General features: G+C 63.1%; 56 protein-coding genes and 1 tRNA gene (1 of these 57 only partly in view). 36 read left to right on the top strand and 21 right to left on the bottom strand.

The window, feature by feature from the left end:
• From VNN55_02645 to VNN55_02675, 7 genes are all read left to right on the top strand, one after another.
• Nucleotides 1-1,057, top strand: a 1,057-nt coding sequence (locus VNN55_02645; GenBank protein HWO56445.1) for an NAD(P)-dependent oxidoreductase, incomplete at its 5' end; no start/stop codon positions are given.
• A 2-nt stretch (nt 1,058-1,059) separates the two neighbouring features.
• A complete protein-coding gene (locus tag VNN55_02650) occupies nt 1,060-1,590 on the top strand; it encodes a DinB family protein (GenBank protein ID HWO56446.1) in 531 nt (176 codons plus the stop codon).
• Nucleotides 1,587-2,399 (top strand): NADPH-dependent oxidoreductase, encoded by an 813-nt coding sequence (locus VNN55_02655; protein HWO56447.1) that lies wholly within the window; start codon nt 1,587-1,589, stop codon nt 2,397-2,399. Before VNN55_02650 ends, VNN55_02655 begins: the two co-directional genes overlap by 4 nt.
• Nucleotide 2,400: 1 nt before the next feature.
• Complete coding sequence (locus VNN55_02660) at nt 2,401-2,760, top strand: hypothetical protein (GenBank protein ID HWO56448.1); 360 nt, start codon at nt 2,401-2,403, stop codon at nt 2,758-2,760.
• Between the two features lie 5 nt (nt 2,761-2,765).
• Complete coding sequence (locus VNN55_02665) at nt 2,766-3,482, top strand: glycerophosphodiester phosphodiesterase (GenBank protein HWO56449.1); 717 nt, start codon at nt 2,766-2,768, stop codon at nt 3,480-3,482.
• Nucleotides 3,469-4,329, top strand: coding sequence for a DUF4846 domain-containing protein (locus tag VNN55_02670; GenBank protein HWO56450.1), 861 nt, complete (start codon nt 3,469-3,471; stop codon nt 4,327-4,329). The genes VNN55_02665 and VNN55_02670 overlap by 14 nt, the downstream gene beginning before the upstream one ends.
• 111 nt (nt 4,330-4,440) lie before the next feature.
• Nucleotides 4,441-7,074 (top strand): M1 family metallopeptidase, encoded by a 2,634-nt coding sequence (locus tag VNN55_02675; protein HWO56451.1) that lies wholly within the window; start codon nt 4,441-4,443, stop codon nt 7,072-7,074.
• Between the two features lie 60 nt (nt 7,075-7,134).
• On the opposite strand, the gene VNN55_02680 is transcribed toward VNN55_02675, so the two are convergent.
• The 6 genes from VNN55_02680 to pdxS all read right to left on the bottom strand — a co-directional run bounded on the left by VNN55_02680 (nt 7,135) and on the right by pdxS (nt 16,168).
• Nucleotides 7,135-10,047: a protein kinase gene (locus VNN55_02680; protein ID HWO56452.1), complete on the bottom strand. Its 2,913-nt coding sequence runs from the start codon at nt 10,045-10,047 to the stop codon at nt 7,135-7,137.
• A 107-nt stretch (nt 10,048-10,154) separates the two neighbouring features.
• On the bottom strand, nt 10,155-12,404 hold the full coding sequence (gene ccsA / locus VNN55_02685) for a cytochrome c biogenesis protein CcsA (GenBank protein HWO56453.1): 2,250 nt from the start codon (nt 12,402-12,404) through the stop codon (nt 10,155-10,157).
• A 28-nt stretch (nt 12,405-12,432) separates the two neighbouring features.
• Nucleotides 12,433-13,590, bottom strand: coding sequence for a flavodoxin-dependent (E)-4-hydroxy-3-methylbut-2-enyl-diphosphate synthase (gene ispG / locus VNN55_02690; GenBank protein ID HWO56454.1), 1,158 nt, complete (start codon nt 13,588-13,590; stop codon nt 12,433-12,435).
• Nucleotides 13,590-14,498: a lipoyl synthase gene (gene lipA / locus VNN55_02695; GenBank protein HWO56455.1), complete on the bottom strand. Its 909-nt coding sequence runs from the start codon at nt 14,496-14,498 to the stop codon at nt 13,590-13,592. Before lipA ends, ispG begins: the two co-directional genes overlap by 1 nt.
• 86 nt (nt 14,499-14,584) lie before the next feature.
• Nucleotides 14,585-15,271: a pyridoxal 5'-phosphate synthase glutaminase subunit PdxT gene (pdxT, locus tag VNN55_02700; GenBank protein ID HWO56456.1), complete on the bottom strand. Its 687-nt coding sequence runs from the start codon at nt 15,269-15,271 to the stop codon at nt 14,585-14,587.
• 18 nt (nt 15,272-15,289) lie between these two features.
• Nucleotides 15,290-16,168 (bottom strand): pyridoxal 5'-phosphate synthase lyase subunit PdxS, encoded by an 879-nt coding sequence (pdxS, locus tag VNN55_02705; protein HWO56457.1) that lies wholly within the window; start codon nt 16,166-16,168, stop codon nt 15,290-15,292.
• 139 nt (nt 16,169-16,307) lie between these two features.
• Between pdxS and VNN55_02710 the strand changes: the two genes are divergently transcribed.
• Nucleotides 16,308-17,228: a 5'-methylthioadenosine/S-adenosylhomocysteine nucleosidase gene (locus VNN55_02710; GenBank protein HWO56458.1), complete on the top strand. Its 921-nt coding sequence runs from the start codon at nt 16,308-16,310 to the stop codon at nt 17,226-17,228.
• Nucleotides 17,229-17,232: 4 nt separating this feature from the next.
• Here VNN55_02710 and VNN55_02715 read toward each other — a convergent pair whose 3' ends face one another.
• The 6 genes from VNN55_02715 to lpdA form a co-directional block, all read right to left on the bottom strand.
• Nucleotides 17,233-18,624 carry an MFS transporter gene (locus VNN55_02715; GenBank protein HWO56459.1) on the bottom strand — a complete coding sequence of 464 codons (1,392 nt, stop codon included), beginning with the start codon at nt 18,622-18,624 and terminating at the stop codon, nt 17,233-17,235.
• Nucleotides 18,625-18,741: 117 nt separating this feature from the next.
• Nucleotides 18,742-19,638, bottom strand: a complete 897-nt coding sequence (locus VNN55_02720; GenBank protein HWO56460.1) for a bifunctional methionine sulfoxide reductase B/A protein — start codon at nt 19,636-19,638, stop codon at nt 18,742-18,744.
• 174 nt (nt 19,639-19,812) lie between these two features.
• Complete coding sequence (locus VNN55_02725; GenBank protein HWO56461.1) at nt 19,813-20,712, bottom strand: tetratricopeptide repeat protein; 900 nt, start codon at nt 20,710-20,712, stop codon at nt 19,813-19,815.
• A gap of 615 nt (nt 20,713-21,327) precedes the next feature.
• Nucleotides 21,328-21,915 (bottom strand): DinB family protein, encoded by a 588-nt coding sequence (locus VNN55_02730; GenBank protein ID HWO56462.1) that lies wholly within the window; start codon nt 21,913-21,915, stop codon nt 21,328-21,330.
• A gap of 66 nt (nt 21,916-21,981) precedes the next feature.
• Nucleotides 21,982-22,482 carry a DinB family protein gene (locus tag VNN55_02735; GenBank protein HWO56463.1) on the bottom strand — a complete coding sequence of 167 codons (501 nt, stop codon included), beginning with the start codon at nt 22,480-22,482 and terminating at the stop codon, nt 21,982-21,984.
• 427 nt (nt 22,483-22,909) lie between these two features.
• Entirely contained in the window at nt 22,910-24,328 is a 1,419-nt protein-coding gene (lpdA, locus tag VNN55_02740) for a dihydrolipoyl dehydrogenase (protein ID HWO56464.1), read from the bottom strand.
• A gap of 141 nt (nt 24,329-24,469) precedes the next feature.
• Between lpdA and VNN55_02745 the strand changes: the two genes are divergently transcribed.
• Nucleotides 24,470-24,541, top strand: a tRNA-Lys gene (locus VNN55_02745).
• 199 nt (nt 24,542-24,740) lie between these two features.
• Nucleotides 24,741-25,076: a hypothetical protein gene (locus VNN55_02750; protein ID HWO56465.1), complete on the top strand. Its 336-nt coding sequence runs from the start codon at nt 24,741-24,743 to the stop codon at nt 25,074-25,076.
• A 64-nt stretch (nt 25,077-25,140) separates the two neighbouring features.
• Here VNN55_02750 and VNN55_02755 read toward each other — a convergent pair whose 3' ends face one another.
• Together VNN55_02755 and VNN55_02760 are read right to left on the bottom strand one after the other, a co-directional pair.
• Complete coding sequence (locus VNN55_02755; protein ID HWO56466.1) at nt 25,141-26,007, bottom strand: NmrA family NAD(P)-binding protein; 867 nt, start codon at nt 26,005-26,007, stop codon at nt 25,141-25,143.
• Between the two features lie 140 nt (nt 26,008-26,147).
• A complete protein-coding gene (locus VNN55_02760) occupies nt 26,148-27,173 on the bottom strand; it encodes a hypothetical protein (protein HWO56467.1) in 1,026 nt (341 codons plus the stop codon).
• Nucleotides 27,174-27,343: 170 nt separating this feature from the next.
• Between VNN55_02760 and VNN55_02765 the strand changes: the two genes are divergently transcribed.
• The 3 genes from VNN55_02765 (at nt 27,344) to VNN55_02775 (ending at nt 30,204) form a co-directional block, all read left to right on the top strand.
• The gene (locus VNN55_02765; GenBank protein HWO56468.1) at nt 27,344-27,907 is read left to right on the top strand and encodes an SRPBCC domain-containing protein; all 564 of its coding nucleotides are present in this window, start codon (nt 27,344-27,346) and stop codon (nt 27,905-27,907) included.
• Nucleotides 27,908-28,022: 115 nt separating this feature from the next.
• Nucleotides 28,023-28,637: an FKBP-type peptidyl-prolyl cis-trans isomerase gene (locus VNN55_02770; protein ID HWO56469.1), complete on the top strand. Its 615-nt coding sequence runs from the start codon at nt 28,023-28,025 to the stop codon at nt 28,635-28,637.
• 121 nt (nt 28,638-28,758) lie between these two features.
• Nucleotides 28,759-30,204, top strand: a complete 1,446-nt coding sequence (locus VNN55_02775) for a carboxypeptidase-like regulatory domain-containing protein (protein ID HWO56470.1) — start codon at nt 28,759-28,761, stop codon at nt 30,202-30,204.
• 51 nt (nt 30,205-30,255) lie between these two features.
• Here VNN55_02775 and rpe read toward each other — a convergent pair whose 3' ends face one another.
• Nucleotides 30,256-30,900 (bottom strand): ribulose-phosphate 3-epimerase, encoded by a 645-nt coding sequence (gene rpe, locus VNN55_02780; protein HWO56471.1) that lies wholly within the window; start codon nt 30,898-30,900, stop codon nt 30,256-30,258.
• Between the two features lie 382 nt (nt 30,901-31,282).
• Between rpe and VNN55_02785 the strand changes: the two genes are divergently transcribed.
• From VNN55_02785 to VNN55_02795, 3 genes are all read left to right on the top strand, one after another.
• The gene (locus VNN55_02785; protein HWO56472.1) at nt 31,283-31,639 is read left to right on the top strand and encodes an SWIB/MDM2 domain-containing protein; all 357 of its coding nucleotides are present in this window, start codon (nt 31,283-31,285) and stop codon (nt 31,637-31,639) included.
• Between the two features lie 117 nt (nt 31,640-31,756).
• Nucleotides 31,757-32,974 carry a glycosyl transferase gene (locus VNN55_02790; GenBank protein HWO56473.1) on the top strand — a complete coding sequence of 406 codons (1,218 nt, stop codon included), beginning with the start codon at nt 31,757-31,759 and terminating at the stop codon, nt 32,972-32,974.
• Nucleotides 32,971-34,233, top strand: a complete 1,263-nt coding sequence (locus tag VNN55_02795) for a glycosyltransferase family 2 protein (GenBank protein ID HWO56474.1) — start codon at nt 32,971-32,973, stop codon at nt 34,231-34,233. The genes VNN55_02790 and VNN55_02795 overlap by 4 nt, the downstream gene beginning before the upstream one ends.
• 60 nt (nt 34,234-34,293) lie before the next feature.
• Here VNN55_02795 and VNN55_02800 read toward each other — a convergent pair whose 3' ends face one another.
• From VNN55_02800 to VNN55_02810, 3 genes are all read right to left on the bottom strand, one after another.
• Nucleotides 34,294-34,722, bottom strand: a complete 429-nt coding sequence (locus tag VNN55_02800) for an OsmC family protein (protein ID HWO56475.1) — start codon at nt 34,720-34,722, stop codon at nt 34,294-34,296.
• A gap of 115 nt (nt 34,723-34,837) precedes the next feature.
• Nucleotides 34,838-35,578 (bottom strand): phosphatase PAP2 family protein, encoded by a 741-nt coding sequence (locus tag VNN55_02805; GenBank protein ID HWO56476.1) that lies wholly within the window; start codon nt 35,576-35,578, stop codon nt 34,838-34,840.
• Nucleotides 35,579-35,741: 163 nt separating this feature from the next.
• Entirely contained in the window at nt 35,742-36,503 is a 762-nt protein-coding gene (locus tag VNN55_02810; GenBank protein HWO56477.1) for a hypothetical protein, read from the bottom strand.
• A 233-nt stretch (nt 36,504-36,736) separates the two neighbouring features.
• Here VNN55_02810 and VNN55_02815 point away from each other — a divergent pair, with 233 nt between their 5' ends.
• From VNN55_02815 to VNN55_02895, 17 genes are all read left to right on the top strand, one after another.
• Nucleotides 36,737-37,171, top strand: a complete 435-nt coding sequence (locus tag VNN55_02815; protein HWO56478.1) for an Rrf2 family transcriptional regulator — start codon at nt 36,737-36,739, stop codon at nt 37,169-37,171.
• 114 nt (nt 37,172-37,285) lie between these two features.
• Nucleotides 37,286-37,546, top strand: coding sequence for a 4Fe-4S binding protein (locus VNN55_02820; GenBank protein HWO56479.1), 261 nt, complete (start codon nt 37,286-37,288; stop codon nt 37,544-37,546).
• 160 nt (nt 37,547-37,706) lie between these two features.
• Nucleotides 37,707-38,000 (top strand): NADH-quinone oxidoreductase subunit A, encoded by a 294-nt coding sequence (locus VNN55_02825; protein ID HWO56480.1) that lies wholly within the window; start codon nt 37,707-37,709, stop codon nt 37,998-38,000.
• Nucleotides 37,997-38,491 carry an NADH-quinone oxidoreductase subunit B gene (locus VNN55_02830; protein HWO56481.1) on the top strand — a complete coding sequence of 165 codons (495 nt, stop codon included), beginning with the start codon at nt 37,997-37,999 and terminating at the stop codon, nt 38,489-38,491. Before VNN55_02825 ends, VNN55_02830 begins: the two co-directional genes overlap by 4 nt.
• A 5-nt stretch (nt 38,492-38,496) precedes the next feature.
• Nucleotides 38,497-39,039: an NADH-quinone oxidoreductase subunit C gene (locus VNN55_02835; protein HWO56482.1), complete on the top strand. Its 543-nt coding sequence runs from the start codon at nt 38,497-38,499 to the stop codon at nt 39,037-39,039.
• Entirely contained in the window at nt 39,036-40,415 is a 1,380-nt protein-coding gene (locus VNN55_02840; GenBank protein ID HWO56483.1) for an NADH-quinone oxidoreductase subunit D, read from the top strand. Before VNN55_02835 ends, VNN55_02840 begins: the two co-directional genes overlap by 4 nt.
• 17 nt (nt 40,416-40,432) lie before the next feature.
• Entirely contained in the window at nt 40,433-40,969 is a 537-nt protein-coding gene (locus VNN55_02845; GenBank protein ID HWO56484.1) for an NAD(P)H-dependent oxidoreductase subunit E, read from the top strand.
• 4 nt (nt 40,970-40,973) lie between these two features.
• Nucleotides 40,974-42,278 carry an NADH-quinone oxidoreductase subunit NuoF gene (gene nuoF, locus VNN55_02850; protein HWO56485.1) on the top strand — a complete coding sequence of 435 codons (1,305 nt, stop codon included), beginning with the start codon at nt 40,974-40,976 and terminating at the stop codon, nt 42,276-42,278.
• A gap of 45 nt (nt 42,279-42,323) precedes the next feature.
• On the top strand, nt 42,324-42,644 hold the full coding sequence (locus VNN55_02855) for a 4Fe-4S binding protein (GenBank protein HWO56486.1): 321 nt from the start codon (nt 42,324-42,326) through the stop codon (nt 42,642-42,644).
• A 12-nt stretch (nt 42,645-42,656) separates the two neighbouring features.
• Entirely contained in the window at nt 42,657-44,270 is a 1,614-nt protein-coding gene (locus tag VNN55_02860) for a 2Fe-2S iron-sulfur cluster-binding protein (GenBank protein ID HWO56487.1), read from the top strand.
• Between the two features lie 18 nt (nt 44,271-44,288).
• On the top strand, nt 44,289-45,377 hold the full coding sequence (locus VNN55_02865) for a complex I subunit 1 family protein (protein HWO56488.1): 1,089 nt from the start codon (nt 44,289-44,291) through the stop codon (nt 45,375-45,377).
• A gap of 48 nt (nt 45,378-45,425) precedes the next feature.
• Complete coding sequence (locus VNN55_02870; GenBank protein HWO56489.1) at nt 45,426-46,016, top strand: NADH-quinone oxidoreductase subunit I; 591 nt, start codon at nt 45,426-45,428, stop codon at nt 46,014-46,016.
• 78 nt (nt 46,017-46,094) lie between these two features.
• Nucleotides 46,095-46,652: an NADH-quinone oxidoreductase subunit B family protein gene (locus VNN55_02875; protein HWO56490.1), complete on the top strand. Its 558-nt coding sequence runs from the start codon at nt 46,095-46,097 to the stop codon at nt 46,650-46,652.
• 15 nt (nt 46,653-46,667) lie between these two features.
• A complete protein-coding gene (locus tag VNN55_02880; protein HWO56491.1) occupies nt 46,668-47,243 on the top strand; it encodes an NADH-quinone oxidoreductase subunit C in 576 nt (191 codons plus the stop codon).
• Nucleotides 47,244-47,260: 17 nt separating this feature from the next.
• Complete coding sequence (locus VNN55_02885) at nt 47,261-47,767, top strand: NADH-quinone oxidoreductase subunit I (GenBank protein HWO56492.1); 507 nt, start codon at nt 47,261-47,263, stop codon at nt 47,765-47,767.
• Between the two features lie 42 nt (nt 47,768-47,809).
• Nucleotides 47,810-48,358 carry a hypothetical protein gene (locus VNN55_02890; GenBank protein HWO56493.1) on the top strand — a complete coding sequence of 183 codons (549 nt, stop codon included), beginning with the start codon at nt 47,810-47,812 and terminating at the stop codon, nt 48,356-48,358.
• A 27-nt stretch (nt 48,359-48,385) separates the two neighbouring features.
• The gene (locus VNN55_02895) at nt 48,386-49,615 is read left to right on the top strand and encodes an NADH-quinone oxidoreductase subunit D (GenBank protein ID HWO56494.1); all 1,230 of its coding nucleotides are present in this window, start codon (nt 48,386-48,388) and stop codon (nt 49,613-49,615) included.
• Nucleotides 49,616-49,800: 185 nt separating this feature from the next.
• Here VNN55_02895 and glmS read toward each other — a convergent pair whose 3' ends face one another.
• Nucleotides 49,801-51,627 (bottom strand): glutamine--fructose-6-phosphate transaminase (isomerizing), encoded by a 1,827-nt coding sequence (glmS, locus tag VNN55_02900; protein ID HWO56495.1) that lies wholly within the window; start codon nt 51,625-51,627, stop codon nt 49,801-49,803.
• Between the two features lie 63 nt (nt 51,628-51,690).
• Entirely contained in the window at nt 51,691-53,031 is a 1,341-nt protein-coding gene (glmM, locus tag VNN55_02905) for a phosphoglucosamine mutase (protein ID HWO56496.1), read from the bottom strand.
• Nucleotides 53,032-53,176: 145 nt separating this feature from the next.
• Between glmM and VNN55_02910 the strand changes: the two genes are divergently transcribed.
• Nucleotides 53,177-54,019 carry a M23 family metallopeptidase gene (locus tag VNN55_02910; GenBank protein ID HWO56497.1) on the top strand — a complete coding sequence of 281 codons (843 nt, stop codon included), beginning with the start codon at nt 53,177-53,179 and terminating at the stop codon, nt 54,017-54,019.
• An 81-nt stretch (nt 54,020-54,100) separates the two neighbouring features.
• Here VNN55_02910 and VNN55_02915 read toward each other — a convergent pair whose 3' ends face one another.
• A complete protein-coding gene (locus tag VNN55_02915) occupies nt 54,101-55,021 on the bottom strand; it encodes a hypothetical protein (GenBank protein HWO56498.1) in 921 nt (306 codons plus the stop codon).
• A gap of 252 nt (nt 55,022-55,273) precedes the next feature.
• On the opposite strand from VNN55_02915, the gene VNN55_02920 reads away from it, so the two are divergent.
• Both VNN55_02920 and VNN55_02925 read left to right on the top strand, forming a co-directional pair.
• Nucleotides 55,274-55,987, top strand: coding sequence for a hypothetical protein (locus VNN55_02920; protein ID HWO56499.1), 714 nt, complete (start codon nt 55,274-55,276; stop codon nt 55,985-55,987).
• Nucleotides 55,988-56,102: 115 nt separating this feature from the next.
• Nucleotides 56,103-56,877 carry the 5' portion of an NYN domain-containing protein gene (locus VNN55_02925; protein HWO56500.1) on the top strand. The gene runs 332 nt beyond the window's last position, so 775 of the gene's 1,107 nt are visible here — the first part of the coding sequence; it begins with the start codon at nt 56,103-56,105; the stop codon falls past the right edge of the window.

The raw sequence follows: 56,877 nt of genomic DNA on the forward strand, positions 1-56,877 counted from the left end.
GGCGGCGGCCGCCGCCCAGGTGACGCTGGCCGAACTGCCCGATGTCGTCGCCGCCGCCGATGTGCTCAGTCTGCACCTGCCCTTGACCGAAAAGACGCGCAACCTGATCGATGCGCCGATGATCGCGCGCCTCAAGCCCAGCGCGCTGGTGGTCAACGCTGCGCGCGGTGGGATCATCGACGAAACGGCGCTGGCCCGGGCGCTGGATGAGGGACGTCTGGCCGGCTGCGCGTTGGATGTGTACGAAAAGGAGCCGCCCGAGGACCGTTGGTTCGCCGGGCGCGAGAATGTGGTGGTCACGCCGCATCTGGGCGCCTCGACCGCCGAAAGCCAGACCAAGGTTGCCGTCGAAATCGCGCGAGCGGTGCGGCAGGCGCTGGTCGAGGGCGTCTATGTCAACGCCATCAATCTGCCGGTGACCGATCCCTCCGATCTTCCGCGGCTTCTCCCCTACCTCAAACTGGCGGAGAAGACCGGCCGCCTGTTGCGTATGCTGGGCAGCGGCGCCTGCGACGCCATGACGCTGGAGTTGGGTTCGCAGACTCAATCGGAGTCGCGCCTGATCACCGCGGCGGCGGTGAAGGGATTCCTCGCGCCGCAGACCGACACGCCGATCACGATGGTCAACGCGATGACGATCGCCGCCGAGCGGCACCTGAAGGTGGCGGTGAGCGATCAATCGGCCGATCCGGCGCGCGCCAATCAGATCGCCCTCGAGGCGCGGGTCGGCGGCATACTGCACCGGGTGGTGGGGGTGGTCGAAAACGGCGCGAGTCTGCGGCTGCGCCAGATCGACGAATTCCCGCTGGACATCGCCCCCGAAGGCCGTGTGCTCATCTTCACCAACGAGGACCGTCCGGGGGTGATCGGCGCGGTGGGGGCGCTTTTGGGGCGCGCCAACGTGAACATTGCCTCGTGGAACCTGGGACGGCGTCAGCGGGGCGGCACCGCGCTGGGGATTGTTGCGGTCGATGATCCGGTGCCGCAGGCGGTGCTTGATGAACTGGGCCGTCTGCCGCATCTCGGAAATGTCGTGCAGGTGGATTGGGGGGAATGACCATGAGCAACAATCGCACCCTGCTGCCCTTTGCCGGCTATCCGCCGCGCATCGGACGTTATCTCACGCAGATGGAGGATGTCCGACGGCAATTGAAGAAGTATGTCGAAGGATTGACGCCGGAACAGTTGGCCTGGCATCCCAATGACAAAGTCGAGTCGATCGGCACATTGCTTCTGCACATCGCCGCGGTCGAATGTTCCTGGATCGGCGAGGACATCATGCGCCGTCCGATGGACGACGAATGGAAGATCGCCTTTCCGATCCGTTTCGGCATTCCGCAGGTCTCGGGCCAGCCGCTGGAGTACTTTCTCAATACGCTGGATGCCATCCGGGAACAGACCAAGGCCGACTTGAAGACGCTGGAGGACGAGGATCTGGATCGCTTGATCTCGCCCTTGGATCCCGGCGATCCGTCGAACACAGCGCAGTTTACGATTGAGTGGATTCTTTACCACGTGGTCGACCACGAGGCGCATCACAAGGGGCAGATCGCCGCGATGAAGCGCCTGCTGCCCGTTCCGATTCCATGAGCGACGATATCCTGTCCAACCCGGTGGTGCGTTCGTTGCGGGCGCACCGCTCGATCCGCCGATTCACCGCCGAGCCGGTGAGCGACGAGACGCTCAACGCGCTGATCGAGACCGCCCAGCGTTCCTCGACCTCCTCAAACCTGCAATGCTACTCGGTGATTGTCGTGCGCGATCCGGAGCGAAAGCGCCGCATCGCGCTCTTGTGCGGCAACCAGCAGCAGATCATCGACGCGCCGGTCTTTCTGGCGCACTGCGCCGATCTGAACCGCGCGCGGCTGGTCTGCGAGCAGGCGGGGTACCGTTTCGAGGCGAAGTTTGTCGAACTGCTGCTGTTGTCGGTGATCGACGTCACCATTTTTGCGCAGACCCTGCTGTCGGCGGCCGAGGGCATCGGGCTGGGCGGCTGTTACATCGGCGCGGCGCGTAATCATCCCTTCGAGTTGGCCGAGGTTCTCGGATTGCCGCCGCTGGTGTTTGCGGTCTTCGGCATGACGCTGGGCCATCCCGATCCGGCGCATCAGCCGCCGTTGCGCCCGCGTCTGCCGCTGGCCGGCGTCATCCATCACGAAACCTACGACGATGCGCGCTGGACAGAGGCGCATCGCGCGTACGACAGAGCGATGCGCGAGACGGGCATCTACAAGGGACGCCAGATCGACCTGAGCAAACGTCTCCCCGGCTGGTCGCGCGTCATCGATGACGCGGACTATGGTTGGATCGAGCATTCGGCGCGGCGCTGGATCGATCCGGCGGGGTTCCGTGCCGACATCCGCCCGTTCCTCGACCGTCAGGGGTTCGGGTTCGACTGAGATGGCGAAGGTGACCGTCGCGGGGGATACCGTTCGCATCCGACTGGAGTCGCCGGAGGATATCTGGTTCTGGGAGCGGCGGTTCAACGTCTTCGACTTTCTCGAGATATTCCCACCGGAGGCAATCACCGAACCGGTGCCGGAGACGCATGTTCCGCCGCCGGCCGAAGCGCAATTGACCTTTGAGACGGATGCGGGATTCAGTTTTCAAACCGACATCGTGCGGGGCGGATTCTACCTGCGCAATCAGACCCAGGGAACGCGTCGCTGGATGGCGGCGGCCAACCCCCAGCCGGGGGAGGACATCCAGATCGAGCGCCGCGGTCCGTTGCAGTATTACCTGAGCCGCGTCGGCGGCTAAACGCCATGCAGATTATCGCCCACCGCGGGAATTCATCGGTCTGCCACGAGAACACAATGGCGGCGTTCGAGCGCGCGGTCGCCGACGGCGCCGATGGCATCGAGTTCGACCTGCGGCTGACCGCCGACCGCCAGTGGGTGATCCACCATGATGCGGAGCTGGAACTGGACGGGAAGCGTCAGGCAATCTCCGCGCTGCCGCTGCACGAGACGCTGCGCGCCCGGGTCGGTCCCCAGCGCGAGCCGATCCCGCGCCTCGACGACTTTCTGCTCTGGGCGCGTGAAACGCGCATCCCGCTGGTCTTCGACATCAAGGACCGCGACGGAATCAGGGAATTGGTGGAGACCATTGAACGCGCCGGCATCGAGAACCCGGCGATCTACTCCTCCTTTCATCGCTCGGTGTTGAAGGCGCTCGAACTGGCGCGTCCCGACTGGCCGCGAGGGCTGATCGTCGGCGATCCGCGCTCGGCGCTGGCGCGGCAGTTCCTCACCGGCTCGCTCATCCGCTGGGCGCGGCGGCACCGGCTGACATCGCTGCATCTGGATGAACACTGGGTGGTGCCATCGACGCTGGCGAAGATGCGCGAGGCCGGGCTGCGCCTGGCGATCTGGACGGTCGATGATCCGCTGCGGATGACACTGCTGGCGGCGCTGGAAATCGACGCGCTCATCACCAACCGGCCCGACTTGGCGCGTATAACACTGCGTGGAAACTCGTAGCCCATTCTGGTCGCGGATTATCTGGACAGCGCTCATCGGCGGCGGCCTTGCCACTGCGGCCCTGGCGTCGGAGTATGCGGGCCTGGCGCGAAGCGCCGGACCTTCCGGCGGCATCGTCGAGCGCTTTGCGCCGCCGGACGGGTATGCCCGTGTCCCTCTGGCGGCGGATTCCTACAAGGAGTGGCTGCGGCAGCTTCCGCTTCTGCCCGACACCACACCCGCCCGCGACTGGACAGGGCGGCTGGTGTTCGCTCCGACTGAGATCGGCGGCGTGCTCGATTGGCGGCTTTTGGGCGCCGAGGAGCAATGTGCCGACATCGTGATGCGGTTGTTGGCCGAGTTCGCATGGGTAGTCGATCCCTCCTCGATTCCTTCCTTTCGAAGTCTTTCGGGGCAGGAGATGACCTGGGCGCGGTGGTTGTCGGGACGGTATGGAACCAACACGGCGCAGACCGCCATCGTGCACACTTCCGGGGCGCGTCGCGAGCCCGGCCGCCGCGAACTGGACGCCTACCTGCGCTTTGTCATGACATACGCCAACACCGCATCGCTGGCGCGCGACTGGCCGGAGGTCGCGCCTGCCGATCTGGCGATCGGCGATGTGGTCATTCAGCCGCACTGCACCGGGCAGGGCATGGGGCATTTGTCGGTCGTGGTCGATGCCTGTCGCGACACGGATGGCCATCAACTCTACCTGTTTGTCGATGGATTTACCCCGGCCCGCGATCCGGTCGTGCGTCAACGGCTCGCGGGTGATCGGTCGTCGGCGTGGATGACGCTCGCCGAATACCTGCAATTGCAGAGCGTCTTCGGCCCCGGCTTCTGCCACCGTCCCCCCGCACAGTAAGCGAATTAATTCCATCTGGACACCGGCGCGGCTGAAACCCATACTGCACTGGGCCGTATTCAGGCTGTCATGCCGATGCCCTGTTGCCATTCCACAATCCAAGGAGTTCCAATGATCAGACGTCGATCGGCCCCGGGCCGCAACGTTGCGGGGTGTGCCATCCTGGCGGCCATCTTGTTGCTGCCGCATCAGGTCCTCGCCGATGCCCGCCTCCCCCGTCAGGTGGTTCCCACCGAACAAGCGATCACGCTGGCGCTGGATGCCGACAAACCGGACTACCGCGGCGCCACGACGATTACGTTGGCCGTGACGGAACTATCCGCGACGATCCAGTTTCATTCCAACGGACTGTCGCTGGGCCAACTCGAACTCGTGCAGAACGGCCGCACCATTCCGACCACAATCGATCCGGGCGAATGGGAGATTGTGACGGTCAGGGCCGCGTCGCCTTTGTCCGTCGGTACGGCGACGCTGCGGATGGATTTCACCAACACCTACGACACCACCGCTGTCAGTCTGTACCGCACCGTGGTCGACGGCCAGGGGTACTGCTTCACGCAGATGGAGGCGGACGAGGCCCGCGATGCCTTTCCCTGCTGGGACGAGCCGGGCTTCAAGATTCCCTATCAGTTGACTATCAGCGTGCCCGAGGGGCATACCGCGGTCACCAACATGCCGCTGGAGGAGGAGTCGATCGACAACGGCTGGCGCGTCATGCGGTTCAAGAAGAGCCCGCCCATGCCCTCCTACCTTCTGGCGATCGCCACCGGCCCGCTGGAATTCACGCCGATTCCGGGAATGTCGACCCCCGGCAACATTGTCTGCATCAAGGGACGCTCCCACCTGGTGGAGCACGCCCTCCGAACCACGCCGCCGCTTCTGGCGGCGCTGGAGCGTTACTTCGGCAGCCCGTACCCCTATGACAAACTCGACCTGATCGCGGTGCCGGAATTCTGGCCGGGCGGGATGGAAAATCCCGGAGCGATCACCTTCGCCGAGGGCATTCTGCTCCTGGACCCGAAGAACGCCAGCGTCGGGCAGAAGCGCTCGCAGGCGGCGGTCATCGCGCATGAGCTCGCGCACATGTGGTTTGGCGACCTGGTCACGATGGAATGGTGGGATGACCTCTGGCTCAATGAATCGTTCGCGTCCTGGATGGGCAGCAAGGTCACGCACGAGGTCTTTCCCGAGTACGGCATGGAAGTCGGGGCGGTGCGCGCGGCATCGGGGGCGATGATCACCGACGCGCGTCCTTCGACGCGCGCCATCCGTCAGCCGGTGGCGGCCACCGACAATTTGCTGCAGTCGGCCGACGAACTGGCCTACAGCAAGGGCGAGGCGGTCCTCGGGATGTTCGAGGCATGGCTGGGCCCCGAGGTGTTCCGTCGCGGGGTCATTGATTATATCAGCCAGAACGCCTGGAAGAACGCCACGGCGCAGGATCTCTGGGCGGCGCTGACGGCGGCATCGCAGCGCGACTTTGCCGCAACGATGGCGACCTTCGTCGACCAGCCGGGCGTCCCGGTGGTGGCGGCGGAGTTGACCATGGACGGCAAGGTGCGGCTCTCGCAGCGGCGTTTCTCCAGCTTCGGCCATGAGGTCGGCGGCGAGCTCTGGGCGATCCCCGTGCAATTGAAGTACGCCGACCGGGCCGGCACCAAGTCGCAGTCGTTCCTGCTCGATGCGCCCGAGGCCACCTTGTCGCTGGAGTCCGATGGCCCGCCGCAGTGGGTGATGCCAAACGCCGGATCAGCGGGGTACTACCGCTGGACGGTGCCGCCGCAGATGCTGGCGGCGCTGGCCGAGCAGGGCACTCAGTGGCTGTCGGTGACAGAGCGGGTGGGACTCATCGGCAACGTCAGCGCGCTGTTGGATGCCGGGATCATCTCCGGCGATGATTACCTGCGCACGCTCAATCATTTTGCCGATGACCCCAATCCCCAGGTGATCTCGACATTGCTCGCGGGGTTGGATAAGGTGAAGAATGCCTTTGTGACTGAGGATTTGCAGGACGAATTCGCGCTCTATGTCCGCCGGACGCTGGGTCCGGCGTTGGAGCGCTTCGGGATGACGTCGCGGGCGGGCGAGGACGAAGAGGTGACGCGGTTCCGTCCGCAGTTGATCGGCTGGCTGGGCGAGGAAGGACGCGACCCGGCGGTGCTGGCTTACGCCGATTCGTTGGCGCAGACCTACCTGCGCGATCCGGCCGCGGTCGATCCCGCGTTTGCGGGCACGGCGATGGCGCTTACGGCGCAGCATGGCGACCGTGCGTTGTTCGACGAGTGCCGACGGCGCTTCGAATCGGCGCAGATTCCCCAGCAGCGGTCGCTGTTCTTGAACACGCTGGGTCATTTCCGCGACCCCGCCCTGGTGGAGGAGGCGCTGCGGTACACCTTGGAGGGCCCATTGCGTCCGAATGAGTTCTTCAACATTCCCTTTGCCGTGCGGTCCCATCCGGCCCATGAGCAGAAGGTGATGGACTGGACGATCGCCAATTACGAGTCCATCACCGCCAAATTGCCGCCGCTGATCGTTCCGTTTCTGCCCTACATCGCCGAGGGGTGCTCGCGGGACCGTCTCGCCGCGGCCCGGACCTTTTTTTCGGACCCGTCACGAATCATGGCCGGCACCGAAGAAAGTCTTGCCAAAATCACCGATCAGGTGAATGATTGTGCCGGCTTGCGGGAGCGCGAGGGGGCAAAGGTATCGGCCTACCTCAAGCAGTTCGTCGCGGCCCACGACTGACGCACTATCGAGAGGGGGCTCTCTTGCGAGGCGGCGGGGATTTCATCCCCGCCGTTTCCATTAGGACCGGAGCTTCATCAGCCGCGCCCGCGCGTCGGCGATTTCGACGAGGTCGGGGTCGGCTTTGTGCCACAGACCGAGAAACTTCTCATACTCCTCGGCGGCCTTTTGACTCCATCCGGAGCGTTCGTAGGCCTGAGCCAGATAGTAGTGAATGAGCGTGCTGCCAATTGGGTTGAAGATTCGCTCTTCGTCGAAGCTACGCAAACGTTGCTCGAGGACTCCGACGGCGCGATCCAACTGGCCATTCTGGAGATAGGCGCGTCCGAGCATGAGCGCATAGTCGAAGGGGTCCGAAATGCTGTCGGCCCGAGCCAGGTGCGAAGCGGCCGCCGCATAGTTCCCCTGCCAGAACTCGAGAACGCCCTGCGCGAACGCCAGCGCGGCCGAGTCCTCCAGGGGCCGCCCCTTCACCGCGGCTTGCAATTGTTCCAGCGACGACCGCGCGCCGTCGAAGTCGCCGGCCTGGGCGCGAATCTCCACCACCCAGTCGAGGGCGGCATTGGCTTCGGCCGGTTGCTGCTGCCGGATCATCCGGTGCAACTCCTCAGCGCCGCGAAGCGCCTTCTCGAAGTTCCGGCGCTGCTGGTCGATCGCAATGCGAATGACCAGCTTCTCACGGTAGGCCGCCCCCTCATACTGGTCCATTTCATCGGCGGCCATCCCCTGCCGGGCGATTTCGTCGGCGCGGTCAAAGTCCCCCTGGCGCAGCGGCGATAGCGCCATCCCGGCGCGTCCAAAGGATCGCCGTTCCACATTGGGCAACGCGATGGCGGTCTGAAACAGAGAGTCGGCCTCGACGAACCGTCCGAGTTGCACCAGCAAAGCCCCCAGCTTGTCCAGCGTCGGGAAGTCGGGCTTGATCTGCAGCGCTCTTCGGTATGAGGCGATGGCCTGTTCGGTCTGGCCCGCGCGCGCATAGAGATCGCCCCGAGTGTCATACGGGTTGGCTTCATCGGGCGCCAGGGCGATGTACTGGTTGATGGCTTTCAGTGAGTTCTCAATGTCGCCCACGTCCTGGTAGCCGTAGGCCAGCAGGTTATAGGCATTCTTGTCAGAGGGATCGATCGCCACGATGCGGAGGAAATCCTGCAGGGCCTTTCGGTATTCGCGCAGGCGGAACCGATAGATGTAGCCGCGGGAAAACAGCGCGTCCTTGTCATTGGGATCCCGCGCGATGATCTCTCCGAGGTCGTTCAACGCCGTCGCGATATCGCCGTTCGTTTCGGCGTACTTGGCCCGAATCATGCGGGCGTCCCGCCAGCCGGCGCGGTCGATGTGGCGCATGCCCTGTTCCAGCCAGCCGGCGCGGCGGTCAAACACATCGGTCAGACTGAGATAGAAGTAGGCGATGGCCAGCGTGGAATCGTACTCGAGCGCCTTCTTGAGACTGGCGGCCGCTTCGGCGTGGTAGAGTTTGCGCGAGTAATCGATGCCTTCGAGGAGATGGCGGTACGCGTCGGCCGAGCGCGAGGTCATCTCGGCCACCGGCCGGTCGGGCTCCGCGCTCGCCTGCGCGGGCAACGACAGATCGGAGCGCACCGCGCTGCTGAGCCGGTCGACCACCGCGAAGATATCTTCCCCCTCGGCGCCGGTGATCTTCTGGCTGGAGACGACCTCACCGCGCGCCACCTCGGAAATCTGGGAGGCAATCACCAGGCGCGGGGAGGATTGATAGATTTCGCCGGTGAGGATGTACCTGACGCCGGCCTTGCGGGCGATCTCGGTGGCGGTGTTCTGGTCGATGCGTGTCTCGCCCTCGTGACCCAATTGCTTCAACAGGTCGTAGAGGCGTTGGCGGCTGACCACCTTGATGTATTGCGATTCGGACAGGTCGGTGATCAGAAGCCCGGTGGTCATCTGTGCGATCCTGTCGGTGTCGGCGGGATCGGCAACGTTGTCGAAATACATAATCGCCAGCGAGTTCTCGGAGGCGTTGGCCGGCTGGCCGGCGCCGACATCGAATTTGAAGGGCTTGAGCACGAAGAACAGGAGCGCGACGACCGCGACCGCCGAAGCGGCGAAAACGTACCGGAGGTAACTGCGTCGGGGCGGCGTGGCCATCGTGCGCGACAGCATCGACGGCTGTGAGCCTTCGATCTCCCGGCGGATGCGTTTCAGTTCCGCCAGCATGTCGGTGGCGGTCTGGTACCGCGTGCCGGGGTCCTTTTCCAGCGCGCGGGCCACAACCTGCTCCAGGCCCGGATGCAGTCCGGACTTGAAGCGCGCCAGCGGTTCCGGGATGTCGTTGATGATCGCGTAGGTGATCGCCGCGTCGTGCTCGCCGGCGAAGGGACGCCGTCCCGCCAGCAGTTCATAGAGCATCACGCCGAGCGCGAACAGATCAGAGCGGGGGTCGACCGACCGTCCCTGGATCTGCTCGGGCGACATGTAGGCGGCGGTGCCGACGGTTGTGCCTTCCTTGGTCAGTTGGCCGGCGCCGCGCCAGGTCGCCAGCCCGAAGTCGGTGATCTTCACCTGCCCCTTGGCGGTGATCAGGATGTTGGCCGGCTTGATGTCGCGATGAACGATTCCCTGCTCGTGCGCCGCCGACAGCCCGTCGCAGACATGCAACGCGATGCGGATGATCTGCTCAACGGGGATCGGCTCGCGCGCGTCGATCAGGTCCTTGAGGGAGCGGCCATCGACGTACTCCATGACAATGAAGTCGCGTCCCTCGGCCGATTCGACGGCGTAGATCGTGAGGATGTTCTTATGATTGAGTTTGGAGGCGGCCCGCGCTTCGCGCAGCAATCGTTCGCGCGCCTGCGGATCGGACTGCAGTTGCGCCGGGAGGAACTTCAGCGCCACCTGGCGGTCGAGTTTGGTGTCGGTGGCGAGAAACACCTCGCCCATCCCGCCCTCGCCGAGCTTGGCCGTGATCTGGTAGTGCGCGATGGTCTGGCCAGTCATAGGATTGCGATGAAACCAAGCATCCTGCCCAAGTTACTCCGTTCAGGCCGGACCTGAAAGCCCGAAGCCCGTCGAGGCGGGCTTTGGGCAAGGAAATGTTCAGCTTCTCAGGTCGTGCTGACGCCTTCGGGACGCCGCGTCGACGGGGAGTCGGCCGCCGCCTGGGCGGCCGCGGGGTGGCGCTCGGATTGGAACTCGTCGATTTGCCCGGCGCGTTTGCGCAGCGCCAGTAGGCCGCCCAAAACCATCAGGGTGGTGCCCGCCCAGAAGAGATTGATCAGCGGTTTTTCCGAGATTTCAATCCAGAAGACCGGCTTGGCGGCGCTGGGGTTGTCGCGGTCGGAGACCTGCACTTCGACCGCGCCGGTGTTGGCATCGATGCGCCCCACCGCCAGCGTAAAACGGCCATCGGCCGACGACGCCGGCACATCGCGCATCCCTTCGGGCGTGCTTTCGACCGTCGGAGTGATCGTGTCGATGCGCATGTCGCCGGTGAGCAGGAAGGCGCACCCGACGCTGCCCACGTTGCCTTCGCCATGGCCACCCATCTCGAAGCCGAGGAAGGTGATCTCGAAGCCGGCCAGGGTCTGGGTTTTGCCTTTGGTGAGAACCACCGTCTCGCCCGGCGTCCCGCCGACTTCATCGACCGGCGAGATGTAGAGGTCCTTGTTCCAGAACTTCTTCACCGCCGGCTTGCGCATCGTGCCCTTGCCATAGGGCAATTCGAACTGGCGCGGCGACATGCGATAGGCCGTGTTCGATCCGGCGCGTTCGACGAGGACATGGTACGGCGTCTCGTTCTGCGCGTGATCCTTGCCCTCATAGGTCATGAGCCACCCGAACTTCTCGACGGTCTCGCCCAGCGGCAGGGGGACCTGCTCCTTGCGTTCGTAGGCGCTGGAGACCGCCGCGCCGACAATGAGCACCGCCAGACCGACGTGCGCGAGATAGGCGCCGGGCACGCGACGGCTCTTGCGGAAGCGATCGGCCAGCACCCAGACATTGGACGCCGTGGCGAAGGCCCCGAGGACCAGCAGGCAGATGTAGAGCACCTCATGGACCCCGGCGAGAATCGCCACCGCGCCGACCAGCATGGCGAACGTAAACGGAATCGCCGCCTGCGGGGAAATGAACGGCTTGGTCGGTTTGATCCAGCGCATGAACGGGAAGATGGACAGCGCCAAAAGCAGGATGAGCGCAATCGGCGTGGTCGCCAGGAAGTAGTAGCGCAGGGTGACGTTCGAGGGCGGTCCACCCAGACGAGTCCAAAGCGGCGTGGACATGCCCACCAAGACCAACACGCCCGCCACCAGCAGTGACAGCACGCCGACCGAAATCAGGAAATCGACCGTCCCCATCGAGCTGTAGGCGATTGTGGCGCGGACCTTGTTGTAGCGCCAGAAAAGGACGCCGAAGCCGAGCAACGTAAAGAGGGCCAGCGAGGCGACCAGGTACGAATTGATGCCCAGGTCGAGGAACGAGTGCACGGAGAAATCGCCGAGCACGCCCGAGCGGGTCAGGAACGAGCCGAACAGAACGGAGACGAAGGGCAGAATGGAGAACAGGTAGGCCGAACGCGCGAGAGCGTTTTTCTTCTTGAATGTCACCAGCGCATGCGCGCCGCCGGTGGCGAAGATCCAGGGGATGAGCGAAGAGTTTTCCACCGGATCCCATGCCCAGTACCCGCCCCAGCCGAGCACCTTGTAGGCCCAATACCCGCCCATGACCAACGCGGTGCCCAGGGTGCACCAGGTGCCCAGGAGCCAGACCCACGCGTGGCCGGCCCACAGCTTGTATTCCTGCCGCACCCAGCCGGCGATCGCCAGGGCGAAGGGAAATATCGAGAGCGCAAAGCCGAGGAACATCACCGGCGGGTGGATGGTCATCCAGAAATCCTGCAGGAGCGGATTGAGTCCGGCCCCTTCCATCGGCGCCTCGGCGGTGGCCTCAAACGGGCTGCGTTTGAGCAGGATCAACAGCACGGAAAAGATGAAGAGGTTGATCACCGCCATTGAGAAACGCTCAAACCGTCCGGCGGTGCGGATCAGGATCAACGCCAGAAGACTGATGTAGAAAATCCAAAGCAGCAGGGTCCCCTCCTGCCCGCCCCAGAGGGTGGCGATCAGGTAGTAGAGCGGCAGGTCGGAGGAGGAGTAATTGCGGACATAGACAAAGTCGAATCGATGCAAAAGGATCAGCGTCAAAAGCAGGCCAAGCGAGACCGAAATCAACAGAGTGACGCCGCGGAAACTCCAGCGGGCCTGACGGAGCCACTGGTCGCCGCGCAGGTACATGACCAGCGAGGCAATCACACCCGCGGTCGCCAGCCAGATCAGTGATTTTCCGAGAGTTTCCACTGTGCCCCTTTCGTAGAAGGCCAGTCGCCTAGGATACCGGGACCGCGAGCGTCTGTACGTGCTCGCCGTCCAATAAGACCCGTGTGAGCGCCGCCTTGGCCGCTTCGCGATCGGTGAAGCGTTCGACAATCTCGCCGTGGCGGGTCAGCAGGTAGACACCCTTGCCGCCGAAGATGCCCCAGTCGGCGTCGCGGGCTTCGCCGGGGCCGTTGACCACGCACCCCATCACCGCAACTTTGACCGGGGACGTCACCCGTTTGAGAGTCTGCTGCACTTCCTCCACCAGCGACATGAGATCGATTTCGATGCGGCCGCAGGAGGGACAGGAGACCAACTCCGGTCCGCGACGTCGCAGGCCCAGCGCCTGCAGGATGCCGTAACAGGCCTCCATCTCCTCGGCTTTCGGGCCGGTGAGCGAGACACGGATTGTGTCGCCGATCCCCTCGGCCAACAGCGTGCCCAGCGCCACCGCCGATTTCAGCGATCCGGTCTTCACCGGACCCGCCTCGGTCACGCCAAGATGGAGGGGATAGTCGCAGCGTTGCGCGACCAGACGGTAGGCGTGGATCGCCTCGCCGGGATTGGAGGACTTCAGCGAGAGAATGATGTCGTGGAAGTCGTGCTCGGCGAGGATTGCGACGTTGCGCAGCACCGATTCGACCAGAGATTCGGGGTTGTTGCCGCCGTACTTGTCGAGCAGGTCCTTTTCGATCGAGCCCTGGTTGACGCCGACGCGGATCGGCAGGCCATGGTCTTTGGCGCACCGGACAACCTCGGCGATCTTCTGGCGCCCGCCGATGTTGCCGGGGTTGATGCGCAGCTTGTCGGCGCCGCGCTGCGCGGCCAGAATCGCCAGCCGCCAGTCGAAGTGAATGTCGGCGACCAAGGGGATGTGGATCTGCGGCCGAATCTTCGCGATGGCCTCGCCGGCTTCCTCATCGGGGACGGCGACGCGCACGATCTCACAGCCGGCCGCCTCCATCTCAAGGATCTGCGCCACGGTCGCCGCGACATCGCGCGTGTCGGTGTCGCACATCGACTGCACCGCGATCGGCGCATCGCCGCCGACCGGCACGCCCCCGACCATCACCCGGCGAGTGCGGTGGCGGGGTTGCACGCCCCACATTGGCGCCGGCGGGGCGCTCGCAGCGGCATCGGACACGATCGGCAGTTCTTTGATGGGCATCAGGCAGACCCCATTCGCGCTTCCATCTTCTGCACCTGGTCGAAGGCATGATACGAGGACCGCACCAACGGCCCGGCCTCCACATGGGAAAAGCCGATTTCGTCTTCGCCGTAGCGCTTCAATTCTTCGTACTCCCACGGCTCGTAGTACCGCGCCACCGGGAGATGTTCGGCCGACGGCGACAGGTATTGACCGATGGTCAGAATCTGGCATCCGGCCGCCACGATTTGGCGCATGACATCGTGGAGTTCAGCGGTGGTTTCGCCCAGACCGACCATGATTCCTGACTTGACTATCGGCGGCGAGAGACGCGAAGCTGAGCGCTTTAATATCTCGAGTGAACGATCCAGTTGCGCGCGCGGACGGACGGTCGGGTAGAGGCGCGGCACGGTCTCGACGTTGTGGTTGAGCACATCGGGGCCGGCGGTCAGAACGGTCTCGAGCGCGTCGAAGTTGCCGTCGAAATCGGGAACAAGCACCTCGATGCGCACCTTCGGATCACGCTCGCGCAGAATACGGATGGTCTCCGCATAGACCCAGGAGCCGCCATCGGGCAGGTCGTCGCGATTGACCGAGGTGATCACCACCTGGCGCAGCCCCATCTGCGCCACCCCCTCAGCAAGACGCCGCGGCTCATCGAGGTCGTAGCCCAGGGGCTTCCCCTTGATGACATCGCAGAAACGACACCCGCGGGTGCAGATGTTGCCCAGGATCATGAAGGTGGCGGTCCCATGCGAGAAACATTCGCGAATGTTGGGGCAGTTGGCCTCTTCGCAGACCGAATGCAGACGGTTCTCGCGCAGGGCGCCCTTGACCTTGATATACTCCGGCGTGAACACCGCACGGGTCTTCAGCCACGCCGGCTTGGGCGCGCCGTGCGAGACCGTTGGGGCAAGTGGAAGGGTCATCGGAAATAGAGTACGGAAATTGTGGCATTAGCGCGAAGGAATTCGGCGGCACGGAGGGGCCCTCGAACCGCTTCGCGTCGTTGCGGTTAGCGCCGCGCCAGCGCCGGCGCGGCCACCCGGTTCAGAAAATACGAATGCACCGCGGCGCTCTCGGTCATCTCCGGATGAAAGGTCAAAGCCAGGATGTTTCCCTGCCGCACCAGGGTCGGTTCATCGCCGAGCCGACCGAGCACTTCCACACGCGGGCCGATGCGGGCGATACGGGGCGCGCGGATAAAGACCATCTCCAGCGGCCGCGCGGCGCCATCGATATCGACCTCCCCCGTCTGGCGGAAGGAGTGAAATTGGCTGCCGTAGGCGTTGCGGTCGCTGTCGATGTCGATCAGATCGAGCGTGTCCTCATCGGGGCGGCCGTGGATGATTGCATGCCCCAGCAGGATCAACCCGGCGCATGTGCCCATGATCGCATGCAAGCGGGCGAATTCGGGTATCGCGTCCCAGAGCCCACCCAGTTTGAGCAGTTTGCGCATCGTCGTTGATTCACCGCCGGGCATGATCAGGCAGTGCACCTGGCGGAGTTGTTCCACGGTGCGCACTTCGACGGCGGTGAAGCCCAACGCGCTGATCATCTGGCGGTGCCGGGCGTAGTCGCCCTGCACGGCGAGCACCCCGACACGCAGCGCGAGCGGATCGGCGGCGGCCAGTTCCGTCGGGTGCGCCGCGGCCCTGGCGGCGGCGTCGACGGCACGATCGGTGGCGGTCAGTGGATTCACGCGTCCTGCCCCGTTCCTCTACCGCACCTGCAGGAGCTGCTCCTCGGGGATCGAGGAGATTTCCAGGCCCCGCATCGCTTCGCCCAATCCGCGGGAAACCTCGGCCAGCTTGCGGGGATCGTTGTAGTGCGTGACGGCCAGCACGATGGCGCGGGCGCGCGGCGCGGGATCATCGGACTTGAAGATCCCCGAGCCGACAAAGACCGACTCGGCGCCCAACTGCATCATCAACGCGGCGTCGGCGGGTGTCGCCACGCCGCCGGCGGCGAAATTCGGCACGGGGAGTTTGCCGTGCTCGGCAACCCAGCAAACAAGGTCGTAGGGCGCTCCGAGTTTTTTGGCCTCGACCATCAGCTCTTCCTTGGGCAACACGGTCAGACGGCGAATGCCGTCCTGCACGGCGCGCATGTGACGGACCGCCTCGACGATATTGCCGGTGCCGGCTTCGCCCTTGGTGCGCAGCATCGCCGCGCCCTCGCCGATGCGCCGCAACGCCTCGCCCAGATCGCGGCAACCGCAGACAAAGGGGATCTTGAAGAGGTCCTTGTTGACATGGAAGGCCTCGTCGGCCGGGGTGAGAACCTCGGACTCGTCGATGAAGTCGACTTCGAGGGCCTCGAGAATCTGCGCCTCGACAAAGTGGCCGATCCGGCATTTGGCCATGACCGGGATCGAGACGGCTTCCTTGATCTCGATGATCTTGGTGGGGTCGGCCATGCGGGCCACACCGCCCTGGGCGCGGATATCGGCGGGGACACGTTCGAGGGCCATGACCGCCACCGCGCCGGCCTCCTCGGCAATCCGTGCCTGCTGGGCGTTGGTGACATCCATGATGACCCCGCCTTTGAGCATCTCGGCCAGTCCGATTTTGATTTTGCGTTTGTCCTCAGCGTTCATTGAATGCTCCTTAGTCCACCAATGCGGCCCGGATGCCCGGGCTGCGTGTCGGGACAGGACCACTGTCCAGTCCAAACAACCAATTTAGCCCGAAAGTGCCCGAAAATCAACGAGTTCGCCGCCGCAATGGAGGTCCGCCATGACCATGATACGCAAATTTGACCGATTCGGATCAATCACGGTGGCGGCGATGTTTCTCGTTACCCTGATGGTCCTTAGCGGCTGCGAGAAGGAAAAAACCAAGACTGCCGCAGTCGACTCCACAGCGGCAGCCCCGCCCAAACCAGCGCCGCGTCCGATTGTCATTCTCTGTTCCTACTCGCCGATCGGCGCCGAACTGAAGCAGAAAACCGTGCCGCAGTCGGATACGGTCTGGGCGGGACGCGAGATTTTCCTGGTGACCGCCAAGAGCGGACCGGTTGTCCTGGCCAACAGCGGCGTGGGGATGGCCAACGCCGCGGCCACCACGCAGTTTCTCATCGACCGCTATCGTCCGTCCGGCATCGTTTTTTGCGGCATTGCCTCCGCCATCAACCCGGCGCATCAGATCGGCGATCTGGTCATCCCGGAAAGTTACATCACCTTCGATCACGGCTACTGGGGGGAGCAGGGGTTTCTGACCGACTCGGTGACAGTGGGCTTTGCCGACTCGGCCGGCTTCGACCGGATGCTGGAGATCCCGGTCGATCGCGGCTACTATGATCGGCTGGGCGAGGCGGCCAACGCCGCGGCGTTTCGATTGCGCGCGGTCGGACGGCGTCTGCCGGAAATCCACCGCGGCGGCATCGGCATTTCCGGAAGCGCCTTTCTCGACCACAAGGCCAAACGCGAGCAACTGTTCAAGCAACTGAAGGCGCAGATCACCGATACCGAATCGGCGGCGGTGGTGCAGACCGCTTACGCCGCGGGCGTGCCGGTGGCGGTGTTGCGCGCCTGCGCCGCGCCGGCCGGCGAATCGACCTCGCCACAGGCCCAGGCGCGGCTTGTGGACTTCTTCGCGGTGGCCGCGCACAACGTCGCGCTGGTGATCGAGCAGTTCCTGACGCCGTCGGAAGAGTAGGCAATCAGACCGTCGAGTTGTGCAGGCGGCCCCGCGCCAGGGAAATGAAGACGCCGGCAAGGCAGGCGACGGCGAAGATCGTGAAGGCGGTGCGCAACGCGGTCAGGAAGGCCTCCTGGTTCTCCGCCGTGATCCGGGCATGGCCGACGAAGACCGAGAAGATCATCGTTGCCACCCCCATGCTGAGCGTCTGCCCGATCAGACGCATGGTCCCCACCAGCGCCGCCGCGACCCCATATGAACGCCGCTCGACCGAGCCCATGATCGCGTTGGTGTTGGGCGATGAAAACAGGCCGAAGCCGATGCCGAGAAGGGCCAGCGCGATCACCACGTAAGCCGTGGACGTTCCCTTCCCCAGAAAGATCAGCATCACCAGCCCGATCACGGTGAAGAGCATGCCAAGCGAGGCGACCACCCGCGGCTCGATCCGGTCGGAACGGCGACCGGCAAACGGCGAGAGGATCGCCATCAGGATCGGCTGCGCCAGCAAGATCGCGCCGGCGTGCTGGGCATTCAAGCCGAGCACATACTGCAGATACAGACTGAGGAAGAAGCCGACGGCGAAGGTCGCGCTGTAGTTGAGCAGCGCGGCGAGGTTGGAGAACGCGAAGACGATGTTATCGCGGAACAACCCAACGTCGAGAATGGGGAAGGCACAGCGCTGCTCCCAGAGGACAAAGGCGATCAACGCCACGACCGCCACCGCCAGCAACGCGGCGCCATGGACGCCCGGCAGCGAGGCCATGCCGTAGGTGAGGCAGATCATCGCGGACGCATAGATGCCCGACCCGATCCAGTCGAACCGGTCGCCGCGGGCGCCGGCGAATTCCTGTGTAAGTTTCCAGCGCGTGAGCGCAACCAGCGCGACCCCCAACACGGCATTGAGCCAGAAAATGCTGCGCCAGCCGAGGTTGTGGGTGAGCACGCCGCCGACCACCGGTCCCAGCGACAACCCGACGTAGACCGCCGCCACCGTGAAGCCGAGGGCTGCTCCGCGTTCACCAGCGGGAAAAACCGAGGTCACCACCGCCACGCCGGTGCCGAAGATCATCGCCCCGCCGACGCCCTGGACCAGCCGCGCGACGATCAGCAGCGCGCCGTTGACCGCCAACGCCGACATGACCGACGAAACCGCAAACAGTGTCTGTCCGAGGAGGAAGATGCGCCGACGACCGTGGATGTCGGCCAGTCTCCCGAACGGCAGCAGGCAGACCACCGCCGAGAGGAGGTAGGAGGTCGAAATCCAGCTGAGAAAGATCGCATCCAGCGCGAAATCGCGCCCGATGGTCGGCAAGGCGACGTTGACCGCCGAGCCCATGAACGGAGTCACAAACGAGGCCAGCACCGCAACCGCCAGAACCGCGCGCCGCGTGGACTGATCGACCGGGGCATTCATCGCCGGCAAAGATCGAATGCGCCACCAAAGCGCTCAAGCCGTATCCCGATGGGAACGTCAGAATCAAACAAGGCGGATCGAAGACGATCCGCCCTGCGGAAATTCGGGACCAAGCGGTCAGAAGCGCCTGGTGTAGATGTGGCAGTATGGCGTCTTGCCGGTTTTGACGTAGTAGTCCTGGTGATAATCCTCGGCCTCCCAGAATTCGCGCGCCGGGGAGAGCTTGGTGGCGACCTTGTAGCCCTTGTCCTTGAGGACGCCGATGAGTTTCTCGGTGGTCGCTTTCTGGGCCTCATCGAGATAGAAAACTTCGGAACGGTACTGGTCGCCGATGTCCGGCCCCTGACGGTCCACCTGAGTGGGGTCATGGATTTCAAAGAACAGCTTGGCGAGCGTCTCGAATGAGGTCTTGGCGGGATCGAAGACCACTTCGACCGCTTCGGCGTGGCCGGTGCCATGGTCGCAGACTTCGCCATAGGTCGGGTTCGGTGTGTGACCGCCCATGTAGCCGACGCGGGTGGAAAGCACGCCCGGCGCCTGCTGCAGCAGGTATTCGGTCCCCCAGAAGCAACCGCCGGCGAAGTAGGCCTTCTCGGTCTTCACTTCGGCGGTCGCCGACGCGGGAATAAACTTCAGCGAGATCGAGTTGACGCAGTGCCGCGTGTCCTTGGGCGTGAAGCCCTCGCCTTCGAAGACGTGGCCGAGATGGCCGCCGCAACGGGCGCAGGTGATCTCGGTGCGCAGGCCATCGGCGTCGACGGTGCGTTTGACCGCGCCGGGAATCTCATCATCGAAACTGGGCCAGCCGCAGCCGGAATCGAACTTGTCGGCGGAGCGGTAAAGCGGGGCATCGCACTGCCTGCACACATAGGTGCCCGTTTCCTTGTGCTTGTAGAATTCGCCGGTGAAGGGCATCTCGGTGCCCTTGTTGACGATCACGCGCCGCTCCTCGGCGGTGAGGGGATTGAGCTTCACACCAGTCTCCTTGCCGGCCGTCGGTTCGACGGCCCGCATATCGGGTGAGGAAACAAACGCCTTGAACAAGACGACCAGGATGGCGATCAAGCCGACCGTCAGCCCAATTCTGCGTGTTGCCATGCCGCCTGCCTCCGCGCCGCGGGGATACCGCCCGGCGCACCCCTCAGAACCGCGGCAAAATCGGACGTGTTCCGGGCAAATTCGGCTGTCTCATGGCACCCGGCCGAGCGTCTTCATCCGCCGGAGGCGCTCGGGTTCATCACGCGAAAGCCAGGGATCGTTGTGCAGCAATTCATAGGCGCGGGCAAAGTGCGGACGCGCCTCATCCTCGCGTCCCAGCGCCAGCAGGCATTCGCCCAATTCCTCGTCAATGAACCCATCCGGGTCGTCGCCGGCGGCGACGGTTTCGCGCTCGAGTTGCTGCTGGAGGGCAAAGGCGGTGTCGGCCTGACCCAGCAGGCGCCGTGTCTTGGCCACACACCAGCGGGCAAATCGCGTCTCGACCGGCTGCTTCTGTTCGACGCGTGCGTCGACCGCCTTTTCGAAGACGACGAGCGCGGAATCGTAGTCGCCGCGTCCGAAATAATCCCAGCCAATGTTGTTGTAAAGCGATGCGCGCCAGCGCCGCGCTTTCGGATCGGCGGAGTGTTCCGCCAGCGCCAGCGCCTTCTGATTCCAGGTCATGACCTCCGGGGCAGGCGCGGCGATCGCCGCCATGTGCGCAGCATCGACGGCGTGGCCGTCCAGCCCGGCCGCGCGCGCCCGCTCCCAGGCCTCCACAAAAAGCGGGAGCGCTTTCTCCTTCTCCTTGGCCGAATTGAATGTGCGTCCCCGCTCCAACAGACAGCGAACATGCACCCGTTCCCAGGATGCGCTGTCGAGTGCGCGGGCGGTCTTTGCCTCCACCTCATCGAGCAGGGCGTGCGCCTCGGCAAATTTCTGCTGGAGCGAGAGGGTGCGCGCAATCTGGGTTTGCAGTTCGGCGAGATAGACGGAATCGCCGGACTGCTCCGCCGCCGGCAACAGCGCGCGGAACTGCGTCTCGGTCTCGGCGGGTTTGGAGTAGTCCCAGAGCGAATCAAAGTCCGGCAAGGCGGCGGCAGAAGACATGGCGATGACAACCCCACAAATGGCAAGCAGTGACTTGGCAATGCGCATCGTCCGGAACATAGCGGCAGAATTGGGCCGGATTCAAGGCGCAAGAATGCATGCAAGCCGACGGCCCTCACCCGTCCCGCCGCAGCGCGACGGGACGACCTCTCCCTCTAAGGGAGAGGTGAACCAGCAGGTTGCTGAAAAACCCGGAATCTCGCATTGTCACCCTGAGCGGAGCGAAGGGTTTGCTTTTCTGGCACATAGGTGATAGCAACAGATGCGTCGCTTCGCTCAGCATGACATTTGCCACTTCTTACGTCGGAACTGACTTTTTAGCAACCTGCTAGAGACCGTGTCTGGCTGCCTCAGTCAAGTATCGCTGGGAGAGGTCGATTCGCAGTCCGAAGGCCGAAGAATCGGGTGAGGGCCTGACCAACGCCAAAATCAAGCACAAGAAGCCCGCAGGAAGGCGTCCTCCGCTCCAACGATACGCGACTGTGACCATCACCCACAGACAAGAGTTCACCTCTCCCGTAGAGGGAGCGGTCGATTCGCAGGCCGAAGGCCGAAGAATCGGGTGAGGGCGGATCAATGCCAATTCGCCCATCAGCGCCCCACACAGCGTCGTCGTCAGGCGGGTTGCCGATTTCGATCGCGGTACAGGTGCCGCAGCAACAGAATCTGGCCGCCATGGTGGGGGCCATGCAGGTGGATGTGGTGCATCACCCAGCGGGGTGTGTAGATCCGGTAGGTGCCATCCCAGACCAGCTCGCGAATGTCCTGGCCCATCTCCTCGTCGGTGATCTTCGCGGTGGCATCGCGCCAGTAGGCGCGGGCGCGGTTGAGGCGGCCGACGAAAAAGGCGAGGTCCTTGCCCCTCTGATATTCCGGCGGGCCATCCCCGTGCTGGAACCCGTTGCCATCATCGGGAAAACCGAGCTCCTCGATGCGCCTGATGAACTCATCGAGATTGGTTGCCTGATAACCCTCGAATCCACGCAGCGCCCAGCCGACTTCGGACCCCGCCAGATGAGCCAGCAGCATGCCGATGGAGTTCATCCTCGGCGCCGGCTGCCATTCCAGTTCCTCCGGGGTGATGTCGGCGATGGCATCCAGCAGACGTTTGGTCTGGTCTTCCATCTGGGCAAAGAACGATCCGGCCTCTTTGGACTTGAACCCCGGCGTCGGGGTGAGCGGCGGACGGGTGATGTCGGGCATTCGGAAACCTCTCGCTATAGCGTGCCGATGTAGGGTGGGTGCGATCTTTGCAACCACCGCTTTAACTCAACGGGCAAAGGGATTCTCGTCGGCGCTGGGCCCATAGATGGGCGGAACCGCCACATCCAGCAGACGAAGATACACGCTCAGCACGCCGCGGTGATGAATCCAATGGTTCATGAGCAGTCCGCGAATCAGCGCGACGCGGGGCATCGTCAGCATCGGTTTGCCCTCGCGCAGGAAACTCCACATGCCCATGGCGAGATCGTCATCGATGCGGCCAAGGTTCTCGACCGCCGCGGCCAGGCCCTGATCGTGTCGCTGCAGCACTTCGGCGCGATTGGCCGATTCCACGCGCTTGAAATTGACCACATCAAACGAGTCCGCCAACGCCGCTTCCGAAAAGAATCCGGGAATGGTCGCCACATGATGCGCCAGCTTCCCCAGCGGCATCGATTTCTCATGCGGTTTCCAGTCCCAGTGCTCATCGGGCAGACGCTCAAGCACGCGACGGGTGGTCTTCGCTTCCTGCTGCAATTCGGCGATGATGCCGTTCATGATGGCCATGTTCGAAGTCTCCTATTCCGTCGCGCGCCAGAGCGAGCAACCACGGCTGGCAGCACCCAACCTACGACTGCTGACCAGGGTCATGGACACCCGGCCGGTCCAAGCAGGGTCGCAGGAGTAGCGGCGCGGATGCAGTGCCATGAAGAATCTCGCGCGACACGACGCGGTAATGTATCACTTTGTGAGAACGTGAGCAGGATTGATACCCCAGAGCTTGCCGTGAGTCAGATCATTTGCATGTCAACGATTCCCACCGCAAGCGGTGGGGCACCCGGCTCCGAAAGTCTACGCTTTGAATTTGAATAATACGGAGCGGGCGGGTCAATCATTTCTTCGGGCGCGGACTGGTTGATAGCAGAGATCTGGATCGAGAGAGTCCTATGCAAGCCCTGACCGAGGTCAGGGCCACCTGTGGCTTTTGATACCCTCACTTCGCCACATGCACTGCCGCGCCGTGGACGTCCGCCGCCGCTTCCATGGTCGCTTCGCTGAAGGTCGGGTGGACATGGATGGTGGCGGCGAGGTCTTCGGGGGTGGCATCCATTTCGATGGCCAGCGCCGCCTCGGCGATCAGGTCGCCGGCGGTCGGCGCGACGATGTGCACGCCGAGGATGCGGTCGGTCTTCCTGTCGGCGACGATCTTGACCAGCCCCTCGTTGGTGGTGGTGGCCACCGAGCGTCCGAGGACCGACACCGGGAACTTGCCGACGGCCACATCATGCCCGGCCTTCTTCGCCTCTTCCTCGCTGAGTCCGACGGTGGCGATTTCGGGATGGGTGAAGACCGTGCCCGGCAGCGCACGGTAGTCCATCGCGACGTTGTGTCCGGCGATGTTTTCGGCGGCGATGTGCCCCTCGCGCGAGGCCTTGTGGGCCAGCAGTTTCTTGCCGACGATGTCGCCGATGGCGTAGATGTTGCGGGCGCTGGTGCGCATGGTCTCATCGACAATAATGAAGCCCTTCTGATCGAGTTTGACCCCCGCCTTTTCGAGGCCGAGGTTCTCGGAATTGGGGCGCAGGCCGATCGAGACCAGCACCTTGTCGGCGACGAGGGTGTCCCCCTGCTTGCCGGCGGCGCCGGCATCGGCTGACTCCAATGCCAGATTCCAGCGGCCATCCTTGCCCTTTTGCGCCGAGGCGACTTTGGTTGCGGTCAATGCCTTGATGCCCGCCTTGCGCATGATGTCGGCGGCCGCCTTGGTCAGGTCGGCATCGAAGCCGGGCAGGAGGGTCGGCATCATCTCAACCACGGTGACCTGCGAACCGAAGGCGGCATAGACTTCGGCCATTTCGAGCCCGATCGCGCCGCCGCCGATGACCACAAAGTCCCTGGGCGGGCCATCGATCTCCAACGCCTCGACATAGGTGAGGATGCTCTGGCCATCGGGTTTCAGGTGCGGCAGTTCGATCGGACGCGCCCCGGTGGCAATGATGAAGTTCTTCGCCTTGATGGCGCGTGTGCCGCCATCCTTCAGCTTGACGCTGACTTCGTTGGCGTTCACAAAGACGGCCTCGCCGCCCACCCAGTCGACGCCGTTTTTCTTCAAGAGAAGTTCGACCCCACCGACCAATCGTCCAATGACCCGGTCCTTCTTGGCGCGCAGCTGGGCAAAATCGACTTTGATGTCGCCGTTGATGGTGATGCCGTAGTCCTTGGCATGCTTGAGCGTGTGCATGATCCCGGCGCCATGAAGCAGCGCCTTCGACGGTATGCAGCCCCAGTTGGTGCAGATGCCGCCGGCCTTGGCACGCTCGATCACGCAGGTCTTCAGCTTCAGTTGCGCGGCGCGGATGGCGGCCACATACCCGCCCGGCCCGGCGCCAATGACACAGACATCGTAATCCATTGCGAAGTCCTTTCGGTCCCAGGTGACAAAGCCAGGAACGGAAAGAACGGGGCGGAATTGTGCTTGTCAAGGCGGCGGGGAAGCGGAACAAGCGGATGCGTTTGACTCAGGACGAAAATGATGCGTATAATTCCGGCGCCTGGGGGTGTAGCTCAGTGGTAGAGCATCTGCCTTTTAAGCAGGTGGTCGCAGGTTCGATCCCTGCCACCCTCACTTCGGACGATCTTCTCCACGTTGCGCGACCTGAATCCCTGCCACAAGTAGGCCTTGACAAAGCGGAGTGATTTACTCTGCTTTACGGCAGCGCCAGGCGTGGCGTCGCCGGCGCGGCGCCAATCGCGCGATCACTCACAAGCGTCAAGCTGCAAGGGGGATGTCGTGCAGGAACGCTTTTCCGTGGTGGGCACCGTGGTTGACCTTTGTGGTACTCTTCGATGCCAGGGTCAACGCGCAGGCGCCCAGCGCCGGACGCCAACAGGTCTGCCGCGAGATTGAAGCACCCCTGGGAATTCTCCTGTCGTTCATGAAGCCCCTCCCCGACAACTCGCTGCGCGTGGGATGGGAGACATTGAAGGCGGTGCAGATGGCGCCGAGAGCGATCCCGAACAAATACGCCAAGTCCACAGCGGGCGGGAGCGCCTGCATCAACGGGTATCAGTCGGATTACGACCAGTTCTGCAAGGACGTCGATCAGATCCGCGCGCATGTGCGCGCCCAATCAGGTTCAGCGCAAACCAACTGCAAGTAGGCCCCATTACCAGCGCCCCGGCGAAAAGGGCCCTCCGTTGCGAGGGCCCTTTTCCATGACGCGCTCACTGACTGGTCCAAGCCTTCGCGGTCTCTTTGGCGTAATCCTCAAACCGGATCAGCGGGCGTCCGAGAATCTTGGTCAGACGCTCGATGTCCTGCGGCGTGCCCTTCAGGCCGTGCTCCTGGAAATACTCGTACATCATGCGCCAGTCGAAGACCAGCCAGTCGGGGACCCACTGGCGGAACATCACTTCCCAGGCGTCCATGTCATGACCGATGTAGCGGATCGGCTTGCCCAGAAGCCGGGTCCAGAGCTCGGCGGTCGCCGGCCCCGTCCACACCTCGGGCCCGACGAGATTGAGCATTTGGCCGTTCAGACGGCCGGTGGTCAGCGCGATGACGGCCACGGCGGAGATGTCGCGCACATCGACGCGATGGAGGCCAACGTCGCCAAGCGGCTGCGGGTAGACTCCATAATCGAGGATGGCCGACTTGAACCACTGTTCGTTCTGATGGAAGTTGTTTGGCCGCAGGATCGTCCATTCCATGCCGGAGGTCTTGACGACATTCTCGATGGGCACCTTGGCGCCGAAGTGGGGCAGATACTGGGCGCTGTCGGCTTCCTGCACCGACATGTAAACGAACCGACGGACGCCGCAGAGGCGCGCGCCATTGACTGCCATCAACCCCTCATGGGTCTCGGTCTGCGAGGAGGGATTGAGCATGAAGACGGTGTCGTAACCCTTGAAAACGCTGCGCACAAACGCCTGATCGAGGGTGCTGCCTTTGTGGACATGGACGTTGGGGTGGATGGACTGCGCCTTGGCCTCATCCCGCGTGACAAGGGCGACTTCGACGCCCGCCGCCTGCAGATCGCGCACCACCTGTTTGCCCACCGTGCCGGTACCGCCAATGACCAGAACTTTCATTCGTCGTCCTCTCCTTGATTGGTCATAAGGTCTGCCTGCACCAAACCCGACTGCGTCCGGTTTTGTTCGCACGTACCACAAAAAAGGGGATAAAAAAAGGCGACGCAAGTCGGCGCCGCCTGAAACTGCGGGGGCCCGCGCTACTGGGCCAGGTTCTCGATGTTGCCGTAGGCGGTGGGGAAATAGACGGCGTTTAAGTTGATGTTCTCCACCCGCGGAAACGGGTTGCCGGTCACCGCATCGCCCAACAGGTAGACTTTGGTGGCGCCGGCGTTGACCTGCAGGACCCGGGTGACATTGAAGTTGTTCACATAGGCGCCGGAGGGCAGCGATGAGACCACGGAGAACTTGGCGGAGTTCCCGCTGCTGTGGGTGGTGCGTGAGGTCGAAAGCGAGACGGTGGCGGCGCAATTGCCCGAGCCGAGGGTGTGGTCGCGGATGAAATACCCGCTGGCCATGACCAGAATCCATCCGGCCTTGGGGACAATGACGGTCACCGAATCAACCTGCGTGAGCGTCGAAGACAAAAGCACGGAGGTTGTATAGGCGTGGGCGATGCCCGGCTCATCGATCAGGCGGGTGGCCCCGATCGACTCGACTTCGATCTCGCTGGAGTCGATGGCCCCCTGCGGCAGACGGCTTTCCGCCAGCGTGCCGATGGACAGCTCGGAAGCATCAATGGTCTTGTCGTGGTGGGCATCGGCGACGGCGGCATGGGCGGCGATGGCTGCCAGAATTTCGGCCGATTCCTCCACCTGCGCCGCATCGAACCCGCCCACCTGGTCGGCGTTGCGAGCGCGCCAGGCATAGGGCACCACTGACAGGAGCGAGCGCGGCAGCACCGGGTCGGACCCGGACGGCTGAATCTCGAGATAGGTGCTGTCGGCATAGAAGACCGACTGCGGAATCGTGTCCTGCGCACCCAGCATCACGGAGAAGACTCCGTCGACGGTAGCCACCGTCTGAGTCTCCTGCCAGAGCAATGCCCCGCCGGCGGCGGCATCATAAAGACGGAAGGTGACACTGTAATTGCCGTCGGCCAGCGGCACGCCGTTGGCATCGTCGAGACGTCCCTGATAGTTCATCAGGTTGGGAAACAGAGCGTGGGCCTGCGTCGCAACGAGGCAGAAGACAGCAAGGGCGGCGAGTTTGAGCGATTTCGTCATTGGGGCGACTCCGGGTTGGGCGGGCACTATTGCAGCGACCGGCACTCCGTTATACGCCGCAACCCACCAGACGGTGGGGCGTTCCATCGCGGGCGCATCCGCCTAACCTCTTGACTGTTATCGGCATTTCCGATACGATCCTGACCCATCGACGGGTACCGGGAGGGATAATGGCCAAGGGCAAGCAACATGATTGGACGCAATTCGAACTGGGAATCTTCATCAAGGCCCGTCCGGATGAGATCTTCACACTGCTGAGCACCGCCAGCGGGCTGAGCAAGTGGTTCCTGCGAAATGCCGAGTTTGCGCCATCAGCCGGGCCGCCACCCAAAGCGGGAAAAGTGAAGCTTCCCCCTTTCCCGACCGATGAGTCCCGCGCCGAGAACGAGGCCTGCCGTGCCAAGGATCGGTACTTGTGGGAGTGGTATTACGACGGCGGGTTGAGCGGCGAGGGGTGGATCCTCGAGGTGCGTCCGCCGACCCGAATCCGTTTCACCTTCGGCGACCGGATGGAGGTGGAGATCGCCATCCGCAAACAGGGCCCCTGGTGCGAGGTAAACCTGCGGCAGTGGGGCATCCCCGACACGCCACATGGCCGCTGGGAGATGCACATGGGGTGCCGTGTCGCCTGGGCCTTCTTCCTCACCAATCTAAAGTCCGTGGCCGAAGGCGGACCGGACCTGCGCGAAGTCGACCGGGCGCGCACGCGGCAGCTTCACCTGGTGAACATCTGAGCCGCACGAAACTTGTGGTTTACCACCCCAGGCAGAAACCGTATCATGGCCCCCGCCACAGGGGCGAATCGGGGCATTGCTCCAGGATGCAAGATTCCAGCGGGAGGGTCGATACATGCGATTCAAGGCAGTCTTGATGTTGGCGGCATTTGTGTTGATCTCCGGATGCGGCAACAAGTCGATGGATGGCGATGGTGACGGTGTACCCGACAGCAAGGACAAGTGCCCGAATTCGCCGCCGGGGTGCCAGGTGGACGCCAACGGCTGCGAACAGCCGGGGGAAGCAGCCCAGCGGCAGGAGACCAGGAGCGGGGAGGCGATGCAGCCCCCGCCGACGCCCGTTGACACCCCGATCCCTCAGGTGACGGGCGACACCGTGACCACTCCCTCGGGGCTGAAGTACATTGATATGAAGGTGGGTGACGGCGAACTGCCCCAGGCCGGCGACCTGGTGCAGGCGCATTACACCGGATGGCTGACCGACGGGAAGAAGTTCGACTCTTCCCGCGACCGTGGCCAGGCGTTCATGTTCCCGCTGGGCATGGGCCGGGTCATCAAGGGGTGGGATGAGGGCATCGCCTCCATGAGGGTGGGGGGACGCCGTCTGCTCATCATCCCGCCGACGCTGGGGTATGGCGCAACCGGCGCCGCCGCCGTGATTCCGCCCAATGCGACGTTGATCTTTGATGTCGAACTCCTGGGCGTGCAGAAACCTGCATCAGGCCAATAGGCCGGAGAACCGGGTCGAATAATGCCGCCCCGCGCCGGTTGGCGCGGGGCGGTTTGTATGTTATCTTTGTATCAACTTGCATGATGCGGATACCCCCAAGAGGAGATTGGCAGGACAATTGATGAAACACTCCCTGCGGATGATCACCATGACGATTGTCGCGATCGCGCTGACGGTTGCCGGCTGCAGCGACGACGACAACGGATCGGACAACTTTGGCCGTGTCGATGGAACGGTCTACCTGCCTTCATCGCTGTCGGCGTCGTTGCAGCCGGCGGAGGGTGTGACGGTGCGTCTGTCGGGCGGGGATTACCTCGAGACGGTGACCACCGGCGCCGATGGACGGTTTGGTTTCGATGATGTGCCGGTGCGGACGATGACGCTGGCATTGACGCCGGGCACCTGCCTGGCCGACACTCAGTTGACGGTGACCGTGGTCAAGAACGACACCCTGACCAGGGATGTGACGCTGCGCGTCGACGCCGGCGGCGACTGCATCCCCCTGCCCTACGCCGGCGCGGCGCGCATGGAGATTGACGAGGCGTCCAACCGCGGCGTCCTCCTCTATGACACGGCGGTGCGTCCCAGGCCGGCCCTAGCCGTCATCGATCTGGCGACCGGCGCGGTCGGCGCCGTCGAGTTTGCCGATCTGGCCAATGTCTACGACCTCGCGTTTGTCACAGGCGATGTGGTGGTTTTCAATTGTTTCAAAACGGGCGATGGCTACTACCTGCGGTTCTGGAATATCGCCACCATGGCGGAGCACCGCAGCGACATCTACTACTCGAGCGAGCCCGTGCAGGTCGGGGGGCATCTGGCGGTGGCGCCGGGCGGTGGCGACGTGTTTGTGTCGCATCAGACCCGTCCGGGGCTGTTCAGCTTCGACGGGCAAGTGTATTGCCTGAACGTCGAGAGCGGCGATTTTACCGACGCCGACAACTGGGCGCTGGATGGACGATTCGGCTTCGACAGCAGTCTGGTCGGCGCGTCGGTGAACTGGCCTTACGGGCTGGCCATCGATCCGGCCACGTCGGAATTGCTGGTGGCCAATTACAACGACACAGTGATCGTGGCCATTGACCTGAACTATTGGGGGACGTTCGACCGGACCGCCAACCTGACCGCGCCGATTCCGGGAGTGCGCAAGATCGCAATGAGCACCGGCCAGGCGGGGTACCGTCCGCTGCTCTGGGCATTCCGCGGCGAGCGCGGGGTGGCGGCCAGCCCGTCGTTCGGGATGCTCGGGTACCAGTCGGGCGCCAGTTCGTTTTCCGGCTCGTTGGTGGAGCCGAGTCTGACGCTGACTTCAGGAAACCATCACCTGGCCATCAATGATGCCCGCGGCACCTGGTACACCTTGGTCTCTGATCCGTCCCGTCCACAATCGTCGCGCGAGTCGGTCGAGGAGCGTTCGCTTCAGACCTTGGCCAGGATTCGGCATTTCGGGACACGATTCATCGAAACCCCGGCTCTGGACCCGCGCGCGTTTGCCGTCAATTCACAGACTGGCAGACTGTACGTGGCCTACACAAACAAAGCCATTCTCGAGATTTTCCCGCTGGATTAAGGCAGCGTCGACGGGAGCAATAGCAGGGCGCGGCACGGAGGGGCCGGCGGTTCAGGACCGCAGTCTCCGAATGGTTTCGGCATAATTCTTCGTCCCAAACAGGCCGGAGCCGACCACCAGGACATCGGCGCCGGCGTCGACGACCGTCCGGCAGGTGGTCAGATTGACGCCGCCGTCGACCTCCAGAAGGCACTTATGCCCCCCGGCATCGATCGCGGATCGGAGGGCGGCGATCCGTGCGGTGGAGCTCTCGATGTACTTCTGGCCGCCGAACCCCGGAAACACCGACATGATGAGAATCAGGTCGACCTCCCCCAGGTAGGGGGTGACCCGCTCCAGGGGGGTGTCGGGGTTGAGCGTGAGCCCGACGCCGATGCCCTTGTCGCGCAGGCGGGCAATCAACGGTTTGGGGTCGGGGACCGCCTCAATGTGGAAAGTGATCGAATGGGCCCCATTTGCAATGAAGGCATCGGCATAGCGCCCCGGGTCGGAGAGCATCAGGTGGACATCGAGGAAGGTGTCGGTGACCCGGTGGAAGGCGCCGGCAATGTCGGGACCAAAGGAGATATTGGGCACAAAATGACCGTCCATAATATCGAGATGCAGCCAGTCGGCCCCGGCGGCGACCACGGCGCGGGTGTCTTCGGCCAGACGTGTCCAGTCGCAGGCCAGCACGGATGCGGCGATTTTCACCATCGAGGTACCCCCTGTCGCAGGGCTAATCTGGGATTTTCCCGGGGGAATTGCCAGTCCGAAGCGGGCGATCCGGGGTGACCATGGGGGCGGATCGCCCGTCGGCGGGGGGTACCCCCAAGGCGTCCCGCCGATCCGGGGGCGACGGTCTCCTATGAAAAAATCGCGTTCTCATAGGGGAAAATGCGATTTTCTGCTTGCGCACCCTCGGAGTCTGCTTCATGGTACACGCGAATTCAGAGGGAAACGCCTCTGGAGAGCGAGGGATTTCAGAGGGAAAGAAGCGGTCGGCAACGCAGGGACGAGAGTCGATCGCATCGCAAATATCAAGCGTGTTCCCGTTGTCAGCGTTCAAACCACCACTCACACGGAGGCAGGTATGCCAATGAAGAAGGCCAAGAAGGCGGCGAAGAAGACGAAGAAGACCGCCAAGAAAGCGGCCCCGCGCAAGAAGACGGCGAAGAAGGCGGCCCCGAAAAAGAAAACCGCCCGCAAGCCGAATGCGGCATTCATGAAGCCGATGCAGCCATCGGAGGCCCTCGGCGCCGTGATCGGCATGAAGCCGATGCCGCGCACCGAGGTCACCAAGAAGCTGTGGGCCTACATCAAGAAGAACGGCCTGCAGGATGCCAAGAAGCGCACGATGATCAACGCCGACTCGGCGCTGCGCACCATCTTCGGCGGCCGTTCGCAGGTCTCGATGTTTGAGATGACCAAACTGGTCTCCAAGCATCTGAAGTAGTCCGCCGCGCACCGCGAGTGAAGCCCCGGATTCCGCACGGAATCCGGGGCTTTTTTCAATCCGCACGCCCGCCGTCGGCCTCCGCCTCCCGTATAAATTAAGAAGGGAGGACCTCCGATGGGAGATTTCTACCAAGGCGGCGTGATCGCCACGTTTCACCGGCTGGGCGTGACCGACCTGCCCCGCATGGAGCGCGAGCTGGAGTCCATCACCCGACAACGCGGGGTCACGCTGGTGCTCCCGTCGCTGTTCTCCGAACTGTCGCAGCCGGCCCTGCGCAACATCGTCGAGGAATTGAAAGGGGCGCGGTACCTGCGGGAAATTGTCGTATCTCTCGGACCGTGCTCCGCCGAGGAGTACCGCCACGCGCGCGAGTACTTCTCGGTCCTGCCTCAGAAGACCACCGTGATGTGGTTCCACGGTCCTCGCCTGCAGGCGCTGATCGACCTCATCGCCGCCGCCGGGCTGCCGCCGGGACCGGACGGCAAGGGCAAGCAGGCCTGGCTGGCCTACGGCTACATCATCGCCGAGGGAAACAGCGATGTGATCGCCCTGCATGACTGCGACATCACCACCTACACCCGCGAGCTGTTGGCGCGGCTCATCTATCCGGTCGTCTCGCTGCAGCTGGACTTCGAGTTTTGCAAAGGATACTACGCGCGGGTGACCAACCGGATGCACGGGCGGGTGACGCGGCTGTTCGTCACGCCGCTACTGCGCGCGTTGACGATCATGGTGGGGCCGCGCCCCAGCCTCGAGTACTTCGACAGTTTTCGTTATCCCCTGGCCGGGGAGTTTTCGATGATGACCAACCTGGCGCGGTTGGCGCGGATTCCATCGGACTGGGGGCTGGAGATCGGCATGCTGTCCGAGATCTACCGCAACTGCTCGCGCAAACGCATCTGTCAGGCCGAGCTCTGCGAGAATTACGACCACAAACACCAGGAGCTTTCCCTGGAGGATGCCGGCGGAGGCCTGCACAAGATGGCGGTGGACATCGCCTGCTGCCTGTTTGCCACGCTGGCGACCGAGGATGTCATCTATTCGAAGGGCTTTTTCAACTCGCTGCGGGCCACCTATCGCCGCATCGCGCAGGATATGACGGTGCGTTATCACGGCGACGCCATGATCAATGGATTGGAGTATGACCGGCACACGGAGGGGCAGTCGGTCGAGATGTTCACCGACGCGATTCGTCAGGCGGGTGAGCTGATGGAAGACGATCCCCTCGGGGCGCCGCAGATACCCAACTGGAACCGGGTCTTTGCGGCGCTGCCCGATTTCGGCGACCGGTTGCTGGCGGCGGTCGCGGAGGACAACGCGGGCAGACCATGACCAAATACGACACCTCGCTGCGTCCCTGGCTGGTGCGCCGGCTGGAGCAGATCGACCGCGCCGACATCGTTGCCGGCATCCCCTGCTACAACAATCAAGAGACCATCGGTCACGTGGTGCGAATGGTCTCTTCGGGGTTGCACGAGCATTTCCCCGACAAGCGGTCGGTGATCATCATCTCCGACGGAGGATCAACGGACGACTCGCGCGAACTGGCACGCGAGGCGGCCAGTCTGCCCTGGCAGGAGCGGATCGTGACCATCTACCGGGGGCTGCCCGGCAAGGGATCGGCGCTGCGCACCATCTTCGAAGCGGCCGACCGTCTGGACGCGGCCGCCTGTATGGTGGTGGATTCCGATTTGCGCTCCATCAGCAACGACTGGGTGCCGCGACTTCTGACGCCGGTGATTGGTCATGGCTACGACTTTGTGGCGCCGATCTACACGCGGTACAAGTACGACGGCACGATCACCAACAACGTCGTCTACAGCCTCACGCGGGCGCTCTACGGGTGGCGGATCCGTCAGCCCATCGGCGGCGACTTCGCCTTTTCCGGGCCGCTGGCCCGCTACTACATGCGGCAGGATGTCTGGGACACCGACGTGGCCCGTTTCGGCATCGACATCTGGATGACCACCAGCGCGCTGGTGACGGGGTTTCGTGTCTGCCAGGCACGGCTGGGCGTCAAAGTCCATGACGCCAAGGATCCGGCCGCGGCGCTCGGGCCGATGTTCCGCCAGGTGATCTACACGCTCTTTGCCCTGATGGAACAGAACGAGATGTTCTGGAAGACAGTCCGCGGCTCGGAGCCGACCGAGATCTTCGGGCAGGCGGGCGGGCAGGAACCGGAGCCGATTGAAGTCAATCACGCCGCGCTCTGCCGCGCCTTCCGCGAGGGACTCGACAAGTTCGGGGTCCTCTGGCAGCAGGTCTTCCGCGCGCACACATTCGAGTCGATCCGCCGCTGGGCGCAGCGGGAGGATGCCGACTTCCGCATCGAGATCGCCGAATGGGTGGAAGTGCTCTACGAATTGGCGGTCGTCTTCCATCAGTGGCCGGCCAATCGCTACAAGCTCCTCGAGATCGCCACCCCGCTTTACAACGCCCGCGTGGCATCGTTCATCAACGAGACCCGCGATTTGACCTCGGAGGCGGCGGAGCAGGTTGTGGAGGCGCAGGCGGAGGCATTTGAGAGTGGCAAGGACCGTCTGCTGGAACTCTGGGGGAGCGCCGCGCGGCCGCAACCGATCCTGACGTAGCGCCCCAACGGAAAACGGGGCGCCGAGGCGCCCCGTCCGCCGAACCTCTGCGCCGCCAGATCAGACAAGCTTGGCTTTGAGGGTGATTTCCGGGACCGCGGCCAACGCCTTGGAAATCGGGCATCCTTTCTTGGCGCCCTCGGCGGTCTCGAGAAATTTGTTCTGATCAATGCCGGGGACTTGGGCCACACAATCCAGATCAATCCGGACGATTCCCATTCCGTCGCCCAGCTTGTCCAAATGGACGGTGGCAGTCGTCTTAATGCTGGTGGCCTTGAAGCCGGCGCGCTCCAGGGCGCCCGAAAGGGCCATGGAGAAACAGCCGGAGTGGGCGGCGGCGATCAGCTCTTCGGGGTTGGTGCCCTTCCCCGACTCAAAGCGCGAGGCGAAGGTATAGGGCCCTTCGTAGGCGCCACTGGTCATCTTCATGATCCCGTGGCCCTCCTTCAACGTTCCTTTCCATTCCGCGGACGCGGCACGAGCTGGCATGCGAATCTCCCTCCGTGATAGACAACGTCGACCGGGCCGATCCTCTGCCTGAGGATACGTTCCACCGGTGGTTGGAATGTAGACAATCGCCGGGGATTGAGGCAATCGGGTCAAGTCAGAATTTCAACCTCAACCCGACCCTGGTGGGGCCGGCGACCACATGCAACCCGGCCTCTTCCCTGCGCGGCCTGGGGGTGACCAATTGGCCCACGGCAATCCCCAACGCCGCCCCGGCAACGACATCGGAGAGGTAGTGGCGGTCATCCTCCATGCGAGCCACTCCAGCGAAGGCCGCCAGACCGAACGCGGGAATGCCGATCTTCCAGCCATGCCGCCGGGCGAGGATGGTGGAGATAGTGAAGGCGCCGGACGTATGGCCGGAAGGAAATGAGCGGGTGTCGGAGCCATCGGGGCGCGACCGGCCGACGGCTGATTTGAGGGAAGCAACCAACAGGGCATCCAAGACAAGACCCTTGATCATTGTGCGGCCGCTTTGGCGTAATTCCGGTTTGCCGGTCACGACGCCCAGTCCCCACGTCGCCAACGACAAGCCCACCAGTTGGGCTCCATCACCATAAGTGTCGCCGACATCGACCCCGCCGAATTCCAGCCAGTTCTGTGAGGTCATGTCATGGCGGGCCCGCGAATCGAAGTGGGTCGCCAGCCGTGTGAGCGCCACGCCGGCAACAATCGTACGGGTCAGTTCGGAACGCCAGACGCGCTTGGCCCAGGAGGCGCCGCGGGTCTCAGACGTATGCACTGAGAGGGCCGAGAAGGACTCAGGGGTCTGTCCGAATGATTCGAGCGGGACAATCAATATTGCGATCAGGCAACAGCAGGATAGCCGGCGGCGCATTTACCCATCCTTGATTTGGTGTCGACTGGCAAAGATGCCAAGGCTCAATCAGAACGCGCGTATGTGTCGCCGGCCTCCGATGCGCATTTCAGCAGATGATGTCAGTGGTTAAACGAAGATTCGGTCCCGTAAGTTCCAGTTGATTTTGACTCTGATTTCCGGCTCACGGGCACACGGGGAGGGCCGCCCCCCGGAAGACATAGCCGACCATGGCCACCACATCGACCACGTCGACCGCCCCGCTGCAGTCCAGATCGGCCGGGGATGAGCCGCAGGCGGTTGGACAACTGCCGCGAAAGGCGCAACCCACTGCCTGCACGACATCGATGACATCCAGCGCGCCGGAATAATCCAGATCGCCGGGCAATGGGTCGGTCAGGGTCAATGTACCCCGGGTGGCGGACACCGGCAAAATGAGGTTGCCCTGGGGGTCGGAGAATTCGGCGAGCCCTTCGATTTCGAGGTGAGCGACCGTTCCGGAAATCGTGTCGGCGTTGCAGGGGACACGGGCGCGCACAAAGACGAGGGTCTCACCCAGGGTCAGCGATGGGATCGGACCGGGTTGACCGTTGAGATTGAGATCGGCAATCGAGGTAATGCGCGCGCTCTGCGGGGAGTAGGTGATCTCCTCGAAGTATTCCCACCCCGAGGTCAGTGTTCCGGCCGAGTCGGACACGGTTCCGGCGTCAAAAACCAGAAGCCCCGGCCGGTCGAAGGCGAAGAGGACGGAATAGCCGGCGATCGGGTGGGTGTAGTTGGCGATCCAGAGCGGGATGGACACGGTCTGACCCAAATAGATGGGACGGTCTTGGAAGGCGATGAAGATGGTGGTGTCCTGCCCAAACACGCATTCCGGCTTTACGGCAAGCGCGATCACCAAGCAGGACAACAGGATGACAAAAACTCTTCGGGTTTGTGACAGCATAGTGTGTGGACAACTCCAGAGGACCAGAACAGCAACCGGGGTAAGTATATGCACGACCACGAGATTTGTCAAATGGGCCAAACCTTCTCGTCCGCACGGTCACACCGGGCAAGACTCTTTGACATTCATGGCGTTACAACTACCCCAAAGGGGCTGAAACGGCTTGACTATCTGCGGGGAAAGTGGGTAAGAATCAGCCGCCCATGAAGCCCGATGGGCGGAGGTGGACTGCCATGTTCAATGTCACGCGTAAAGTGGAGTATGCCCTCATCGGCATCGCTCACATTGCCTCGCAGCCGCCCGGCACGATCGTGACAGTTCGCGAGGTCGCCGAGCAGTATCGGATTCCCGGTAAGTTGCTGGCCAAGATCTTCCACGAGTTGAAAAGCGCTCAGCTTCTGCGTTCGCATCAGGGAAAAAACGGGGGCTACTCGATGGCCCGCGTTCCGGCCGAGGTCAGCCTCGCGCAGGTGATTGACGTGATCGAGGGGCAGTCGGATGTCGTAATTTGTTTCGACAGTGAGGGATACAGATGCCCGCAGTATGACAATTGCAACATCATCCATCCGATGGAGCAATTGAATGTGAAGTTGCGCAGTTTTCTGGAGTCTGTCAGCCTGCGGGATTTTGTCGCCAACAAATCGCAGGCGTGGGCGTCAGTGAGTTGACGTGATCGGATCGCGCCGGACGGCAATTTTGCTTGCCTGCGGACGTGATCGACTGTATACCGAAACGCGGCACCGGTCTTTGGCGACCGGCGGCCGCAGGAGGAGCCGATCGACATGACGTACGTTATCTGCGAGCCGTGCATCGGGACAAAAGACACCGCGTGTGTCGAAGCCTGTCCGGTGGACTGCATCCATCCGACCAAGGAAGAGCCAGAATTCGAGGAATCGGAACTGCTGTTTATCGACCCGGCCGAATGCATCGATTGCGGCGCCTGCGTGCCGGCCTGCCCGGTCGAGGCGATATTCGAAGAGAGCGAAGTGCCCGAGAAGTGGGCGGAGTTCACGGCCCGCAACGCCGAGTACTATCAGAAGTAGCCGCGGGGCGCCCGGTCGAATGACCCGATCGGGCCGCCTCGATCCACGGAAGAGGATGAGAACGGCTTCGGCCGTTCTTATTTTTGCGGAGGATTGAGAAATTAATCACTATTGGCCGATTCTCGTCTTCGCCTCGTTCATCGGATTGATCGTGGCGGTGATGTACTTCCTGGGCGAGTGGCTCGGTCCGCGGGTGCGGACCAGCGTCAAGCAGGAGCCGTTTGAGTGCGGCGAAAGTCCGTTCGACACGCCGGGGCGGCCGTTCAGCGTCAAGTTCTACCTCATTGCGATCCTGTTTGTGATCTTTGATATCGACTTGGCCTTCCTGTTTCCCTGGGCGGTGGTCTTCCGCGATGTCGGCCTGCTGGCCTTTTACTCGATGCTGGTGTTTATCGGGATCCTGGCCTGGGCGTTGTGGTACATCTGGAAGAAAGGAGCCTTCCAGTGGGATTGAACGCTGATCAGGGCGGATTCATCACGTCGCGACTTTCGGACGGCATTGCCTGGGCGCGGAAGTGGTCGCTGTTCCCTTACCCGTTTGTGACCGCCTGTTGCGGGATGGAGTACATGTCGGTGTCGTCGGCGCACTACGATCTGGATCGGTTCGGCGCCGCCTGGCCGCGCTTTTCGCCGCGTCAGGCCGACATGCTCCTGGTCGTGGGCACCATCTCGCACAAAATGGCGCCGGTGCTGAAGAAGGTTTACGAACAGATGTGCGAGCCGAAGTGGGTGGTGGCCTTCGGCGTGTGCACCTGCACCGGCGGATTTTACGACAATTACGCCACGGTGCAGGGCATCGACCGCATCATCCCCGTGGACTGCTACATTCCCGGCTGCCCACCGCGCCCGGAAGCGGTGCTGGACGCGCTGATGAAGCTGCAGGCGAAGATCCAGGCCTCGCGGCACCCGCTGGCCGGCTCCGTCGTTGAGCGACCCCGGAACTAGATCCCATGACCGACGTCACGCTTACCGAACACCCGGCCCTGGTCAGACTGCGCGCGCAGTTTGGCGACGCCGTGCTGGAGACCCACGCCCACCGCGGCGACCACACCGCCGTTGTCGCCCCGGAGCGCTATCACGACGTGATGCGCTTCCTGCATGACGACCCGGAATGCGATTACGATTTTCTGACCGATCTGACCGCCTGGGACCGGCTGCGGATGGAGCTCGCGCCGCGCTTTGAAGTCGTGGTGCATCTCTACTCGACGTCGCGCAACGATCGATTGCGGATCAAGACCCGTCCGACCGACGACGAGGCCCCCGCGGTCGATTCAATCGTCGATATTTACCGCGCCGCCAACTGGCCGGAGCGCGAAGTCTGGGACATGTTCGGCATCCGGTTCCACGGGCACCCGAATCTGAAGCGGATCCTGATGTACGAGGAATTCGTCGGGCATCCGCTGCGCAAGGATTACCCCGTCAACAAGAGGCAACCGTTGGTGGAGGAGCGTCCGATTCCGGACGATCGTCCGTCGACCCTGTTTTACACATGAGCGACGTTGTGACCACGCCTCCCGCCGCGGCGCCGGAAACGGCGCCGGAATCGGCCCTGACCACCCGCGACATGCTCCTGAACATGGGGCCGTCGCATCCGGCCATGCACGGGGTCATCCGGATTCTGGCCTCGCTGGACGGCGAGAAGGTCATCCACTCGGACATCGAGATCGGCTACCTGCACCGCGGGTTTGAGAAGGATTCCGAGGTGGTCGGCTGGGGCCAGGTGTTCCCCTACACCGACCGTCTCAACTATGTCTCCCCCCTCATCAACAATGTCTGCTACGCCATGGGGGTTGAGAAGCTGCTCGATCTGCAGACCACTGAACGCTGCCAGTACATTCGCGTCATAATCTCCGAAATTTCGCGGATCACCGACCACCTGACCTGCATCGCCGCCTCCTCGATGGAACTGGGGGCGATGACGGGGTTCATCTACCTGATGAAGGCGCGTGAGTATCTCTACGAGCTGGTTGAGGAGCTGACCGGCGCGCGGCTGACCGTATCGTATGTGAAGGTGGGCGGGGTCAAAGCCGACCTGCCGGACGGTTGGCTGGAGCGGCTGGAAAAGGCGCTCGACTTGGCCGTGCTGGAGATCAAGGAGGTTGATCGGCTTTTGACCCGCAACCGCATCTTTATCGACCGGGTCAAAGATGTGGGCATAATCTCCGCGGAGGAGGCGTGGTCGCTGGGCTTCACGGGTCCGGTGCTGCGTTCGACGGGGCGGGCGCGCGACCTGCGCAAAGACGAGCCCTACCTGGTTTACGACCGGCTGGATTTCGATGTCCCGGTCGGCGCGGTGGGGGACAATTACGACCGCTACCTGGTGCGTATGGAAGAGATGCACCAGTCGATCCGGATCATCCGCCAGTGTATTAAGCAGATTCCCGATGGACCGGTGCGGGTCGACCTGACCGGACGGCCGCTGTCCGGCGCCGAGATGGTGGACTCAGCCAAGATGGGGATGACCGCCGATCTCTTGCTGCGGACGGTGCGTCCCGACCCGACCCTCGACGGCGCCGATCGGCTGCATGCCCGGCGGGTGAACGTCAACGACAAGTCGGTGGTGCTGCCGCCGAAGGAAGACACCTACAGCAACATCGAGGGCCTGATGAACCACTTCATGCTGATCATGGAGGGGGAGGGCCTCAAGCCGCCGCCGGGAGAAATCTATATCGCCAACGAAGCGGCGAACGGTGAGCTGGGATTCTACATGGTCTCTGACGGCTCCGGGCGGGCCTACCGGGTGCATTGTCGCCCGCCCTGCTACTACCTGATGCAGGGTCTGGACCGTATGATTGAAGGCGGCATGATCGCCGATGTGATCGCCACCTTCGGAACCATCAACATGATCGCCGGCGAATTGGACCGGTAACCGAACCCAAGCAGCGCATGTCACAGACGACCGGAACACACGATCTGAGCACGATCGATTATGGGATGCAGGACCATCCGGGCCCGGTGGCCTGGAGCGAGGCGGCGCGTCGGGAGATCGACGCGATCTTTGCCAAGTATCCGGACAAGAGCTCGGCGACGCTGCCGATCTTGTGGTTGGCGGTGCGCGAGTTCGGCTGGATCTCCTACCAGGTGGAGATGATTGTCGCCGAGGTGCTCGAACGGCCGCTCAACGAGATCCACCAGGTGGTGACGTTCTACACGATGTACCCGCGTCGTCCGTTGGGCAGACATCACATACAACTGTGCCGCAACATATCCTGTTGGTTGTCCGGCGCGGTCGACTTGCGGGAGCACATCAAGCAGATTTTGGGGATCGAGGTGGGCGAGACGACGCCCGACGGCCGCTTTACGCTCTCCGAGGTCGAATGCCTGGCCTATTGCGAGTGCGCCCCGGCCATGCGATTTGACGATACGTACATCGGCAACCTGACCAAAGATTCGGTCGCCCGGATCATCCGGGAGAACTCCTGAGACGATGTTGAAGCTGGTCACCAGGAACATCGGAGTCCAGGACTCGCACACCCTGTCGGTGGCGCGCGGTCACGGCGCCTACAGCCGTGTGGAGAAGGCGTTTGCCATGACGCCCGAGGCGCTGACCCAGGAAGTGATCGCCTCCAACCTGCGCGGCCTGGGCGGCGCGGGATTTCCGGCCGGACGCAAATGGAGTTTCCTGCCGAATGATTCGCCGAAGCCGCGCTACCTGGTGGTGAACGCCGACGAGGGCGAGCCCGGGACCTGCAAGGACAAGTACGTAATGATCCATGACCCCCACCTGCTGTTGGAGGGGATCATCATCACCTGCTGGGCGATTCGCGCCCACCGCGCCTACATCTATGTGCGCGGCGAATACGATCTTCCCATCGCACGTCTGGAGCAGGCGATCGCGGAGGCAAAGTCGGCGGGCATCCTGGGCGACAAGGTCATGGGGCACGATTTCCCGCTGGAGATAGTGGTGCACCGCGGCGCGGGCGCCTACATCTGCGGCGAAGAGACGGCGCTCCTGGAATCTCTCGAAGGCAAGCGCGGCTGGCCGCGTCTGAAGCCCCCCTTCCCCGCCGTGGAGGGTTACATGCGCTGCCCGACGGTGGTCAACAACGTCGAGACGCTGGCCTATGTCCCGTTCGTCGTCGAGATGGGCGGGGCGGCGTTTGCGGCGCTGGGGACCGAGCGCAACGGCGGGCTGCGGATGTATTCGATCTCGGGGCGAGTCAACAAGCCGGGCGTGTACGAACTGCCGGTGGGAACCAGTCTGCGCACGATGATCTATGATGTCGCCGGTGGAATCGTCGGTGGACGCGCCCTGAAGGCGGTCATCCCGGGCGGCTCCTCGTCGCCGATTCTCCGCGCCGATGAGATCGACGTGCCGATGGATTTTGATTCGCTGGCCAAGATCGGCTCGATGCTGGGCTCGGCGGGTGTGGTCGTTCTGGACGAGACCGTCTCGATTCCCGAAGCGCTGATGGTGCTGATTCGGTTTTATGCGCACGAGTCCTGCGGGCAATGCACGCCGTGCCGCGAAGGGACCGCGTGGCTGGCGATGATCGTTGAGCGGATCATCCATGCCAAGGGACGTCCCGGCGACATCGACAATCTGGTGCGCGTGGCCAGGAATATTGTGGGCAACACCATCTGCCCGCTGGGCGACGCGGCGGCGCTTCCGGTGATCAGTTACGTCACCAAATTCCGCGCCGAGTTCGAGGAATGGCTGGCGAAGGCCCGTCCGGTCGAGGCCTTGCCGCTGCGGCCGACACACATCGGCGAGCCGGTGACGGCCGGTTAAGACGGCACAGGGGACGTGAACAAGCAACCAAGGGCAAGGGCGAGTATGGCGGAAACGACGGCAAAGGCCAAAGAGAAGAAACGACCCAAATTGATGGCGGTCATCGTCGAGGAAGGTTGCACCGGCTGCGAGGTCTGCATCGACTTCTGCCCGGTGCCCAACTGCATCGTGCCGATTCCGGGGCCCGATCCGCGCAATCCGAAGTTTGCGCAGACGGTGCGCGTGGTCGATGATCTGTGCATCGGCTGCCGTCTCTGCGAGAAAAACTGCCCGTGGGAAACCATCGACATGGTGCCGATCGAGGAGTACGACCGGCAGTACGTCAAGTACGAGGGGCTGGGCACCCCTGCCAATTACAACGCGTAAGACCGACGCCGTATGCCGAAAATTACCATCGACGGGCGTGAGATCGAAGTCGCCGCCGGCTCCACCATCATCCAGGCGGCCGAGAAGCTCGGCATCTTCATCCCGCACTATTGCTACCATCCGGGGCTGCCGATTGCCGGCTCCTGCCGCATGTGCTTAGTCGAGGTGGAGAAGGCGCCGAAGCTGCAGATCGCCTGCTACACGTTCGTGACCGACGGGATGGTGGTGCACACCACCACCGAGCCGGTCAAGACCGCGCGGCAGGCGATCCTCGAGTTCCTGCTGGCCAATCACCCGCTGGACTGCCCGGTTTGCGACCAGGCGGGCGAGTGCAAATTACAGGAATTCTATATGCAGTTTGGCCGCTATGATTCGACCTTCCTGGAAGACAAACTGAAAAAGCACAAGGCGATTCCGGTCGGGCCGCATATCATTCTCGACTCGGAGCGTTGCATTCTCTGTTCCCGTTGTACTCGTTTTGTCGACGAGATTACACACACGCACGAGTTGAGCATCTTCAACCGCGGGCACTGGGCCGAACTGCTGCCAACCGAGGGCAAGGTCGTCGACAATCCCTACTCCGGCTGCCTGGCGGATGTCTGCCCGGTCGGCGCCCTGACGGATCGGGATTTCCGCTTCAAGGTCCGGGTGTGGTACCTCTCGAAGACCAACTCGGTCTGCCACGGGTGCGCGCGCGGTTGCTCCATCGAGATTCACACCAACCGCCGCCGCACGCATCATAACGACGGCAAGCTGATCGCGCGCTACAAGCCGCGCCCGAACCTGGACGTGAACGGCTACTGGATGTGCGACGCCGGGCGGTACTCGTACAAGGCCATCGAAGCCGACGACCGTCTGCGCGAGCCGCTGGTGGCGGGCATGCCGGCCACCTGGACGGCGGCGCTGGCGTCGGCCGATGAGGCGATCAACCGCACGGTGGCGGCGCACGGCGCCGGCGCGGTCGGGATTATTGCGCCGCCCACACTCTCCAACGAGGAATACTGGGCGGTCAAGCGGCTCTTCCGTGATGGCATCAAAGCCGAAAAACTCGCGCACCGCTGTCCCCCTGACCCGCGGGGCGTGGAAGACAACCTGCTGCGCAAAGCCGACCTGTACCCCAACTCCTTCGGGGCCGAACGCATCCTGGGCTCGGCGGTGACGTCGGATGCGGTCCTGGAGGCCGCGGCCAAGGGCACAGTGAAACTGTTGATTGTGATCGGCGGAGAGTTTGTCATGGGCCCGCACGAGGCGGGATTCGCGGCCTTGGCCGGCAAGCTGGACGGGTTGATCGCGATTCGGACCCATCGCTCGATGGTTACCGATCGCGCCGGCATCGCGCTGCCGATGTCGACTTTCGCCGAAACCGACGGCACGGTGACGAATTTCGCCGGGCATGTGCAGCGCTACTGGGCGGCGATCGAGCCGGTCGGACAGTCGCGCCCGTTGCTGGAGATCCTCGCCGAGTTGGGGGCGCGTCTGGAAATCGCCGCCGCCCCGCGCGTCGCCGAAGCCTGCTTCAATGAACTGGCGGCGCAGAACGACTACTTCCACGGGCTCACATACAAGGCGCTGGGCCGCACCGGCCTGAATCCGTCGGCCCGAAAGGACGCCGTGCCGGCCGCGTAGCGGGATGGACCCTACCTCATGCTGACCACAGTGACCATCAGTGCCGCCATCGCCACCACGGTCTTCATCGTGATGTTCGTGCTGACGCTGGCCGGGATTCTGACCTGGGTGGAACGCAAGCAGTCGGCGATCATGCAGGACCGTATCGGCGCCAACCGCGCCAGGATCCTCGGGTTGCGGCTGTGGGGCTTGTTCCACATCATCGCCGACGCGGTCAAGATGTTCACCAAGGAAGATTTCATCCCGAACACGAAACACCGATTCCTGTTTTCGCTGGCGCCGGTTTTGTCACTATTCTTCGCGCTACTCACCTTCGCGGTCATCCCCTTCGGGCATCAGATCACCATCGCGGGATATTTGATTCCGCTGCAGGTCGCCAGTGTCAACGTGGGCATCCTGTTCATCTTCGCGATGATGTCGGTGGCGGTGTACGGCGTGGTGCTGGCGGGCTGGTCATCGAACAACAACTACGCGCTGCTCGGCGGCATCCGCGCCTCGGCGCAGATGATCTCTTACGAAATCACCATCGGCCTGACGCTGGTCGGGATCATCATGATCTTTCAGACGTTGTCGCTGATGGAAATCGTCAAGGCGCAGGGGCGGCTGCTGTTCGGCGTTCTGCCGGCGTGGGGGATCTTCTACCAGCCGGTCGGGTTCCTGCTGTTCATGATCGCTGGGATCGCCGAGAACAAGCGGATCCCGTTCGACATTCCCGAGGGCGAATCGGAGATCATCGGCTTTTTCCTCGAGTACTCGTCGATGAAGTTCGGCATGTTCATGTTCGCCGATTTCATCGAGACGGTGCTGATCGCGTCGCTTCTGACCACCTTCTTCTTCGGCGGCTGGCAGGTGCCGTATCTGGCCGATACCGGGTTCGTTTTCCCGTGGGGCGGGCGGTGGGACCTGAATGTGTGGCTGGTCGAAGGGATGCGGGTGATCTCGTTTATCGTGAAGGTCTGCCTGTTCTGTTGGCTGTTGATGCTGATCCGCTGGACGCTGCCGCGGTTCCGTTTTGACCAGTTGATGAACCTCGGCTGGAAGGTCCTGTTGCCGCTGTCTCTGGCCAACACGATCGTGACCGCGGCGATCGTTCTGTGGCTGGATTGAGAAAGGCCGAATCCCGCCGGCGGCTTTGCCGGTAGAACTTTGAGAGTGATGACGACACGCACGGTCCATGTGGTGAATGTCTCGGCGCGACGCCGCGCGTTGAATTTCTGGGAGCGGATCTATCTGCCGGAGGTGTTGCGCGGGCTGTGGGTCACCGGCCGGCATTTTTGCGTCAACATGTGGCGGCATACGTTGCGGGCGATCGGCATCAAGAGCGTGCCGCCCGGCGCGGTGACCTATCAGTACCCGGACGAGCGCCGTCCGGCGGCCGAGCGTCTGCGCAGTCTGCACCGGCTGACGCAACGCCCCGATGGCACGCCGCGGTGCGTGGCGTGCATGATGTGCGAAACAGTCTGCCCGGCGTTTTGCATCAAGATCGTGGCGGAAGAAGTCTCCGACCCGAATATCGAGAAACGGCCCAAGTCGTTTGATATCGACATCGGCCGCTGTGTCTTTTGCGGGTACTGCGTGGAGGCCTGCCCTGAAGATGCCATCCGCATGGACACGGGCATTACCGAGTTGGGTTCGTATTCGCGGCGGTCGATGGTCCTGGACATTGACACACTCCTGTCGTTGAAACCGGCTGCGCAGAACCAGGGCAAACCGGTTGATTTCTTGCAGAAACGTCTTGTATCATAACGATTTCCGGTTCCGGCAATGACCGGACCGGATGCACCGTACCAAGACAGGACATAACCGACCGAAAGGGTTGCGAGTATGGGCCTGACCGAAACCGAGAAAAAAGTCGTACAGAAGGCGCAGGAAACCCTGTCCCTGGAGGGACGTCACGGTAACAACGTGATCGTGACCTCGGTGGACAGTCTGTTTGCCTGGGCGCGGAAGTCGTCGGTGTGGCCGATGACCTTCGGCCTGGCCTGCTGCGCGATCGAGATGATGGCCACGGCGGCATCGCGGTATGACATCGACCGCTTCGGCATGGGCGTGATGCGCGCCTCGCCGCGCCAGAGCGACCTCATGATTGTGGCCGGCACGGTGACGATGAAGATGGCGCTGCGCGTCAAGCGGCTCTACGAGCAGATGCCGGAGCCGAAGTATGTGCTCTCGATGGGCTCCTGCGCGACCTGCGGCGGGCCCTATTGGAAACACGGCTACCATGTTCTGAAGGGCGTCGATCAGATCGTTCCGGTGGATGTCTACGTGGCCGGCTGTCCGCCCCGTCCGGAGGCGCTGCTGGAGGGCTTGATTCTCCTGCAGGAAAAGATCAAGCGAGAGGACCTGATCGGCAAGAAGCTCGCCCCGGTCATGTCGGCGTAGCGGGAGACGGCATCTATGACAACCCAGGAAATACACGCGAAATTGCAGGGCGTCTTCGGCGACAAGATCGGGCCGCTGGTCGAGGGAGTCGATCCCTCGTGCGTGGTGGCCACCGACGCGATCGCCGACGTTTGCCGCTATCTGGCCACGCAGCCGGGGTTGGAATTGACCTCGCTCATGTGCCTGTCGGCCACCGACGACAAGACCAACCTGGGCGTGGTGTACAATTTGTACTCGATGGCGCACCGACACAGGATCACCCTGAAGGTCGAACTGACCGACCGCGAGAACCCGCGTGTCCCGACGGTGTCGGACGTGTTCGGGACCGCCAACTGGCATGAGCGCGAGGCCTACGACATGATGGGGATCGTCTTTGAGGGGCATCCCGATCTGCGGCGGATCCTGTGCCCGGACGATTGGGAGGGGTGGCCCCTGCGCAAGGACTACAAGGTGCAGGAGTACTACCGCGGTTTGAAGGTGCCGTATCCGGAAGGAAAGGATCACGACCGCGGGCATTGGGTCTTCAAGGAAGTGCCGGATGCCAAGTCCAGGCCGGCCGAAGTGCGGAACCCGGATTTGAGCGGGATCTAACGAGAGGCGGGGTGTCGATGTCAGCCGTAGCCTATCACCTGAAGGGTTTCTGGTCGCTGATCGTCGGGTTGAAACTGACCTGGCAGCATCTGTGGAAGAAACCGGTGACGTTGCAGTATCCCGACGAGACCTGGGATCTGCCGCTGGGCGCCAAGGGGCAGTTGTTCAACCGCATCGAGGATTGCATTGGCTGCCTGCAGTGCGCGCGCGTCTGCCCGGTCGACTGCATCGCGATCGAGACCGCCAAGGCGGGCAAAGACGAGGATCTGGGTACCACGTCGGACGGGCAGAAGAAGAAGCTGCATGTCCTGCGCTTCGACATCGACTTTGCCAAGTGTTGCTATTGCGCCCTGTGCACCGTGCCCTGTCCGACCGAGTGCCTGTACATGACCAAGGAGTATGAGAATTCGGTCTACAACCGGGACAACCTGATCTACCACTATGCTACCTACAGCCCGGAAGAAGTCGAGCGGATTCGCGCGTCGGTCGACGGCAAGACGCTCACAGTTGGTATTCATCCCTGATGATTGTAACCTGAGGAATTCATCATGGCGAGAGCGACCAGCATGATATGGAAAGGCCTGGCGTTGGCCGTCGCGGCGGCCGTGGCGGTGTCGTGCGGCGGCGGAACTGATTCGGGGTCACCGACCGCGAATCCTTCCTCCTCCGAGTTGCTCGACCGCTCCTACGGCTATCTGATCCGCGGCGACGCGGACTTCGCGCGTTTTGCGCCCAACTACGCGAACCTGCGTCCGTTCACGCGCGACACCGCCCTGGTGGTGGAATCGAGATCGGAGCGGGAGAAGGCGGGAAGCCCGGCGTCGGATTACCTCGAGTACTTCTATGTACGTGTCAACCGGCCGATGACGGTCCGGATGATTGTGGCGGATTCATCGGGGCAGGGGCTGATTTCCTTCGAATTTCCCAATCTGCCCAACGGCGAATACACCATCGGCAGCAAGGGGTGGCCCAAGCCGCAGGTCGACATGGTCAAGGGCAACCCGTATGTGTACGTTTATTTCGTCGGCGACCAGCGGTTCCGGTCGCGCTACAAACTGGGTCTGGACGCGAAGTATCACCTGACCTACATGCCGCAGCCGGCGCTGCCGGGCTAAACGACCCGAGAAACCAGGCGGTTTTGCATGCACGACATTTTTGCCCCGCAGTCGACATCACGCTACGAGTGGGATGACGATGATCTGCTGTTCAACGTGGCCGGCGAGCCGATAGAGTCGAAGTATTCCGGCGCCTACCTGACCGACCGTTACAGCATCAACATGGGCCCCCAGCACCCGTCGACGCACGGCGTGCTGCGGCTGCAGTTGGAGATGGACGGCGAAGTGGTGCTGAGCATCAAACCACACATCGGCTACCTGCACCGCTGTTTCGAGAAGCACGCCGAGAATCTCCCCTACGCCGAAGTGGTGCCGTTCTGCGACCGGATGGACTACATCGCCGCCATGTCGCAGGACATGGGCTATGCCGTGGCGGTCGAGCGGCTGATGGGCCTGAAGGTGCCGGAGCGGGTCGAATACATCCGCGTCATCACCTGCGAATTGCAACGCATCGCAAGCCACCTGGTGGCGCTGGGCACCTACGGCCTCGACATGGGGGCGTTCACGCCGTTTCTCTGGGCCTTCCGCGATCGGGAGATGATCCTCGATCTGTTCGAGTGGCTGACGGGCGCGCGCATGCTGTACAATTACATCTGGGTCGGCGGGCTGGCACGCGATCTGCCCGAGGGGTGGACCGACAAGTGCCGGCAGTTCCTGCGCTACTTCGAGCCGAAGCTGAAGGACTTCAACGATCTTCTGTCCTACAATCACATCTTCATCAATCGCACCTGCAACGTCGGCATCCTGCCCAAGGACATCGCGATCTCCTATGGCGTCACTGGACCGAACCTGCGCGGTTCGGGTGTCGATTGGGATCTGCGCCGCGATGATCCGTATTCAATCTACGACCGTTTCGACTGGAAGGTGATTGTTGGCACCGGGCAGTTCGGCCCGATTGGCTCCTGCTGGGATCGCTACATGGTCCGCGTGTATGAGATGGCCGAGTCGGTCAAGATCTGCCACCAGGCGCTGGACAACCTGCCCGAAGGGGATGTCCACGAGACACTGCCGAAGAGAGTGCGTCCGCCCAAGGGCGACGCCTATGTGCGCACCGAAACGCCGCGCGGCGAACTGGGCTATTACATCATCTCCAACGGCACCGAAATCCCGCTGCGCTGCAAAGTGCGTTCCCCCTGCTTCACCGCGGTGTCGGCGCTCGATGCGATCCTGAAGGCCTCGGAGAAGCCGATGCTGATCGCCGATGTGGTGGCGACCCTGGGTTCCATCGACATCGTGCTGGGCGAGATCGACCGGTAGACGAGTCATTTATTGGAATGCGCGACGGCCCCGGAGCAAGGATCCGGGGCCGTTGTCATTTGTCGGGCGGAATCCGTCCGACGGATCCTCTGGGCGTTCCCATGTCCTAAGGCCCCCACAGGTGGCTTTAGAGCCGCCCCTACGAGCGATGGATGTTCGATGAAGAGCAGGCGGGCAAGGCCCGCCTACTCCACCGTCACGCTCTTGGCGAGGTTGCGCGGTTGATCGACGTCGCAGCCGCGCAGGACCGCCATATGGTAGGCAAGCAATTGCAGCGGGATGATCGACAGAAGCGGAGTCAGGCATTCGAGCGTTTCCGGCACATAGAAGACATGGTCGACTTCGCGGCGGATGCGGTTGTCGCCCTCGGTGGCGATGGCGATCACCGTGCCGCGACGCGCCTTCACCTGCTGGATGTTGTTGATGACCTTGTCATAGACCGAATCGCGCATCGCCAGCACCACCACCGGCATGCGCTCGTCGATGAGCGCGATCGGGCCATGTTTCATTTCGGCGGCGGGATATCCCTCGGCGTGGATGTAGGAAATTTCCTTCAGCTTCAACGCGCCTTCCAGCGCCACCGGGAAGTTGTAGCCGCGTCCGAGATAGAGGGCGTTGTCCTTCTTGAAGTAGTCGAGCGCCAGGCCGCGGATCTCCTCCTCGCGGTCGAGGATCGACTGGATCTGCGCCGGGATCTTCTCCAGCGCCTGGATCATCTTCATGCCGCGTTCAGCCGACATCTCGCGCTGGCGGCCCAAGAGGAGCGCGATCAGGGCCAGCACCGTGACTTGCGAGGTGAAGGCCTTGGTCGAGGCGACGCCGATTTCGGGACCGGCGTGGATGTAGACGCCGCCGTTGGATTCGCGGGCAATGGTGGAGCCGACGACATTGACGATCCCCAGCGCGGTCGCCCCCTTGTGCTGGGCCTCGCGCATGGCGGCCAGCGTGTCGATGGTCTCGCCCGATTGCGAGATGACAAAGACCGCGGTGTTGGGCCGGATGATCGGCGAACGGTAGCGGAACTCGGAGGCGTATTCGACCTCGACCGGGATGCGCGCCAGATCCTCGATCATGTACTCGCCGATCAGCGCCGCATGCCACGAGGTCCCGCAGGCGGTGAAGATGATCCGGTCGATGCGTCCCAGTTCATCGAGGTGCTTTTTGATGCCGTTGAGTCGGGCGGTGGCGTCCTCGTAATTGAGACGGCCGCGGAGGGCGTTGCGCACGGTGGTCGGCTGCTCGTGGATTTCCTTCTGCATGAAGTGCGCGTAGCCGCTCTTTTCGATCTCATCGAGCGTCCATTCGATCTCCTGGATTTCGCGCGAGACCTGCGTGCGGTCGATCTTGGTGATTTCGAACCCGTCGCGGGTGACGGTGGCCAGATCGAGGTCATCAAGATAGACCACTTCCTTGGTGTGACGGATCAGCGCCGCGGCATCGGAGGCGACGAAGTTCTCCCCCTTGCCGTGTCCGAGGATGAGCGGCGAGCCATGACGCGCCGCGACAATCAGGTCGGGGTTTTTGGTGCAGGCGACGGCGATGCCATAGGTGCCTTCGACCTGCAACAGGGCCGTGCGAGTGGCCTCGACCAGGTCGCCCTCGTAGTGATGGGCGATCAATTCGGTCAGGACCTCGGTGTCGGTTTCGGTGCGGAAGATGTGCCCCTGCCGCGAGAGCCACTCCTTGAGGGTGGCGTAGTTCTCGATGATGCCGTTGTGGACCACCGCGATGGTGCCGGTGGAGTCGATGTGCGGGTGCGCGTTGTGGTCCAGCGGCTCGCCGTGCGTGGCCCAGCGGGTGTGCGCGATGCCCCAGTCGCCGGGATAGACCCGATCCTTGATGTGCTCTTCGAGCCGGGCGATCTTGCCGGCGTACTTTTCGGCCAGAATCCCCTTTTCGCTCATGATCGCAAACCCGGCGGAATCATACCCGCGGTACTCCATCCGCTTGAGCCCCTCGATCAGGATGGGGAGGGCTTCCTGCTTGCCGACATAGCCGATGATTCCGCACATGCGATCGGTCTCCGGAGGTGAGGTCGGTTACCCTTCCGCGGAAGGGGCGTCCACTGATGCGTATTACTTCAAACCCAGACTGGCGATGGCTTCCGCCAGCAACGCCTTGGCGCGCGCCGGGGTGCGCGCCTCTGCGGTTATACGCACAATCGGCTCGGTGTTGGAACCCCGCGCCAGCATCCATCCGTCGGGGAAGCCGACTTTGAGGCCATCCCGGTCGTCATAGTGTTCTTTTATGTACCGGCGTCGCATTCGTTCGATACGCGCGGGCCAGTCGGCGGGTTTCGGAAAGGTTTTCCTGGCGAAGGCCGACGGGGGCATGCGGGCATCGATGGCGGCGATCGAATCACGGCTGTGCGCCAAGAGCGAGAGGACCAGCGCCATGCCCAGAAGCGCGTCACGGCCGGGATGCAACCGCGGCAGGACCACGCCGCCGTTGCCCTCGCCGCCGATGACCGCGCGGCGTTTGCGCATCATCTCGGCGACGTTGATCTCCCCCACTTTCGAGGTGTACCCGTCGACGCCAAACCCGGAAGCCACCTCCATCACCGCCTGCGAGGTCGACAAATTGGTCACGACCGGGCCCGGCGCGCGCGACAGCACCCAGTAGACCGCCAACACGAGGGTGCGTTCCTCGCCGAGCGGACGGCCGTTCTCATCCACAATCGCCAGACGGTCGGAATCGGGGTCGACCGCGAAGCCGATCCGCGCCCGCGTGCGCCGGACCATCTGGCCGAGGGCGCGCAGATTTTTGGGCACCGGCTCGGTCCCGCGCGGGAAACGGGACTCAGGACGGCAGTGCAACGGCACCACACGGCAGCCCATCGCTTGCAGCAGCGCCGGACCATAGCGGTAGGCGGCGCCGCCGCCGGCATCGAAGACCACCTTGGGACGGGCGCGGCGAACGGCCTTCAGATCGACCACGTCGAGTCTGAGGATCTTGTCGATGTGGACCCGGATCATCTCATCGGAGACGGCGCAGGTGCCGATGCGACGCCAGGTCTTCCAAGCCGGCGTGCCGGAATCGGCGAATCGGTAGATTCGCGCGAGGAATTCGGGCGGCAGGACTCGCTTGGCGGAGCCGAGGAATTTCAGCGCGTTCCACTCAATGGGGTTGTGCGAGGCGGTGATCGCCAGTCCCGCGCGCGCCCGAAAATGCGTGACTGCCAGCGGCACGGTCGGGGTCGGCGCCACGCCGATATCGATCACATCACAACCGACGGACATCAGCCCGGCGATGGCGGCATCGCGGATCATCGGCCCGGTGGGACGTGTGTCGCGCGAGACGACCACGCGCCCCCCCTTCAGCAGCGTGCCGAAGGCGGCGGCATGGCGGAGCACGACCTCGGGTGTCAAGTCGGTCCCGACAATTCCCCGAATCCCTGAGACTGAGCGCAGCAGCATGTCTGGTTGTCCGGCTTTCTCCCCTTGGGGGAAGGCAAGTTAACACTCCGGAGAGTGGGAGGAAAGCCGGGGGTTGGGCCCGGCGGCGAAAGTCGCTGTCCCGTCCGGGCTTCGCGTGTATACTGTGGCGACCACGGAGGATCCGATGCCGCGTCCGCGCATCAACATTATGATCATGACCCAGGGCGAGCCCGATGCGCCGGTGCGCTCCTATTCCCTGCCCTGGTATGCGCCGCGCGCGGCGATCATCATCGGCGCGGCGGTTGTCCTGCTGCTGCTTGTGACCAGCGTTCTGTTCCTTTACTACTTCAGCGAATCGCGGGAGGTGGTCGCGCTGCGCGGGCAAATGGATTCGACCCGAGTGGCCGTTGAGAAGATTGACGCCCTGCGTCAGGAATTGATCTATCACCGCGAGTTCACTCAGAGGATCGCGGGACTGCTGGGGATCTCCGTGCCCAATTTCGCCGATTCGGTGGATCAGTTGGCACGGCGTCCGTCGGCGCTGGCGGGTTTAACCGACTCGGGCGCGACGATGGAGTTTGAAGACCTCGGGGATTCCTTCGAACCGGTGGGAGTCCTGGTCAGCGCCTGTCCGCCCGATCCCAACAACCGTCCGCGCGGGCTACCGCTGTCCGGGCGGATGTCGCGCGGGTTCGCCCCGCGGCAGAGCAACCCCTCGCTGCGGCACAACGGCATCGATTTGGCGGCGCGCGAAGGCACGCCGGTCCTGGTCACTGCCGACGGCACCGTCGAGTTTGCCGGCGAGCACGAGAGTTTCGGGTTGCTGATCGTTGTCGATCACGGCAACGGCTTCAAGACCAGTTACGGCCACAATTCGCTGCTTTTGGTGCGCGAAGGCGAGAAGGTCGCGCGCGGCGACCGGATTGCTTTTTCGGGAAACACCGGCATCTCCACCGCGCCGCATCTGCACTACGAGATCACCGAGAACGGCGAGGCGGTCGATCCGGCCGGGTTTCTGGGGCAATAGTCAGCATGACTTGCGAGCGACAAAAAAAGCCCCCGGTCCGCAGGACCGGGGGCTTTGGCGTTCAAATCGGAGAAGTCGGAATTACTTGGTGCCGCCGGTGCTGACAGTGACGGCGGTGGCCGGCTTGGTCTCTTCGGCCTTGGCGGTGTTGGCCGAGCCCTTGGAGGCGCAGCAGCCGCTGCCGGAGGCCGAGGCCTTGGTGGCGCTGGCGCAACCGGAGGCGCTGGCGGTGATGAACTTCACTTCGCCGGCGGCTTCCGCCTTGGCGGCGGCGACTTCGGCTTCAGCGCGGGTCAGGCCCGAGGCGACCTTGGCATCGATCCACGCTTCACGCGTGTAATCGGAGCCGGTGATCACGTTGGCCTGGGTGGCCTTGGCGGCCTGGCACTTCTCGTAGCAAGCCTCCGCCTCGGCGCGGGTCATTCCCTTTTCGGCCATGCACTTGGCGATGCAGGCTTCCTTGTCACCGCAGGACTTGCCTTCGGTGGCATTGGCAAACGACGCGGTGGCCTTTTCCGACGAGCAACCCGAAGCGCTGGCGGTGGTCGCCGAGGCCTTCGAGGCGCAAGAGGCGGCGCAACCGGAGGCGCTGGCAGTCTGAGCCGAGGCCTTGGAAGCGCAACCCGACGCGCTGGCAGTCTGGACCGAAGCCGAACCGGTGTGGCAGGCGCCGGAAGCGACCATCGCGGTGTAGACCTTCTCGGCCTCGTCACGGCTCAGGTTCTTCTCGGCCATGATCGCCTTGACGCACTCTTCCTTCGAGCAGGTCTTGTTCTCGCTCGCGGTGGCCGACGCGGCCTTCACGTTCGAGGACTTATCGGCATCGCAGGCCTTGTTGGAGGAGCAGCCCGGACCGGCATAGGCCGTGGTGGTGGAAAACAACGAGCTGATGAGGCAGCCGTTGCCGCTACAGGTCATGCCGCTGAAATGCGCGGCGCTGCCCACGAGCGCGAACACGGCAACGAGAGCAACCGCGGTCTTGTGGTTTTTCAGGAACGTCATTCGAGCTTCCTCCCTTGGTTTATTCGCATACCTGTCTTTAATTTCGACTGTATCAGACAAAAACTGTAGACCATCAGCGGGTCCTGCACTATTACAACGGGCTTTGCCAGTTTGATCCCGAAAATCGACCTATCCGGGCCGATTTTAGCTGGCAAAACGACATGCTCAACTTAAATATACCCCGCCTTAAGTCAATACATTTTCGTAACCCGTTAACCGACAGCGCCCTGGCGTTGCCGACCGGGACCTTTCATGAACGGACAACTCAAAGTTCTTCTGGGCACAGACACCACCCTTGGCTTTATCCACACGCTTCTGGGGCCGGATCACTACCTGCCGTTTGTGGCACTTGCCAAGACAAAGGGGTGGTCGGCGCGTAAGACTATGGTCATCACGATCTTATGCGGACTCGGACATGTTTTGGGCTCAATTGTGCTCGGAATGCTCGGCGTCGGGCTGGGCTGGGCGTTGGGATCGATCGAAAGATTCGAGGCGTGGCACGGGGAGTGGGCGGCTTGGGCACTGATTGGTTTCGGGCTTGTCTACCTCGCCTGGGGGGTGCGTCAGGGAATACATAACCACCCGCACACTCATCGCCATGTCCACCCGGATGGGACGATCCATAGCCATGTGCATGGATATCAGAGCGCGCGCGCCCATGTTCATGAAGGCGCATCCGGCGCGCCGGTGATGCCCTGGATCCTCTTCATCATTTTTGTGTTGGGACCCTGTGAGCCGCTGAGCCCGGTTCTCATGGCGCCGGCGGCCGCTCACCGTTGGGGCGGCGTGGTCCTGGTGGCCGCGGTCTTCGGCGCGGTGATCATTGCCACCATGTGCGCGATGGCATGGGCGATTCTGTATGGACTGGGGCTTTTGCGCGTGCAACAGTTGTCGCGCTGGGCGCATGCGCTGGCGGGGTTTTCGCTGTTTGCCTGCGGCGGCGCCATCCAATGGCTGGGCTTGTGACGCCCATGGTGAAAGGAGGACGATGACGCCTCGAACCGTTTGCGGCTTGATCCGAAGATAGTGTGTTGGCATCCGGGATTCTTGTTTGTCACCGTTTACCATTAGGAGTGATGGCATGGCCAAGATCATGTTGTTCATCGATGGCACCTGGCTGTACTCGAACATGCCCCGTCTGGCCGAGAATTACCTCCGTCCTGATTTTCATATCGACTTCGGCAAGCTCCCGCGGGTGCTTTCCGCCGAACTGGCGGCGCACATGGGGGGCGACGACGACATCCGTCTGGATGTGGTGCGCACTTACCTGTTCGGCAGCTACGCCGACAACTACGATCTGCGCGACGAAGACGCGGTCCAGCGGCGGTTGGACTTCTTTGCGATGCTCAAAGAGGACTTCCACTACGAGGTCGAGACGTTTCCGATCAATTTTCGCGGGCGGCGTCTGCGCGGCATCGACCGCGGCGCCGAGGACACCTTCGAACCGAAGGAGAAGTGCGTCGACATCGCCATGGCCACAACGATGGTCCACCTCGCATCGATGCCGGGCGGGTACGACATCGCCATCGGCGTGCTCGGCGACGAGGACTTCCGTCCGGCGTTGCAACTGATCCGCCGCCTGGGCAAACGGGTGGCGATCGCCTCGATCAAGTCCAGTTGCAGTCCGGCGCTCTCCGACCCGCGCGACGAGGCGCGGGTGAAGGATTTCGACATTATCTGGCTGGATGATCTGCGCGACAAATTGGAACTGCGCTACGAGCCCCACCTGCTGGAGTGCGAGTCGCCCATCCACAAGGGGGACCGCAAGGTCTGGACCACCTTCTATCCCCGCCGCGGCAGGCGGTTCTACTGCGATGCCTGCCGCGCCGAATTCGCCCGTCAAAAGGAAGAGCAGC

The sequence above is a fragment of the bacterium genome (genome assembly GCA_035559435.1).
GTDB lineage: Bacteria > Zixibacteria > MSB-5A5 > WJJR01 > WJJR01 > JACQFV01.

Coding starts and splice junctions, on each gene's coding strand:
- VNN55_02800 (HWO56475.1), bottom strand. CDS start 34,722: ATGCCAGCTCGTGCCGCGTCCGCGGAATGGAAAGGAACGTTGAAGGAG.
- VNN55_02895 (HWO56494.1), top strand. CDS start 48,386: ATGCACGACATTTTTGCCCCGCAGTCGACATCACGCTACGAGTGGGAT.
- rpe (HWO56471.1), bottom strand. CDS start 30,900: ATGGTGAAAATCGCCGCATCCGTGCTGGCCTGCGACTGGACACGTCTG.
- VNN55_02725 (HWO56461.1), bottom strand. CDS start 20,712: ATGTCTTCTGCCGCCGCCTTGCCGGACTTTGATTCGCTCTGGGACTAC.
- VNN55_02840 (HWO56483.1), top strand. CDS start 39,036: ATGAGCGACGTTGTGACCACGCCTCCCGCCGCGGCGCCGGAAACGGCG.
- VNN55_02880 (HWO56491.1), top strand. CDS start 46,668: ATGACAACCCAGGAAATACACGCGAAATTGCAGGGCGTCTTCGGCGAC.
- VNN55_02785 (HWO56472.1), top strand. CDS start 31,283: ATGAAGAAGGCCAAGAAGGCGGCGAAGAAGACGAAGAAGACCGCCAAG.
- VNN55_02825 (HWO56480.1), top strand. CDS start 37,707: ATGTACTTCCTGGGCGAGTGGCTCGGTCCGCGGGTGCGGACCAGCGTC.
- VNN55_02790 (HWO56473.1), top strand. CDS start 31,757: ATGGGAGATTTCTACCAAGGCGGCGTGATCGCCACGTTTCACCGGCTG.
- VNN55_02735 (HWO56463.1), bottom strand. CDS start 22,482: ATGGCCATCATGAACGGCATCATCGCCGAATTGCAGCAGGAAGCGAAG.
- VNN55_02675 (HWO56451.1), top strand. CDS start 4,441: ATGATCAGACGTCGATCGGCCCCGGGCCGCAACGTTGCGGGGTGTGCC.
- VNN55_02680 (HWO56452.1), bottom strand. CDS start 10,047: ATGACTGGCCAGACCATCGCGCACTACCAGATCACGGCCAAGCTCGGC.
- VNN55_02760 (HWO56467.1), bottom strand. CDS start 27,173: ATGACGAAATCGCTCAAACTCGCCGCCCTTGCTGTCTTCTGCCTCGTT.
- ispG (HWO56454.1), bottom strand. CDS start 13,590: ATGCCCATCAAAGAACTGCCGATCGTGTCCGATGCCGCTGCGAGCGCC.
- VNN55_02650 (HWO56446.1), top strand. CDS start 1,060: ATGAGCAACAATCGCACCCTGCTGCCCTTTGCCGGCTATCCGCCGCGC.
- VNN55_02890 (HWO56493.1), top strand. CDS start 47,810: ATGATATGGAAAGGCCTGGCGTTGGCCGTCGCGGCGGCCGTGGCGGTG.
- VNN55_02810 (HWO56477.1), bottom strand. CDS start 36,503: ATGCTGTCACAAACCCGAAGAGTTTTTGTCATCCTGTTGTCCTGCTTG.
- VNN55_02765 (HWO56468.1), top strand. CDS start 27,344: ATGGCCAAGGGCAAGCAACATGATTGGACGCAATTCGAACTGGGAATC.
- lipA (HWO56455.1), bottom strand. CDS start 14,498: ATGACCCTTCCACTTGCCCCAACGGTCTCGCACGGCGCGCCCAAGCCG.
- VNN55_02875 (HWO56490.1), top strand. CDS start 46,095: ATGGGCCTGACCGAAACCGAGAAAAAAGTCGTACAGAAGGCGCAGGAA.
- lpdA (HWO56464.1), bottom strand. CDS start 24,328: ATGGATTACGATGTCTGTGTCATTGGCGCCGGGCCGGGCGGGTATGTG.
- VNN55_02770 (HWO56469.1), top strand. CDS start 28,023: ATGCGATTCAAGGCAGTCTTGATGTTGGCGGCATTTGTGTTGATCTCC.
- VNN55_02910 (HWO56497.1), top strand. CDS start 53,177: ATGCCGCGTCCGCGCATCAACATTATGATCATGACCCAGGGCGAGCCC.
- VNN55_02815 (HWO56478.1), top strand. CDS start 36,737: ATGTTCAATGTCACGCGTAAAGTGGAGTATGCCCTCATCGGCATCGCT.
- glmM (HWO56496.1), bottom strand. CDS start 53,031: ATGCTGCTGCGCTCAGTCTCAGGGATTCGGGGAATTGTCGGGACCGAC.
- VNN55_02860 (HWO56487.1), top strand. CDS start 42,657: ATGCCGAAAATTACCATCGACGGGCGTGAGATCGAAGTCGCCGCCGGC.
- VNN55_02755 (HWO56466.1), bottom strand. CDS start 26,007: ATGAAAGTTCTGGTCATTGGCGGTACCGGCACGGTGGGCAAACAGGTG.
- VNN55_02885 (HWO56492.1), top strand. CDS start 47,261: ATGTCAGCCGTAGCCTATCACCTGAAGGGTTTCTGGTCGCTGATCGTC.
- VNN55_02775 (HWO56470.1), top strand. CDS start 28,759: ATGAAACACTCCCTGCGGATGATCACCATGACGATTGTCGCGATCGCG.
- VNN55_02920 (HWO56499.1), top strand. CDS start 55,274: ATGAACGGACAACTCAAAGTTCTTCTGGGCACAGACACCACCCTTGGC.
- VNN55_02715 (HWO56459.1), bottom strand. CDS start 18,624: ATGAATGCCCCGGTCGATCAGTCCACGCGGCGCGCGGTTCTGGCGGTT.
- VNN55_02820 (HWO56479.1), top strand. CDS start 37,286: ATGACGTACGTTATCTGCGAGCCGTGCATCGGGACAAAAGACACCGCG.
- VNN55_02870 (HWO56489.1), top strand. CDS start 45,426: ATGACGACACGCACGGTCCATGTGGTGAATGTCTCGGCGCGACGCCGC.
- nuoF (HWO56485.1), top strand. CDS start 40,974: ATGTTGAAGCTGGTCACCAGGAACATCGGAGTCCAGGACTCGCACACC.
- VNN55_02660 (HWO56448.1), top strand. CDS start 2,401: ATGGCGAAGGTGACCGTCGCGGGGGATACCGTTCGCATCCGACTGGAG.
- VNN55_02805 (HWO56476.1), bottom strand. CDS start 35,578: ATGCGCCGCCGGCTATCCTGCTGTTGCCTGATCGCAATATTGATTGTC.
- VNN55_02915 (HWO56498.1), bottom strand. CDS start 55,021: ATGACGTTCCTGAAAAACCACAAGACCGCGGTTGCTCTCGTTGCCGTG.
- VNN55_02720 (HWO56460.1), bottom strand. CDS start 19,638: ATGCGGGCCGTCGAACCGACGGCCGGCAAGGAGACTGGTGTGAAGCTC.
- pdxS (HWO56457.1), bottom strand. CDS start 16,168: ATGAACGCTGAGGACAAACGCAAAATCAAAATCGGACTGGCCGAGATG.
- VNN55_02845 (HWO56484.1), top strand. CDS start 40,433: ATGTCACAGACGACCGGAACACACGATCTGAGCACGATCGATTATGGG.
- VNN55_02655 (HWO56447.1), top strand. CDS start 1,587: ATGAGCGACGATATCCTGTCCAACCCGGTGGTGCGTTCGTTGCGGGCG.
- VNN55_02730 (HWO56462.1), bottom strand. CDS start 21,915: ATGCCCGACATCACCCGTCCGCCGCTCACCCCGACGCCGGGGTTCAAG.
- VNN55_02665 (HWO56449.1), top strand. CDS start 2,766: ATGCAGATTATCGCCCACCGCGGGAATTCATCGGTCTGCCACGAGAAC.
- VNN55_02795 (HWO56474.1), top strand. CDS start 32,971: ATGACCAAATACGACACCTCGCTGCGTCCCTGGCTGGTGCGCCGGCTG.
- glmS (HWO56495.1), bottom strand. CDS start 51,627: ATGTGCGGAATCATCGGCTATGTCGGCAAGCAGGAAGCCCTCCCCATC.
- VNN55_02855 (HWO56486.1), top strand. CDS start 42,324: ATGGCGGAAACGACGGCAAAGGCCAAAGAGAAGAAACGACCCAAATTG.
- VNN55_02865 (HWO56488.1), top strand. CDS start 44,289: ATGCTGACCACAGTGACCATCAGTGCCGCCATCGCCACCACGGTCTTC.
- VNN55_02835 (HWO56482.1), top strand. CDS start 38,497: ATGACCGACGTCACGCTTACCGAACACCCGGCCCTGGTCAGACTGCGC.
- VNN55_02710 (HWO56458.1), top strand. CDS start 16,308: ATGACCATGATACGCAAATTTGACCGATTCGGATCAATCACGGTGGCG.